We start from the raw sequence: 46,587 nt of genomic DNA, 5'->3' as shown, positions 1-46,587 counted from the left end.
GGAAAACTTGCTCGATTTCTTGTTCATTGCTCCATTCTCTCAAGAGTTGGAGCCTCCTCAAAATCCGGGGCGATTCACTCCTCTATGACGGTTTCGAGCGTATTGATCGGGAGGAGGAGCGTTTCGTCCTTCTGGAAATGCATCGAAAATTGCTCCAGCGCGGACTTTGTGCCAGAGAATTAACCGATAAGGATGTTCTTCTTGTATTTCCTACCTATTACAAGAGAAATCGTCCTCCGTTGAGCGGACATCCTGCAGTTGTTGTTAGTTACGAGTTTGACGGAGTGGTCGACGAGATTTATTCGACTTTGGTTGTAAGGTTGGATCACACAAACTATTTCAGGCGCCGCGATCTTTGGCAAGATGCTGCGGAGTTCGTGACGGAAAGTCAGAACATGCTTGGGGTTAAGGTGTCCCGTCGAGGAGGTGGATCGTCTGCAATCATTGAGGTCTACAGTGAGCCCGCCACCTTGATTGGGGAGCAGATTATCTTCCTAAAATACGTTCACGATCACCTGCTGCAGCGTGCTTCCAGCGTCACACGGAGACGGCACTATGCGTGTGCTTCCTGTGGGCACCCATGTGCTGATTTTGCTGCGGCAGCGAAGAGACGGGAGCTTGGAAAGGAAGATATTTCATGTGCGATGTGCGAGGCGCGTATTCCTCTCGTTGATGAACTGGAACGCCTTTATAGTTCCGACGACACGGATATTAAAGTTCGCCGTTTGGAAGGTGTCGTAAGCGAAGAACTAAACAACGAGAGCAGAGAGCGTCTACTGGTCGGAGAGGTGATATCAAATGTTGCCCTGGCGAATCAACTCTCGCGCGAAAAAAATGTCAGTGACCATGGTATCGATATGGAGATCGAGTTCCGGTGGGACGACAAAAATGCATCCGGTCAAATGATTTATTTACAGCTCAAGTCCGGAGACTCGTATTTGTACAGAAAGGCTGATGGAAAAGAGATTTTTACTATAAAAAATCCTCGTCACGCTGATTACTGGGCAAATCAAATGGCTCCCGTAATGCTTGTTCATAGATCTTCCGACGGTGTTATTAGGTGGATGGAGATTCGAAATTATTTGCGGGATGAGCGTGAGAAAGGAAAGGTTGTTAGGCAGATTGTATTTAAAGGTGAGCGCTTCGATGTTGATAGTATCTTGCGTTTGAGAAAGAACATATTGAGCAATAAATCATCGCAAAATGGAGGGTGATTTTTATGGGGGTTGGTAGATTGAGAAGGATGGTTTCTTGTTTTTATTTTTGGTGTGCGCGACGTCAGATTTTTTGGATGAGCGTATGCGTGATTAATTTAAATTGGCGCGCTGAGGATTTGCTGTGATTTGTATGGATTTCGGCGGAATTACTTAGGTTATATCGATAGAGTGCTGTCCTGCTGGGGGGCTCCCTCGCTTAGTACATTAAGGTGGCCTGTGGTTGCGCACATCATTCGGGCTGTTCGAGGGGCAGAAAGAGAACTTGGTTGCTGTGATGATTTTCAAAAAAATTAAATTTCTTGATGTTTCTTTGTGATTTTGGTGCGTGATTTTATGGGGGTGGGTGATTTATGATTGTTGAAGAGGTTGTTGTAAATAATTTTTGCTCCTGCTCGCATCTGAAAATTTCCCTGTCCGCGTTTAATCCTATCATTGGATATAATAATTCTGGGAAGTCCAATGTTTTGCGCGCAATTAATTGGTTGCTTAGAAAGTCGGTTTTGACAGAGCACGCTTTCCATAATGCCGCATTGCCTGTCACTGTTGAAGGGCTCATATCAAATGTTGATCTGACGTTGCTTCCTGAAAATCAGCGAGCCAGTCTGGGTAGGTGCTTGGATAATGGGAGGTTGAGATTTAGGCGGCGTCAGGACACTCCCGCCACTACTGCAGCTCAGATCCGGGTAGACGTCTTCGATTGGGGGGCGGGCGAGTGGGTTGTAAATCCAACTGGCCTTGATAACGCAATCGGTGTTCTTTTTCCCGAACCTTTATACATCGAGGCAATGGACGACGCTGCTGTTGATGTTGGGCGTTTTGCGGCCAGGAATACAATAGGTTTACTACTTAAGTTTTGCGTCGATCAAATTCGTGCGAACAATGCTCAGGCTTTGCAGGCAGTGCTTTCTGATATCAACGCGCTGAGCGGGCATCTTTCCGGTGGTGGGCGAATTCACGAGCTAGACACGCTTGAAGCTGATGCAACGAGCGCAGTGGCTGATTTTTTTCCGGGACTTTCGTTGCACCTAAATATTGAGCCTCCATCGCTCGAGGATCTGGTCAAGTCAGCCACGATCTCGTTATCCGACGATGCTGGGGTGAGTCGTCCATTTGCGTCATTTGGTCACGGTGCACAGCGATCTGTTCAGATGGCACTTATTAAACTTCTTGCATCACAGATTCATCAGCAGCGAGCAAATGGAGCAACAACGGTTCTTCTTATTGATGAGCCGGAGTTGTATTTGCATCCACAGGCAATTGAAGTTCTTCGGGAATCGCTCAAGGCATTATCGGCTCAAAATTTTCAAGTGATATTTTCCACTCACTCGCCGTTATTGATTGGTAACGATGTTCTCGGTACAAGCGTGGTTTATAAGGCGCAGCCTGAGGGATCGGTCGTGCGAAACAAGCTAAGCACCGCTGCGCAGGCTATTGCCCAACATCCGCACCAAGCGCAAGTAATATTTGCGCTTCAACACGCCACCTACCTGATGTTCTCGGAGAAGGTGTTGATCGTTGAGGGAAAGACGGAAATGATGGTCGTCCCTCCTATGTACAAGGTGGTGTCTAGACGTACGTTGGGCCAGGGGAGAGTTTGCTTGATTGAAGCCAGCGGTAGCGGTTCTGTCGCGCCGATGATCCGCGTTCTCAGGGAGGTGGGGTTCGCTCCCAAAGCTGCGGTTGATCTGGACTACATGTTTAAGACGGCACCGCAAACGGGCTTCATTAGTGATCAGGATCCGGATTTCGTATCTTGCCGAGATTGGTTTGTGGCTAATGCGGTGGCCAACAACTTCACGTTGGGAACCGATAATTTCCCGGCAAAGAGGGATGTTCGAGGGAATTTCTGTGTGGTTACCCCCGAGCATGCGTTCGCAATGCTTGCCCAAGCCAAGTCAGTCGAGATTGCTCGACTTGCACAACAACTTCGGGGTCACAACGTATGGGTTTGGGAGATGGGCGCGATCGAGGCTCATCTCGGCCTCGTAGCGAAGAACGATGCAACGCGTTTGGCGTTTATTTCTACGATGGAGATGAATGCAAACCTCGATCACTCTGCCGACGCCCAGAACCTAACGAACTTCATAAACTGGATCTAGCGGCCTGATCCCGCGCGGACGGAGGGAGTTGGGAATATCCGCCCCGTCGGCGTGCAATGGTTGGGCTACCCGGTGCGAAAATCGCGCTTTTGCGGAGCGCCGCAGAAAAAGTTGCGGAGCATTGTCGGCGAAGGTCAGTAACTACTACCGTGAAAACCAAGAAATTCTGGCGGAGGCGGTGAGATTCGAACTCACGGAAGGGTTACCCCTTCGCCGGTTTTCAAGACCGGTCCATTAAACCACTCTGGCACGCCTCCGGGGCGTTGCGCACGATGCTCGATCGTGGCCTGGGATGTCGTCAGGGGACGACTTGAGATGCGTGCGGTCCGGTGGAATCGGCGTCGGAGTCGTTTGCGCTCCAACGCAGGCCAGTACCGCACGGCAGCGCGCATTATACCTGCTCATCCCGTCATGTGAAGCCTTCCTGCGACCAAAATTGCCTCACACCCCGCTAATTTCCTGGGGTGACCCCCGTCCCCCTTGTCTTGTCACCGCCCGGCATGCATCATGCTTGAAGACGTGCGGTGTACGCCCCCGGTGTTACCGTGCGAGGCCAGACATGACCCGGAGACACCGCATGGATGCCGACACCTCCCGTGCCCCCGCCCAAGAGACGTCAAATGACGCCAGTGGCGAGCGCGTGACCCACGCGCCAAACAAGACCGCGACGCACCCGGCAAGCGCCGACTCGGCTGCCGCGCCCTTCACCTGGCAGATCCCCACGCTCTATAACATCGGCGTCGACGTCTGCGACAAATGGGCCGACGGCTCCAACCGCCTCGCACTCATCCACGAAAGCGCAGACGGTGCGCACGTCCGCCTCACGTTCGACGTCCTAAAACAACTCTCCAATCAACTCGCCAACGAATGGCGCGCCAACGGCGTCAAGGCCGGCGACCGCATCGGCATCTTCCTGCCGCAGTCGCCCGCCACACTCGTCGCCCATGTCGCCGCGTATAAGCTCGGCGCGATCGCCGTCCCGCTGTTCACCCTGTTTGGCCCCGAAGCACTCGCCTATCGCCTGCAAAACTCCGGCGCAGCCGTGCTCGTTACCGACCTCGCGAGCATCGGCAAGATCGACGACATCCGCGCCGAGCTTCCCGACCTGCGGCTCGTGTACGTCGTCCATGACGATCTGCCCGAAGCGCACCATCACGTTGCCGACGACGAAGACTGGGGCGTCGCCGAAGACGGACTGCTCGCGCTGTGGCCAGCGATCGCCTCACGCGATACGCACTTCGAACCCGTCCAGACCCGCGCCGACGCACCGGCCGTGATCATTTACACCTCCGGCACCACGGGCAAACCCAAGGGCGCGCTGCACGCTCATCGGGTGCTGCTCGGGCACTTGCCGGGCGTGGAGACGTCGCACAACGGATTCCCGCAGGAGGGCGATCTGATCTGGACGCCCGCCGACTGGGCATGGATCGGCGGGCTACTCGACGTTCTGCTGCCCGCGCTCCATCACGGCGTGCCAGTTCTGTCACGACGCTTCGAAAAGTTCGACCCGGTGGCCGCCTTTGATCTGATGGCGCGTCACGGCGTACGAAATACCTTCCTGCCGCCGACCGCGCTCAAGATGCTGCGCACTGTCGCATCGCCGCGCGACCATTGGCCGCTTCAACTGCGCTCTGTCGCCAGCGGCGGCGAATCGCTCGGCCCGGAATTGCTGGCGTGGGGACGGGAACACCTCGGCGTCGACATCAATGAGTTTTACGGGCAGACGGAATGCAATATGGTCGTCTCGTCTTGCGCCGCCGAATTCCCGGCGCTGCCCGGCGCTATCGGACGCGCCGTACGCGGGCACGACGTCACCATCGTCGATGACGACGGCACGCCGTTACCCACAGGGTCCGTTGGCAACATCGCCATTGCACGGCCCAACCCGGTCATGTTCCTCGGCTACTGGCACAACCCGGACGCCACCATGGACAAATACCGTGGCGACTTTCTGCTCACGGGCGATTCGGGATTCGTCGACGAGAACGGATACATTACCTTCACCGGCCGGTCGGATGACGTCATTACCAGCGCCGGTTATCGAATCGGGCCGGGACCGATCGAGGATTGCCTGATCCGGCATCCGTCGGTGCAGTTCGCTGCCGTGGTCGGCGAACCCGACGACCTGCGCACCGAGATCGTGAAGGCGTTCGTCGTACTGCGCGAAGGACATGAACCGTCGGACGCGCTGGCCAAGGAGATTCAGGACTTCGTCAAGCACCGACTTGCCGCGCACGAATACCCTCGCAAAGTCGTTTTCCTGCCGGAACTGCCGATGACCGTGACAGGCAAGATCATCCGCAAGGCCTTGCGGGAAATGGGGGCGGCGCTCGGGTAGGGCGACTGCAAAAAAACGGCGGGACATCCCGATGATGTCCCGCCGTTGTCATTTGCATCGTCGCTGGGCAATTACTTCTTGTGACCTTCCAGAAACATTCCTTGCAGGTCGTTCAGGAAGCGTTGTCCTAACTCGGTCGGGGCGATCCGTTGCGGATCGTCGACCAGCAAGCCCCTTTCGACCCCGGCGGCGAGCGCCTTGGCGATCTTCGCCATCGGCAATCCCGTGCGGTCGGCAAACAGCTCGCTCTTCACGCCATCGGTCAGACGCAGCGCATTGAGCATGAATTCGAACGGCAAATCACGCGCATCGACTTCGCGCTCTTCCTGAATCGCGTTACCAGCGGCCGCCGCCTCCATAAACCGCTGCGGATGCTTATGACGCACCTGACGCAGCACACGATGCGGGAACGAAATCTTGCTGTGCGCGCCAGCGCCGATGCCAAGATAGTCGCCGAACTCCCAATAATTCAGATTGTGCTTGGCGCGTCGATGCGGCTGGGCGTATGCCGACACCTCGTAGCGTCCGTAGCCCGCGGCCGCCGTTCGTTCGGCAATCCAGTCCTGCATGTCGGCCGACGTGTCGTCGTCCGGCACCGTCGGTGGATATTTGTGGAACTGCGTGTTGGGTTCGAGCGTGAGGTGATACAGCGACAGATGCGGCGGGGCGAACGAGATCGCCGTCTCCACATCCTGCTGACATTGCGCGAGCGTCTGGTTCGGCAGCGCAAACATCAGGTCGAGGTTGAAGTTGTCGAAATTCGCTTGCGCGATCTCGATGGCGTGACGGGCTTCGTTGCCGTCGTGAATACGGCCGAGCGCTTTCAGATGCTCGCTGTTGAAGCTCTGGATGCCGATGGACAGTCGGTTGATCCCGCTCGCACGGAAGCTGCGGAATTTGTCCGCTTCGAACGTGCCAGGGTTGGCTTCCATCGTGATTTCGGCATCGGCGTCGAGCGGCAGCAGGGCGCGCAGATCGGAGAGCAGACGATCCAGACCGGCTGCCGACAACAGACTCGGTGTGCCGCCACCGATGAAGACCGTATGCACCGGGCGTCCCCAAACCAGCGGCAACGCCTGTTCGAGATCCTGACGCAATGCATCCAGATAAGCCTGCTCGGGAAACGCCTGCGCGCCACCTTCGCCGCGCCACTCGTGCGAGTTGAAATCGCAGTAGGGGCACTTGCGCACACACCACGGGAAATGCACGTACAGCGACATCGGCGGCAGGGCCGGCAAACTGATCTTGCCGGGCCGCAGAAAGTTCTGCACGGGCAACGTGGATTCACTCATACGACTTACGCCTCCCGCCCCAGCTTTTCCAGCAGCACGCGCAACGCGCGAGCGCGGTGGCTATGGGCGTTTTTCACGGCGGGATCGAGTTCGGCAGCCGTCTGATTCAACGAGCGGATGAGGAAGTGCGGATCGTAGCCGAAGCCATGCGCGCCACGTGCATCGTCCACGATCTCGCCGTCCCAGCGCCCTTCGGCGATGATCGGCTGAGGATCTTCTGCGTGACGCACGAGCACGAGCGCAGCGAAGTAATACGCATCGCGATATCCCGGCGTGTCGGCGTGCGGGGCCAGTTGCTCGATCAGATGGCGGTTGTTCGCGGCATCCGACTTCTCGCGGCCGGCGCGCGCGGCATAACGCGCGGAATACACGCCAGGGGCACCGCCGAGGATCGGCACGCACAGGCCCGAGTCGTCGGCGAGCGCGGGCAGGCCGGTCGCCGCGGCGGCGTGGCGCGCCTTCGTCAACGCGTTTTCGATGAAAGTGACGTGCGGCTCTTCGGCCTCGGACACGCCGAGCATGCCCTGCGGCACCAGCTCGATGCCGAGCGGCGCGAACAACGACGCGAATTCGCGCAGCTTGCCCGGGTTGTTCGACGCCAGCACGATCTTCTGCATGGCCATCGTCAGACTCCCAACGCGCGCTTTTGCGCGTCGATCAACTGACGGATACCGGCGTCAGCCAGATCGAGCAACACATTGCTTTGCGCGCGCGTGAACGGCGCGCCTTCAGCCGTGCCTTGAATTTCGACGAAACCGCCTTCGCTCGTCATGATGACGTTCATGTCGGTGTCGCAGGCCGAGTCTTCGACATAGTTCAGATCGAGCACCGGCTGCCCTTGGTAAAGCCCGACGGAGACGGCCGCCACGTGCGCGCGAATGGGCGACGCTTCGAGCTTTCCGTCGGCGATGAGCTTCGAGACGGCGTCATGTGCGGCGACGAACGCGCCGGTGATCGACGCGCAACGCGTGCCGCCGTCTGCCTGAATGACGTCGCAGTCGATCTGAATGGTGCGCGGGCCGAACTTCTCAAGGTCGAACACGGCGCGCAGCGAGCGGCCGATCAGACGCTGAATTTCCTGCGTGCGTCCGCTTTGTTTGCCGCGTGCGGCTTCGCGGTCGCCACGGGTGTGCGTGGCGCGTGGCAGCATGCCGTATTCGGCGGTGAGCCAACCCTGGCCCGAGTCGCGCAGGAAACCCGGCACTTTCTCTTCGACGCTGGCCGTGCAGATGACCTTGGTCTCGCCGCACTCGATCAGCACGGAGCCTTCGGCGTAGCGGGTGTATTGGCGGGTGATGCGCACGGGGCGCAATGCGTCTTGCGCACGGCCGTCCGGGCGGGTGATTTGCGTCATGGATGAATGTCCTGCGAGGTGAATTTATGCGGCAATACCCGAATGGTATCGCTAAACGCCAAAAGCTTGGCGGCGCGCGCCGGTGTCGTGCGCGGAATCAGGAGCCTTGGGCCGGAAAATGCGATAATCCCGTTTCATCCATTGCATGCGAAACCGGTTGCTGCATCGCCACGCTTAAAAAGTGTCACGGCGCTGCGGTAGCGGTCACCCCGATGAAAGACAACAATATCTACAGTATGACCGGTTACGCCAGCGTCACGCGCGACATTGCGCATGCCGATGGAGCCGCAGGCGCGAGCGTGTCGGTCGAATTGCGTACGGTCAATTCGCGCTTCCTCGATCTGGCATTCCGCATGCCCGAAGAAGCGCGTGCGTGCGAGCCGTCGTTGCGCGAATCGCTGACTGCCAAGCTCTCGCGCGGCAAGGTCGATATCCGCATCAACGTGCAACGTCCCGAGAGCGGCACCAACGGTGCGCTCAATCTCGATGCCGTCAAGCAACTCGCCGATCTCGAACAGCAAGTCCTCGTTCATTTCCCCGATGCCGAACGCATGCGCACCGGTGAAATCCTGCGCTGGCCGGGCGTGCTCGGCGAAGAGTCGGTGACCGCCGAAGCGCTGCGCGATGCCGTGATCGATGCCGGTCGTGCGGCGATCGGTGATCTCGTCGACGTGCGCCGTCGCGAAGGTGCCCAACTCAAGGCCAGCCTGATCGAACGCATCGAGAAAATGGAGACGATTCTCACGGGCCTGCAACCGCTCGTGCCGGATCTGATCGCGCGCCATCAGCAGAAGATCGTCGATCGTCTGCAAGAAGCGTTGGGCGTGGTCGTGCCGGAAGGCTCGGCGGCACCTAGCAAGGAAGAAGTCGCGGAACGCATTCGTCAGGAAGTGACGATATATGGCGTGCGCATCGACGTTGCAGAAGAACTCACGCGACTCGACGCCCACCTGAAGGAAACCCGCCACATCCTCGATAAGGGAGGATTGGTCGGCAAACGGCTCGACTTCATGATGCAGGAGCTCAATCGCGAAGCGAATACGCTCGGCTCGAAAGCAGCCTCGAAGGAACTCGCCGATGCGTCGATGGAGCTCAAGCTCTACATCGAGCAGATGCGCGAGCAAGTGCAGAATCTGGAGTAAGTCGTATGTCCCCGCAATCACACGCCCCGCAACCCGCCTTGCATGCCGAGTATCCCGGCAATCTGTTCATGGTGGTCGCCCCCTCGGGCGCGGGCAAGTCCACGCTCGTCAACGCGCTGCTCGCGCAGGATAGCGACGTTCGTCTGTCGATTTCCTGCACGACGCGAGCACCGCGTGCCAACGAAGAAGAAGGCGTGCACTACAACTTCATCTCGGTCGATCAGTTTCTCGAACGCCGCAAGCGTGGCGAGTTTCTGGAAAGCGCCGAGGTGCACGGCAACTATTACGGCACGTCGCGCGTGTGGATCGAAGAGCAGATGCGCGAAGGCCGTGATGTGCTGCTGGAAATCGACTGGCAGGGCGCGCAGCAGGTACGCAAGCGCTTTTCGAACGCGGTCGGTATCTTCATTCTGCCGCCGTCCATCGAAGCGCTGGAAGAGCGCCTGAAGAAGCGCGGGACCGACGAGCCGAAGGTCATTGCACGCCGCTTGCTGGCGGCCGGCGGCGAGATCGCCCACGCGCCGGAAGCGGACTTCATCATCATCAATGACGAATTCCAGCGCGCGCTGGATCAATTGCAATCGGTGTTCACTGCGGTGCGTCTGCGATTTGCTTCGCAGTATGCGCGGCACAAGACGTTGTTCACAGATCTGGATATCCACGCGCCGAACGATCACGAGTAACACCGTCGCTTTCGCTGGCAGCGCTCGTGTTTTGCGCGAGCGCGCGCCGGCTGCGATAGAATACGCCTTATATTGAGAAGGAACCTCCTTATGGCCCGAATTACCGTTGAAGATTGCCTGAAACAAATTCCGAATCGCTTCGAGCTCGCCCTCGCCGCGACCTACCGCGCCCGCCAACTGGCGCAAGGTCATACGCCGAAGCTCGAGAACAACAAGGACAAGCCGACCGTCGTCGCGCTGCGCGAAATCGCAGCTGGGCAGGTGGGCATCGAGATGCTCAAGAAAGTGCCGCTCTGATCGGGAGACTGCACTGATGCGATGTGACGTTGCGGGCCGCTCGACGAAGCAGGTACATGTATGAGTCATGCGAAATCACCGGCCACGTCCATCGCTGCGGATGAACCCAAAGCGGGGGAGCCCAAGCCCGAGCGCAAGAAGAAAAAGGGCGAGAGCGCCACGCGACAGTACATCGACGCGCTGCTGGAGCAGTCCTATCGGCACCTCTTCGGTCCGACGGCAACGCCCGAGCAGCCGCGCAAGCACGAGGTCGTCTCGATCGCCCGTCTCAAGGGCATGCTTGGGGAGTACCTCAAGGAAAGCGACCTCGCGCAAATCAAAGAAGCCTTCCAGTTCAGCGATGAGGCCCACCTGGGTCAGTATCGCCAGAGCGGACAGCCTTACATCACCCATCCCGTTGCTGTAGCCGAGATCTGTGCCGAGTGGAAACTCGACGCACAGTCGATCATGGCTGCGCTATTGCATGACGTGATGGAAGATCAGGGCGTGACCAAGGCCGAACTCGCCGAGCGATTCGGACCGAAGGTCGCCGAACTGGTCGACGGCCTGTCGAAACTCGACAAGATGGAGTTTCGCAGCCGCGAAGAAGCGCAAGCCGAGAGCTTCCGCAAGATGCTGCTGGCGATGGCGCGCGACGTGCGCGTCATTCTCGTCAAGCTGGCCGACCGCTTGCACAACATGCGCACGCTGGGCGTGACGTCGACGGAAAAGCAGCGCCGCGTGGCGCGCGAAACGCTCGACATCTATGCGCCGATTGCGCACCGCCTCGGCTTGAACAATACCTATCGCGAACTTCAGGATCTGAGCTTCGCGAATTACCATCCACGTCGTTACGCCGTGCTCGACAAGGCGGTGAAGGCCGCGCGCGGCAACCGGCGCGAGGTGGTCGGCAAGATTCTCGACGCCGTCGAGAAAGCCCTGAAAGACGGCGAAGTCAGTGCCGACGTTTTCGGCCGCGAGAAGACGCTCTTCAGCATCTATACGAAGATGCAGGAAAAGCAGTTGTCGTTCTCGCAGGTGCTGGACGTCTACGGCTTCCGTGTCGTCGTCGAGTCGAACGCGCAGTGTTATCTCGCGCTCGGCGTGCTGCACGCGCTCTACAAGCCCGTACCGGGCAAGTTCAAGGACTACATCGCGATTCCGAAGGTCAACGGCTATCAGTCGTTGCACACGACGCTTGTCGGCCCCTTCGGCACGCCCATCGAATTCCAGATTCGCACGCGCCGCATGCATGAGATTGCGGAAGCGGGCGTGGCCGCGCACTGGCTGTACAAGAACGGCGGCGCGGACATGAACGACGTGCAGAAGCATGCACACCAGTGGCTCCAGTCGCTGCTCGATATTCAGAGCGAGACGGGCGACTCCACGGAATTCCTCGAACACGTCAAGATCGACCTGTTCCCCGACGCCGTCTACGTCTTCACCCCGAAGGCGCGCATCATGGCGCTGCCGCGTGGTGCAACGGCACTCGATTTCGCTTATTCGGTCCACAGCGATCTGGGCAACCAGTGCGTGGCCGTCAAGATCAACAACGAGTTGCTGCCGCTTCGCACCGAACTGAAGAATGGCGACATCGTGGAAGTCATTACCGCGCCGTATTCGAAGCCGAACCCTGTGTGGCTCGGTTTCGTGCGTACCGGCAAGGCGCGCTCGGCCATTCGTCATTATCTGAAGACGATGCGCTTCGCCGAGTCGGTACAGCTTGGCGAGCGTCTGGTCGAGCAGGCGCTCAAGGGTTACGGCCTGACGATGAGCGAGATCTCGCCGGAGATCTGGGACAAGCTCGCGCAGTGGACGGGCAACAAGGATCGTCAGGACATCTTTGCCGACATCGGTCTGGGACGTCGTGTCGCGGCCGTGATGGCCAAACGTCTCGCGGTGCTCACCTCGGGCAAGGAAGGCGAGAACGACGACAGCCCGGACGATCCCGATTCGCCGCGTACGGGCGACGAGAACGTCGGCCCGCCGGTGCTCATCACGGGCACGGAAGGCATGTCGGTGCAATTCTCGGCGTGCTGCCGACCGATTCCGGGCGACGCCATCATGGGCTACATCGGCATCGGGCTGGGCATGGCGATCCACACCACGGACTGCCCGGTCGCGCGCCGCATCCATCGCAAGGATCCGACCCGCTGGATCGACGTGGCGTGGGCACCGCAGCCGGGGCGTCTGTTCGACGTCGGCATCAAGGTGTTGGTGCATCACAACCGCGGCGTGTTCTCGCGTGTGGCGGCCGATATCACGGCGTCCGACGCGAACATCGTGCACATCGGGATGGACGAAGTGGTGCCGGACGAATCCGCCACGCTACGCTTCCTCATTCAGGTGAGCGACCGCGTGCATCTGGCTAACGTGATGCGCCGCATCCGTGTGAATCCGGACGTCATGCGCGTGGCGCGAGAGCGTCCGAGCGAGCGGCATCAAGAAGATGTGCATGCCAATCACGCCATGCGCATTTCGCGCGAACGCGGCAACTACTGATTTGCGGTATCGACACTATGCAAAACGCCTCCCTCGGGAGGCGTTTTGCATAGTGTCGAATGGCGCGCGATGCGCTTACTCGGACGGCGGGTAGCGCACGTCGAGAATCTCGATCTGATCGAGCCCGGCCGGTGTGCGCAACGGCACAGTGTCGCCGATCTTCGATTTGGTGATGGCGCGGGCGATGGGCGAGATCCAGCTCACGTGCCCACGGTCGAGATCCACTTCGTCGATGCCGACGATCATGATCGTATGCTCGTCTCCCTTGCCGTCGGCATAAGTGACTTCCGCACCGAAAAACACCTGATCGACGTTCTCCTGACGACGCGTGTCCACCACCTCCGCATTATCCAGACGCTTCGTCAGAAAGCGAATCCGCCGGTCGATCTCACGCAGACGTCGTTTGCCGTAGATGTAATCGCCATTCTCCGAACGGTCGCCGTTGGACGCCGCCCAAGACACGATCTTCACCACCTCAGGGCGTTGATTATCGATGAGATCCAGCATCTCATCCTTCAGACGACGGTAGCCTGTGGGCGTGATGTAGTTCTTGGTGCCCGCAGGAATCTCCGGCGCGCCTGCGTCGAGATCGTCATCGTCGTCGCCGTTATCTTCCTTGACGAAGGCCTTGTTCATAAGTCGATGCCCGCGACGCGCGCGAGCCAAAAGCGTTAGACAATCCTTGCATTATAGGAGCGATATCGCAGGAACATGTGCGCCACCCCATTTTCGCGGTGGCAACCATCATGCCGAGGTGTCATGGAGCGCGCCCGCAATGTCCTCTACAATCGGGCGACAGCACCCCAGATGAACGCCACACTTCTTCAAAAGTGTCGAACGCAGGAGAACCGCGCCATGACCGATTCCACGAGTCCCTTCCTTGCCGTGCTCAAGCCGCATCTGAGCGATATCGGCGCTTTCACCGTGCAGCGTAGTCTGCCGAGCCTGCCGTTCAAGACCGTCGGGCCATTCATCTTCTTCGACCACATGGGGCCTGCAACGCTGCCGCCCGGTGTGGGGCTGGACGTGCGTCCGCACCCACACATCGGGTTGGCGACCGTCACGTATCTGTTCGACGGCGAAATCTGGCACCGCGACAGCCTTGGCAGCGATCAACGCATCACGCCGGGCGCGGTGAACTGGATGACGGCGGGACGGGGCATCGTGCATTCGGAGCGTTCGCCGGACGACGTACGCGCGCGTGGTGGTGACGTCCACGGCATTCAGACGTGGGTTGCGTTGCCACAGGCCGACGAGGAGACCGCGCCGTCGTTTGCGCATCACGAGGCGTCGTCGCTGCCGGACATCTTCCTGCCAGGCGTACATATGCGTCTGATCCTCGGTGAAGCGTTCGGCGAGAAGGCCCCGGTGAAAGTGTTCTCGCCAATCTTCTATCTCGCGGTCGAGATGGAACCGTGCGCGGCGTTCGTGCTGCCGCCGGAGTACGCCGAGCGCGCCGTCTACACGGTGCAGGGCGAGGTGACGGTGAACGACGATGCCTTGCCCGAGCATCGGATGGGCGTGCTCGCTCCGGGGGGCGACGTGCGCATCGTGGCCGGTGATCGACCCGCGCGGCTGATGCTGCTCGGTGGTGCGCCGCTCGACGGCGAGCGCTTCATCTTCTGGAACTTTGTGTCGTCGAGCCGTGAGCGCATCGAGCAGGCGAAGGCTGCCTGGACGGCGCAGGAAATGGGCAAGGTGCCCGGTGAGACGGAATGGATTCCATTGCCGGAGCGCAAGCCGTCGGCGAACTGAGTTTCATCGCAGTAAGCGCGAAGAACACCTGTTGACGGTCCGCCGCAACAGGTGTTCTTCATTGGAGTGCCCTGATGCGTCAAGCACTCAGCACGATCACGGAACAACGCCGTTCTTCCAGCAAACGATGGGAGACGGCACCGAAGTTGAGACGGTCGCCGAAGCGCGGTTGCACGCCGAGCACGAGCAGGTTGTGTTTGCCGTGGTGGATCTGATGCAGGATGGCGTCGTCGACCTTGCCGCCTGCGAGCAGACGTGTGCGCAGCTTCACGCCGTTGCGCTCGGCCAGCGAGTGTAGATTTTCCAGCATGGCGGCTTCGGCAGCGTCCGGACGCAACACACGCGGACGCCACCGGCGGTGCAGCATGCCCGGTGCCACGCGCGCCGAGACATGCAGCGCGGTGACCGGCGCGTTCGCTGCGCGCGCGAGAGTGATCGCCAGTTCGGCCGCATGCCGCGAATAGTCGGTGCCCGAGACCGGCACGAGGATGTTGAGCGGTGCATCCGGCTGGCGAGCGTGGTCGCCATGTGCGAGCACAATGGCGATGGCCCCGTCGAATGCCTTGGTCAGCGGCAGCACGCCTGTCGGCAGGGGGAGCGGGGGGACGTCCGAGTCCGACTCCTTGCCCGGCGCGTCGAACCCTGCAATGACGAAGCCGTAGCCCTTGGCGATTTCGTCGGAGATGCGAACCGCTTCGTCGCTGCTCTCCGGCTGCGCCGCTTCCTGTTCGCGTGCGGTGTCGGACGGATCGTCTGCGACGAATTCACCTTCCTCCTTCGCGTCGCTCACACGCTTATCGTCATGCGCTTCGCCGACGGGTTCATGCTTCGGGGCGGCTTTGGAAGACGTTTCGTCGGTCGGTGTTTCGTCTTCGCCTTCCTTGACAGGACCGTGCGGCAGTTCCGGCGTTTTCTGAGGCGCTTTGCCCGTGCGCTCGCGCAGCACCAGACGTGCGGCCTCGCGTTCCTTCTCGCCCGGCTTGACGGGTTTGTCTTCTTCCACGCCCGGCGTGCCCGGGGCGCGGCTCACCGTGTGCGTGGCGGCGGCAAGCGCGATCTCATAGGCATCGAGCCCAGCGCATTCGCCCGCGTCGACGGCGGCGCTGTTATCGGTCGAAGCAGGTGCAGGGGCGAGCACCGTAGTCAGTGTGCCGCGCACACCGGCCGTCAGCCCGGCGATCCACGCGGCGAAGCGTCCGTTGGCGCTGCCGTCGACCGCCGTCAGAATGCGCTCGACGTTCGGCAGGAAGTCCTTCTCCTCGGCGGCCTCCTTTTCAAGCCGTGCTTTTTCTTCGGCAGACAGCGGAATACGCACGAGCGCCCGGCGCAGCACCGGCGGCATGATGAGCGTGGTGATGAGCGCCATGATGACGATCATGGTGAACAGGTCCTTGCTCAGCACACCGAGCGACAACCCGATGCTCGCGACGATGATCTCGGTGGAGCCTCGCGCGTTCATGCCGGTGGCCAGCGCAAGCGCTTCCGCCGAGGACATCCCGCCCAGACGTCCACCGATAAAGCATCCCGTGAATTTCCCGATGCTCGCGATCAGGATCAGTCCGGCCACCAGCCCGAGCATTCGCCAGTCGAACAGAATCGTCAGGTCCACCGACAAGCCCGCCACGCCGAAGAACACGGGCGCAAAGAGCGCAACGATCAGCCCGCGCAACTGCGCTTCGATCTGTTCGCTCAGAATGGGCGACTGCCCGATCATCACCCCGGCCATGAACGCGCCCAGCGCTGTGTGCACGCCCAGTTTGTCGGTCGCGAGCGCCAGCACGAAGGTGATGACCAGAATCGCGCTGAGCACCGGCATCTCGACGGTGAAGCGGTCGTTCGTCCAGCGAATGGCCACGGCCACGGCGCGCTTGCCGACGGTAAAGCACAGCACGATGAACAGCAGCGTGCCGCCGAGGCTGAACGTCAGATGGCCGAGGTCGACCGAACCGCTGGCCCCCAGGCCTGCGATGGCGGCGATGATGATCCAGCCGGTGGTGTCGTCGAGAATGGCTGCGGCGAGGATGATCTGGCCGATGTTGCGGCGCAGATAATCGACTTCGCGAATGACCATCGCCACGACCTTGACAGACGAAATCGACAGGGCCGTGCCGAGAAAGAGCGACGTGACGAGCCGCGCTTCCGGATGCGGCAGCAGGTTGTCGGGCAGATGCCACCCGAGCGCGAAACCGCAGGCGAACGGAATCAGCATGCCGCCCGCCGACGCAAAGATGGCCATGCGCTTCATGCGTCGCACGAGCCCCAGATCCGTCTCCAGCCCGGTGGACAGCAGAAGCAGCAGCACGCCCAGCTCGGAGACGGCGTCGAGCATCTTTTTCTGCGTTTCGTTGTCGGGAAAGACGGCGTGTTGCCAGGCGGGCATCAGCGCGCCGAAGATGGACGGGCCGAGCAGCACCCCCGCGAGTAACTGGCCCATGACTGCTGGCTGACGCAGCCGTTGCATGACCTCGCCGAGCAGACGGCCGACGAGTACCAGCAAGAGAAGTTGGGTAAAGAAGATCGCCGTGCCGTGGCCTGCGTGCATGTGCCTCCCTGCCCGTCGTTGGACGTTAGGATTGTAGGACTGCCGGGGCAAACCGTGAAAACTACGAAATCCACGAGAGCGGCGGTCCGCAGGCGCGTGGCCGGGACGGGAACCCGGGGGCGCTTTGGCGCGTCCGTACCGATTTGCCCAGATTTGCGATTACCATGCTTCAAGCTGGCGGCTGTTTTCTATGAGTAACGGCCGCTATTCACGCAATTTACCACGCTCGATAGAACCCATGATCGATACCAATCTCGCCAGTTTCGACACCGACGTACTGGCCGTCTCGCATCAGGTCCCCGTGCTGGCCGACTTCTGGGCCCCGTGGTGCGGCCCCTGCAACACGCTCGGGCCGATGCTCGAAAAGCTGGAGGCCGAAGCGCAGGGGCGCATCCGCCTCGTCAAGATCAATGCCGACGAAAACGCGCAACTGTGCGCGGAGTATGGCGTGCGCAGTCTGCCCACGGTTGTCGCATTCGTCGACGGCGAGCCGGTCGATCAGTTCGTGGGCGCGCTGCCGGAAGGGCAACTGCGCGCGTTCATCGACCGCATCGTGCCGAATCCGGCAGATATGGCGCGCAACGTGGCGCGCAAGGCGCTCGCAGAAGGTCAGCCGACGGTGGCGCGCGATGCGCTGCAAGCCGCACTGGCGCTCGACCCGGCACATGACGAAGTCCGCCTCGATTTGGTGGACGTCCTGCTAGGCATGGGTGACATCGATGCGGCACGTACTGAGCTGACGCTGCTCTCGCCGCGCACCGCTGCGAGCGGCGACGCCCGCATCGCAGCGCTCAATACACGTATTGCTGCCGCCGAGCAGGCCAGCCATCTGCCGCCAGCCTCGGAACTGATCGCACGCGTGGATGCCGAACCGGCCAATCTTCAGGCGCGTCTGGATCTGGCCAATCGCTATCTCGCGGACCGGGCTTACGAACCGGCCTTGCAGACGTTGCTCGATATCGTGCAGCGCGACCGCTCGTTCGGCGATGATGCGGGACGCAGGTCGATGCTGGCGATCTTCGAAGCACTTGCCGAGACCGATCCGGCGACGGTGGCGACGTGGCGTCGCAAGCTGAGCGCGGCGCTGAACTAAGCGACGTCCTGACGTCCCATAGCTCTCTAAACTCTTCGACGCATATGACATCTCCCACATCTCCCGCGCTCATTACGTTCGCCCCCGATCAGGCGGGCGAAGCCGTCTTCGATCACCCCGCCGAGGCGCGCCGCGTGAGCGGCAATCCGCAGCGCATGACGCGCCCGTTCTACACCGACGCATTGGGTGAGTTCGATTGCGGTGAATGGACCTGCGAACCCGGCGCGTGGCGCATCGCCTTCGGTGCGCATCGTCAGGAATACTTCTCGGTGATCGAGGGACGTATCCGCATCAGCGATCTTGACGGCAACGCGTCAGAGTTCGGGCCGGGCGATGCCTGCGTGATTCCGGCCGGGTTCGAAGGCGTGTTCGAAGTCATCGAGCCGGTGCGCAAGCACTTCGTGATGTTCGAGCGCAAGGCGGCCGCATGACACGTCTGATCTTTTTCTGCGGCCACGCCGGGGCGGGGAAGACGACGCTGGCCAAGCGTCTGATACGTCCGCTGATCGAGCGCAGCGGCGAGGCCTTTTGTCTGCTCGACAAGGACACGCTGTATGGCGCGTACAGCGCGTCGGTGATGGGCGCGCTGACCGGCAACCCCAACGACCGCGACAGCCCGCTTTATTTGCAGACGTTGCGTGAGCCGGAGTACGCGGGATTGCTGGAGACGGCGCGCGAGAACCTGCGTCTCGGCGTGAACGTGCTGGTGGTCGGCCCGCTCTCGCGCGAGTTGCGCGAAGGCTTGCTGTTCGATCGGGCGTGGCTGGACGTCGACGACGACGTGGGCGTTCACGTGGTCTGGGTGGATCTTGACGAAGCGCACGCGCGCGAGCGCATCGAGAGCCGGGGTAATCCGAACGACGCCTACAAGCTGGAGCATTGGGACGAGTATCGCGTGCGTCGCTTCCTGCCGCCCGCAGCGGCATTCCCGGGACTCGTGCGCTTCGATAACACCGCGCCGACGCCCGACGACGACGAGCAGCTGTTGCAGACGTTGCTGGCCCATACGCGCTAGGGGGCGAAGGGCAAGCTAGCGCCTCGATCTACACACGCGTGAACGCTGCCGCAGAAGGGAAAATCGCCGCGAAGGGAATAATCCGAAATGGCTGGCGTCGCCGGACGTTTCCGCGGTGGCCGTCGCTAAGGTGTGGGCATTTTCCCTCTTGGTGTCGCGTCGATCATGTCCCTTCTATCCCTTCTGTCCGTTATCTCTGCGTGTATTCGCCGTCGGTCCGGCCGTTTCATCGGCATCTTCACGGCCACCATGCTCGCGTCACCCAATGCGACGCTCGCCGCTGAGCCGCCCATCGCGGGCATGCCGCGCCTGAGCACGCTGGCTGCGCCCGCGCAGGCTCCAGCATTCCCTTCCGACACATCGTTCGCGCCGACGCCAGCCGTCGCCGATACGCCGACGACGGCTCGCATTCGCGAGCGTGGACGCATTCTGCTCGGCTATCGGCAGACCGCTGTGCCGTTTTCCTATGTCGACGCCGACGATCAGCCGATGGGACTGGCGTGGGCACTGTGCCAACGGGTCGTGACGTCGCTGCAACAGGAGATGGCGATGCCGGAACTGCGCGTCACGCCGGTGCGGGTGATCGAACAGATGCGCGGGCCGCTGGTGAAAGGCGACGCCATCGATATCGACTGCGCGCCGTCGACGGTCACGGCATCGCGCGGGCAGCAGGTGGCCTTCAGCTTGCCGTATTACGCGGCGAACGTCCGGTTGATGGTCAGGAAGGGCACGGGCGTTGCGTCGATCGACGACTTGCGGGGACTGCGCCTGGCGGTGGTGCAGGGGACGACTGCGGAGCGTCTTGTGAGGGCGCAGCACGCCCGCGCAGGGTTTCAGCTTCTGATGGCGCGCGACTACGACGAGGCGTTTCGCATGCTGAGGGAGCGGCGCGCGCAGGCGCTGGCGCTGGACGATGTGCTTCTCGAAGGCTTGCGCGCCACCAGCAAGACACCGGATGCCTACCGGATTGTTGGTGCGCCGCTCGCCACGCAGTCCGAGTCTTACGCGCTTGTCCTGCCCAAGGACGACCCCGCATTCAAGGCGCGTGTGGATGCGGCCCTTTCGGCGATCTTTCGCAGCGGCGAAATGGCGCAGCTCCAACGGCAATGGTTTCAGGCCGCCGTGCCGCCGTACGGGCATCGCCTGGCGGTGGAGCCGTCGCCGGAAACCCTGGCTCTTTGGGAGACGGGTGGACGTCCCGGCAACGAGCAGGAGGCGTCTGCCACGTCACCGGCATCTCCGACATCTCCGACATCTCCGACGTCCGGCAGTTGATCGTCCGCGCATAAGCTAATGACAAAGGTTTCTTTGCGCTTCGCGACGCAAATCTGTAACTTCCTATCATGCTGTTAATCCGATAGGAATTTGCTGTGAACGGTTTCAAGAAAGTCGACTGGAAAATCGCTGCCGGACGCGTTGCGCTCGGTCTGTCCGTGTGGTTCGCCGCCCAAGCGGGTATTTCGACAGCAACGGCCGCGCCTGCCAAGGCTGACGCAGTCGTCGCGCTGCCGACGGTCAACGGTGACCTCACCGGTACCCTCAAGAAGATTCGCGAGACCGGCGTCATCACGCTGGGGTATCGCGAAGCGGCCATCCCGTTCGCGTACGTGAACGACAAGGGCAAGCCGGTCGGCTACACGATGGATCTCTGCTATGCGGTGGTAGATGCCGTCAAGACCGCGCTCAATCTGCCGAATCTGCGCGTGCGCGAAATGTCCATCACGCCGCAGAACCGTATTCCGCTGGTGAAGAACGGCACCATCGATCTCGATTGCGCGCCGAACACCATTACCCCGGAACGTGCCGAACAGGTCGGTTTCAGCAATCCGTACTACGTCTCGGAAGTGCGCCTTCTGGTCAACAAGAAGGACAACATTCAGGGGCTGGAAGACCTGAAGGGGCAGAACCTCGTGGCGTCGGCCGGTTCGACCGGTGAGCGTCTGGCGCGCATGCAGGCGGAGAAGATCGGCTACCGCGTGATTCCGGCGCGCGACCACGGTGAATCGATGGTGACGCTCGAAACCGGTCGCGCCAAGGCGTTTGCACTCGACGACGTGTTGCTTGCGGGCTTCCGTGCGAATGCTCGGGACCCGGAGTCGTTCGCCATCGTCGGCGCACCGCTGGAGACGGAACTCAATGCGCTGATGCTGCGCCGCGACGATCCGCAGTTCAAACGCTTCGTGGATACGACGCTGGCGCATGTGTACAGCTCGGGCGAGATCCGCCGTATTCAGCGCAAGTGGTTCCAGCAGCCCATTCCGCCGCGCAACGTCAACCTGAATCTCGAACCGAGCAAGGAAGTCGTGGAAGTCTGGCGCAAAGGCTCGCGCGTGACCGAGTGATGTGCCGCTGAGGCCGGAGCAGCGGAAAGTCCCGCCGCACCATAGCCAGCAAGGCTCTGAAGCCCGCCGATAGCGATATCGGCGGGCTTCGTCGTTTACACATTTCGGGCCCGTGTTTACACGTTGTTTACACCCCCTTTACCCCTTTTGTCCCCGTCTTTACGCGCCCCTACGTATCGTTCAGGGCACGGCTGGCATGCGCATGCGAGGGCGCGTCGCGCCCGTGGCGTGCCAGCCGCCACACGATAGGGAGTTGTCATGGACTGGTTATATCTCGGCGTGATCGTGGTGTTCGTTGCCACGACCGTCGGCTTTGTCGCGTTTTGCGCGTCGGTAGGGGGGCAGCAATGACAGCCATGTATTGGCTGAGCGGCGGACTCACGCTCGCGCTGCTCGCTTATCTCGTCTACGCGCTGTTCAAGCCGGAGGACCTAGCATGACACTCAATGCCTGGATCCAGCTCGGCGTTTTCCTCGTCGTGCTACTGGTGCTGGCGCGCCCGCTCGGTCGTTTCATGGCCGACGTGCTCGCCGGTGAATCCCGCGTGAACCGCTGGTTCGCGCCTCTCGAACGTGGTCTTTATCGTCTGTGCGGGATTCGTCCCGAGCAGGAGATGCACTGGCGCACCTACGCGTTCGCGCTGATCGGCTTCAACGCCTTGGGCGCTTTCGCCATCTACGCGCTGCAACGCTGGCAAGTCTGGCTGCCGCTGAACCCGCAAGCGTTCGGTAACGTCACGCCGGACTCGTCGATGAACACGGCGGTCAGCTTCGTGACGAACACGAACTGGCAAGGCTACACGGGCGAATCGACGATGAGCTATCTGACGCAGATGCTCGGTCTGGCCGTGCAGAACTTCCTGTCGGCCGCTACCGGTATCGCCGTCGTGGTCGCGCTCATCCGCGGTTTCGCCCGTCACACGGCGCAGACGATCGGCAACTTCTGGGTCGACATCACCCGCATCACGCTCTATGTTCTGGTGCCGCTGTCGGTGGTGATCGCCGCTGCGTTCATGAGTCAGGGCGTGATTCAGAACTTCGACGTCTACAAGGACGTGACGACGCTGCAAGTCACGCACTACGACAATCCGGTCCTCGGCCCGGACGGTCAGCCGAAGATGGACGCCGCTGGCAAGCCGGTCACGACGCCCGCGCAGACGCAGACGCAAACGCTCGCCATGGGCCCGGTTGCTTCGCAGGAAGCGATCAAGATGCTCGGCACGAACGGTGGCGGCTTCTTCAACGCGAACTCGGCTCATCCGTACGAGAACCCGACGCCGCTGTCGAACTTCCTGCAAATCCTGGCGATCTTCCTGATCCCGGCGGCGCTGTGCCACACGTTCGGACGCATGGTCGGAGACCGTCGTCAGGGCGTCGCGATTCTGGCGGCCATGACGATTGCATTCTCCATTGCGGCGATCGCCACGGTGTCCGCAGAACAGGCAGGCAACCCACTGCTCACCCAGCTCGGTGTGGATCAGCAGGTCAGTGCCACGCAGTCGGGCGGCAACATGGAAGGCAAGGAAACACGCTTCGGTATCGCCGCGTCTGGCATCTTCGCGACGGTCACGACGGCTGCGTCGTGCGGTGCCGTCAACGCGATGCATGACTCGCTTACGCCGCTTGGCGGCATGGTGCCGATGTTGCTGATGCAGTTGGGCGAAGTGATCTTCGGCGGCGTCGGCTCGGGCCTGTACGGCATGCTCGTCTTCGCCATGCTAGCGGTGTTCGTGGCGGGGCTGATGATCGGCCGCACACCCGAATATTTGGGCAAGAAGATCGAGGCGTACGAGATGAAGATGGTCGCTGTGGCCGTGCTCATGACGCCGCTGCTGGTACTGCTCGGCACTGCGCTTGCGGTGCTCGTCGCGGCCGGTCAGGCGGGCGTGCTGAACCCCGCGACACACGGCTTCTCGGAAATTCTCTACGCCTACAGCTCGGCAGCGAACAACAACGGCAGCGCATTTGCGGGGTTGTCGGCAAACACGCCGTTCTACAACACCACGCTGGGTATCGCGATGTGGTTCGGCCGCTTCTGGGTGATCGTGCCGGTGCTGGCGATTGCCGGTGCGCTGGCGCGCAAGAAGCGTATTGCCGCGACGTCGGGCACGTTGCCTACGCATGGTCCGCTGTTTGTCGTGCTGCTGCTCGGCACGGTGCTGTTGGTGGGCGCGCTCACCTACGTACCGGCGCTTGCACTCGGTCCGGTCGCCGAACATCTGGCGATGATCGGTGCGCATTGAACAATGAAATGAGGCATTCGAGGCTCTCATGAATCAACCCTCAAGTAATACCGCCACCCGGCAGATGAGCGAAGGGCATACATCGGCGACCAAGTCGATGTTCGACCCCGCCATCGTCAAACCGGCCATCGTGGACTCGTTCCGCAAGTTGCACCCGATCACGCAGGCGAAGAACCCGGTGATGTTCGTGGTGTACGTCGGCAGTCTGCTCACGACCGTGCTGTTCGGCATGGCCGTGGCAGGCCACGCCGAGGCGAGCGCGCCCTTCATCCTCGCGATCACGCTGTGGCTATGGTTCACAGTGCTCTTCGCGAACTTTGCCGAAGCGCTGGCCGAAGGCCGCAGCAAGGCGCAGGCCGCTTCGCTGCGTCAGGCCAAGAAGAATGTTCCCGCTAAGCAGTTGCGCTCGGCACGTCGCGACGCAGAGTGCCTGGTGATCGACAGTGCCAGCCTGCGTCGTGGCGACTTCGTTCTGGTCGAAGCGGGCGATGTCATTCCGGCCGACGGCGAAGTCGTGGAAGGCGTAGCGTCCGTCGACGAATCGGCCATCACGGGCGAATCTGCGCCGGTGATCCGCGAGTCGGGCGGCGACTTCTCGGCCGTGACCGGTGGCACGCGTGTGCTCTCGGACTGGGTCATCATGAAGGTGACGGTCAATCCGGGCGAAGCGTTTCTCGACCGCATGATCGCGATGGTGGAAGGCGCAAAGCGTCAGAAGACGCCGAACGAAATCGCGCTCACGATTCTGCTCGTTGCGCTCACACTGGTGCTGTTGCTCGCCACGGCCACGCTGCTGCCGTACTCGATCTATAGCGTGTTCGTCACGCACGCCGGAAATCCGGTCACGATCACGGTGCTCGTCGCGCTGCTGGTGTGTCTGATTCCCACGACCATTGGCGGCCTGCTCTCGGCCATCGGCGTGGCAGGCATGAGCCGTATGATGCAGGCGAACGTGATCGCAACGTCGGGCCGCGCGGTGGAAGCGGCTGGCGACGTGGACGTGCTGCTGCTCGATAAGACCGGCACGATCACGCTGGGCAATCGTCAGGCGTCGCAGTTCGTGCCCGCGCCGGGCGTGGACGAGCGTACGCTGGCTGACGCGGCGCAACTCGCGTCGCTGGCCGACGAAACGCCGGAAGGCCGCAGTATCGCGGTGCTCGCCAAGCAACGCTTCAATTTGCGCGAGCGCGAGATGAGTGGTCTGAATGCGCTCTTCATTCCGTTCACGGCCCAGACGCGCATGAGCGGTGTAGATCTGACCGACAAACAGATTCGCAAGGGCGCAGCCGATGCCGTCAAACGTTATGTGGAATCGGCCGGTGGCGTGTGGCCGGTGGCGCTCGCGACGTCGATCGACGAGATCGCACGTCGTGGCAGCACGCCGCTGGTGGTGGCCGAGCATGACGCGAACGGCGCGCGTGCGCTGGGCGTGATCGAGTTGAAGGACGTGGTCAAGGGCGGCATCAAGGAGCGATTCGCCGAACTGCGTCAGATGGGGATCACCACGCTGATGGTCACGGGCGACAACCGTCTGACGGCCGCCGCGATTGCCGCAGAAGCGGGTGTGGACGACTTCCTCGCAGAAGCCACGCCTGAGGAAAAGCTCGCGACGATTCGCAAGTATCAGGCCGAAGGCAAGCTCGTGGCGATGACGGGCGACGGCACCAACGACGCCCCGGCGCTTGCGCAGGCCGACGTCGCCGTCGCGATGAACTCGGGCACGCAAGCCGCGAAGGAAGCGGGCAACATGGTCGACCTCGATTCGAACCCGACCAAGTTGATCGAAATCGTCGAGATCGGCAAGCAGATGCTGATGACGCGCGGCAGCCTCACCACGTTCTCGATTGCGAACGACGTGGCGAAGTACTTCGCCATCATTCCGGCCGCCTTCGCCACCACGTATCCGCAACTCGATGCGCTGAACGTGATGCGTCTGGCAAGCCCGTCGTCGGCCATTCTGTCGGCGGTAATCTTCAATGCGCTGATTATCGTGGTGCTGATTCCGCTGGCATTGAAGGGCGTGAAATATCGCCCGCTCGGGGCCGCGACGCTGCTGCGTCGCAACCTCTTCGTCTACGGTCTGGGCGGGATTCTGGTGCCGTTTGTCGGTATCAAGGTCATCGACATGATCATCGCCGCGATGGGCTGGGCCTGATCGCGACGGCTTCCGGGCGCGGCGGCAGCGGTTGCCGCGCGCCCGGGCCACATTGCTGACACTCTAAGGAACAGACGTCATGAAAACCCTTTTGCGCCCGATGTTGAGCCTGTTTGTGGTGCTCTCGGTCATCACGGGGCTGGTGTATCCGCTGGTCGTGACCGGCATCGGCCGCGCGGCGTTCTCGCGCGAAGCGGCCGGAAGCCTGATTTACAAGGACGGCAAAGCCGTTGGCTCGACGCTGATCGGTCAGAACTTCGACGAACCGAAGTACTTCTGGGGCCGTCTGTCGGCCACGTCGCCGAACCCGAATAACGCGACGGCCTCGGGTGGCTCGAACCTCGGTCCGCTCAACCCGGCGCTAGCCGACGCTGTGAAGGGCCGTATTGCCGCGCTGCGCGAGGCCGACCCGAGCGCCCAACTGCCGGTGCCTGCCGATCTGGTGACGGCGTCGGGCAGCGGGCTCGACCCGGAAATCAGTCCGGCGGCGGCCGACTATCAGGTCGCGCGCGTGGCCAAGGCGCGCGGGCTGACGCCGGAGGTCGTGCGCGATCTGATCGCACGTAACACGCAAGGCCGTCAGTGGGGAATTTTCGGAGAGCCCCGGGTGAATGTTCTGAAGCTCAACCTGGCATTGGACGGGTTGGCACGCGGCGCTGTCTGAAAGGCGCAGCCGCAGGCGGGCCCATGACCGGGAATCTCTGGTTTTGCCCGTCGGCCTGCGGTAGATTGGCGGCACGCCCTGCGCGTGCCGCGTTTTTTTGCTTCATCGGGCAACCGATGACAGTTTGCCGCCCGAAGGTGACGCCGGGCGGCGTGGCTCGCGCTTTCACAGTGGACTGACCCGATGGCTGGCATGGAACGCCCCGATCCCGACGAATTGCTTGGCAAGCTGCAACGCGACGAAGCGCGCGAGCGGCGCGGCCGCCTGAAGATATTCTTCGGCGCTTCCGCAGGCGTGGGCAAAACATTTGCGATGCTTCAAGCCGCCCGCAAGTTGAGCGATGAGGGCACCGATGTGGTCGTCGGTGTGCTGGAGACGCATGGCCGGGAAGAAACGGCGCGCCTGCTCGAAGGGCTGGAAGTCCTGCCGCAGAAGACGGTCGAGTATCGCGGCCGTGTGCTGCGTGAGTTCGATCTCGATGGCATGCTCGCGCGCAAACCGGCTGTAGCACTCGTCGACGAACTCGCGCATGCGAACGTGGCGGGCGAGCGGCACCTCAAGCGCTGGCAAGACGTGCACGAACTGCTCGACGCAGGCATCGACGTCTACACCACGCTCAATGTGCAGCACCTCGAACGGCTTAACGACGTGGTCGGCCAGATTACCGGTATCCGCGTTTGGGAGACGATTCCCGACCGCGTGTTCGATCTGGCGGACGAAGTGAAGCTGGTCGATCTGCCGCCCGACGAGCTACTCGAACGCATGCGGGAGGGTAAGGTCTACATGGCCGCGCAGGCCGAGCGCGCCGTGCGTAACTTCTTCCGCAAAGGCAACCTGATTGCGCTGCGCGAGCTGGCTTTGCGCCGCACGGCCGACCGCGTGGACGCGCAGATGCGCGAATATCGTGCGGACCAGTCCATCAGTCAGGTCTGGCAGGCGCGCGAGCGCTTGCTCGTGGCAATCGGGCCGGGACCGGAGGGCGTGGCGCTGGTGCGCGCGGCCGCGCGACTGGCGGCGAGTCTGCGCGCCGACTGGCTGGCCGTGCACGTGGAAACGCCTGCGATTTTGCGACAGGCGACGGCCCGTCGCGAGAGCGTCTATGCCACGCTCAAACTGGCGCACGAACTGGGCGCAGAAACGCTCACCCTGGACGGGTCGGAAGCCGCGACGACGCTGCTGGCCTATGCACAGATGCGCAACGTCTCAAAGCTGGTGGTCGGGGCGAGCGGTGCGCGGCGCTGGTGGACGGCGCACACGCCGTTGCATGAACAATTGCTGCGTCACGCACGCGGTGTCGACGTGGTGCTGATCGGGCCGGCTGCGGGCGACCGGTCGGCCGAGAACCGGGTGGTGCGCGGCGACTGGCGCGACTGGTTCGAGACGGCCCCGGAACTGGGACTCGTCGGTGGCCCGTGGCGGGCATATGCGTGGGCCGTCGGCATTTGCGGCGCAGTGTCGCTGGCGGCGGCCGAACTGACATCGTTCCTCGATCTCGCCAACATCGCCATGCTGTATCTGCTGGGCGTGATCGTCGCCGCGATGCGGCTGGGGCGTGGGCCGGGGGTGCTTGCGTCGTTCCTCTCGGTGGTGGCGTTCGATTTCTTCTTCGTGCCGCCGAAGATGTCGCTGTCGGTCTCCGACACCCAGTATTTGCTGACGTTTGCCGTCATGCTGACCGTCGCGCTGGTTATCAGCCACCTCACGACGAGCTTGCGGTTTCAGGCGCGTCTTGCCACCTGGCGGGAGCGGCGCACTGGCGCGGTGTATGCGATGGCGCGCGAACTGGCAGCGGCGCTCACGACGCCGCAGATCGTCGAGATTGGCTCGCGTCACGTGCGCGAAGTGTTTCAGGCGCGCGTGGCGTTGTTGCTGCCGGATAGCCAGAGCAGTGTGCGGCAGCCGGTGGAGAATGCCCGGGAAGAGACGATGCCCGCCCATATCGATACGGATGTCGCACAGTGGGTGTACGACCGTCAGCAGGCGGCGGGGCGGGGGACGAATACGCTGCCCGGATCTAACGCCTACTATCTGCCGCTGCGCGCGCCGATGCGCACGCGCGGGGTGCTGGTCGTCGCCCCCGAGTCGGGCAGCGGTGCAATCGGCACGCCGGAACAGCAGCGTCTGCTCGATACGTTTGCGGCGCAAATTGCATTGGCGCTGGAGCGTGTGCACTACGTCGAAATCGCACAGGACGCGCTGGTGACGATGGAGTCGGAACGCCTGCGCAATTCGCTGCTCTCCGCCATCTCGCACGACTTGCGCACGCCGCTCACGTCCATCGTCGGCTTTGCGAGCATGCTCAGTCGCAACGCGCAGACGCCCGGGCCGCTGCGTATCGATCTCGTCGACGCCATTCATGAAGAAGCACAGCGCATGACGGGGCTCGTGACGAATCTGCTCGACATGGCGAAGTTGGAAGGCGGTGGCGTTCAGCTCAATCGTCAATGGCAGATGCTGGAGGAAGTGGTGGGCACGTCGCTGCGTGCTTGCCGTCGTGTGCTCGCCGATCACGAAGTGACGACGCGCTTGCCTGCCGATCTGCCGTTACTGCGTTTCGATGCGGTGCTGCTGGAGCGCCTCTTTACCAATTTGCTAGAGAACGCTGCGAAGTATTCGCCTGTGGGCTCACACATCGAAATCGCGGCACGTGTGCTCGGTGAGGAAGTCGAAGTGAGCGTGAGCGACGACGGTCCCGGTTTGCCCGCAGGCATGGAAGGCCGTATCTTCGAGAAATTCATGCGTGGCGAGAAGGAGTCGGCCAAGCCCGGCATCGGCCTGGGGCTGGCGATTTGCCGCGCCATTGTGGAAGCACACGGCGGTAAAATCCATGCCACCAATGTCCCGGACGGCCACGGGGCGCGTTTCATATTCACCTTGCCGATGGAAACGCCGCCTGTGGCGCCCGACGTCGTGGAAGGGATCGATGACGGCGTAGCCGAGTCCGGCGATTCGGCGTTATCCCTCGACCCGACCGGCGATGTGGGACCTGCGGCTGACGCACCTGACGCAAACGTGACGAAACAACATGAGTGAACCGACCATCAACATCGTGGTGATTGAGGACGAACGCCAGATCCGGCGGTTTCTGCGCACGTCGCTCGAAGCCGAAGGCATGGTCGTGCACGAGGCGGAAGCCGGACGGCAGGGCATGGTCGAGGCGGCCACGCGCAAGCCCGACTTGCTGATCGTCGATCTCGGCTTGCCGGATATCGACGGTGTGGAAGTCATTCGCGAAGTCCGCAGCTGGACCGACATGCCGATCATCGTGCTGTCGGCGCGCAACGAGGAAGCGGAGAAAGTCGTCGCACTCGATGTCGGCGCCGACGATTATCTGACGAAGCCGTTCGGGGTGTCGGAGCTGCTCGCGCGCATTCGGGCGCAACTGCGACGGCATCATCGGGGCGGCAATTCCGAGACGCTCGACGAAGCGTTCTCGTTCGGCGACATCAACATCGATCTTGCACGTCGCAAGGTGACGCGTGCGGGCGAACCGGTGCACCTGACGCCCATCGAGTATCGACTGCTGGTCACGCTCGTGCGCCATGCGGGGCGGGTGCTCACGCACCGTCAGTTGCTCAAGGAAGTGTGGGGGCCGTCGCACGTCGAGAGCAATCACTACCTGCGCATCTACATGGGGCACCTGCGGCAGAAGCTGGAAGCCGACCCCGCACAGCCGCAACACATCCTGACGGAGACGGGCGTGGGCTACCGGCTTGAGGTGGACGCCAACGGTTGAGGTCGTCGGCCGACGTCGGTCAGCCTGTTTTGCTAAAATCGCCCCTGTTCCGTCCGGGGTGTCAGGCGCTCAGCCGCAATTCGATTGACCTTCGATGGAATCCATTGCCGGGACGACCCGGCAAGCGGTTCTCTTTTCTCCGGGGACGACCCCGATCTTTCATCGAAGTCAGTCATGGCCTGGATTCTTCTGGTTTGTGCCGGTTTTCTTGAAGTGGCCTGGGCCGTCGGGCTCAAGTACACGCAAGGTTTTTCGCGTCTCGTCCCCTCCGTATTCACGATTGTGTCGATGGTTGGCAGCGTCTGGCTGCTGGCTCTCGCGGTGCGCACGTTGCCGCTTGGCACCGCCTATGCCATCTGGACGGGCATCGGCGCCGTCGGCGCGTTCGTCCTTGGGATCATGCTGTTCGGCGAGTCGGCGTCCGCCGCCCGTATCGCGAGCGTCACGCTCATTCTTGCCGGGCTGGTCGGACTGAAGCTGACGGCGGCGTGATGGTGGCGTGATAGCGACGTCAGGCCGCCGCTGTTCCAGGCCTGCCAACGGCGCTAATCCTGCGCCCGTACGCGCCGCAGGGGCCTTTCAAGTCACCGGTGGTGCGTTGCCGCAACGCGCGGCATAATGGCGCGGTAACAGTCGAGTTACTCATCGGTCACATTTGGGGCGGATGTCGGGCAGATGCCGGGTGGTTGGACGGCGTTAATGGATCGATATCCGGCGGGGGGGCGGGTGGGCTGTTACCGCGTCGGCAGTGCGCGACGCGTGATCGTGCGACGCCGTCATGTCGGCGGCAGCGAGGTCACCATGCTTGAATCGATTGCGCTCGGCGCAGGGCTGTCCTGGGGCAGCGGCCTGCGGTTGTACCTGACGGTGTTCTGCGCGGGTCTGGCAGCGCGTTTCGGGTGGTTGCACCTGCCACCAACGCTCGCCGTGCTGGCGTCGACATGGGTGATTGCCACAGCGGGCGTGCTGGCCGCCATCGAGTTCTTCGCGGACAAGATCCCCTTTGTCGACAGCGCGTGGGACGCCGTGCATACCTTCATCCGGATTCCGGCGGGGATCGTGCTTGGCGCGGCGGCGCTGGGTCAGACCGATCCGGCCGTGACCGTGCTGGCCGGACTGGCGGGCGGCGCGCTGGCAGGCACGGCGCATCTGGCCAAGGCGGGCAGTCGTGCGCTGATCAACACGTCGCCGGAACCTTTCTCGAATGTCGCGGCCTCAGCCGGCGAAGATGTCTCCACGGTGGGCGGACTGGCGCTGGCGTTTTTCCTTCCCGCCGTTTTTCTCCTGATGTTGTTGCTGTTCGTCGTGTTGGCTTGGTGGTGGTTGCCGCGCGTCTGGCGCGGTTGGCGCTCGTTACTGGCGCGGGTTAAAGGATTGAGGAACGATGGGGTTCACTGAAGTTGCCCGCCAGGCCTGGCGGATGTTTCTGCGCGATTGGCGCGCGGGCGAGTTGCATCTGCTTCTCGTAGCATTGTTGCTGGCGGTCGGTGCCCTTTCCAGCGTCGGTTTTCTCTCAGATCGGATGCAGGGCGGGCTTGAGCGCGACGCACGCCAGATGCTCGCTGCCGATCTCGTCGTTCGCAGCGACGCGCCTCTGGCACCCGAATTCACCCGTCAGGCGCAGGCCGACGGGCTATCGACAGCCGTCATCGCCAATTTCCCCAGCATGGCCAGTGCGACGGGCGGGGGAGGCGAGGGCGGTCAGATAGCCGCGAGCCGCCTCTCGTCGCTCAAGGCGGTGAGCGACGGTTATCCGTTGCGCGGCCGCGTGCGCGTTGCCCCCGATGCCGGGGCCAATACACCGGACGCACCAGCCGACGGCATTCCCGCGCCGGGTACAGTTTGGGTCGACACTGCGCTGCTTGATGCGCTGCACGTCAAACCCGGCGAGTCGATCCGCGTGGGCAACCGCACGCTGCGCATCGCTGCCGTCATTACTCGTGAGATGGATCGGGGCTACGGCTTCGGCTCGCTCGCACCGCGCGTGATGATGCGCTTCGACGAATTGCCGTCGACCGGCCTCGTGCAGTTCGGCAGTCGCATCACCTACCGTCTGCTGGTGGCGGGCACCGACTCGCAGGTCGGCAAGTTCACCGCATGGGCGCGTCCGGCGGCAGAGCAGACGCGCGGTGTTCACCTCGAATCGCTGGAAGACGGGCAGCCGCAAGTGCGGCAGACGCTCGATCGCGCCGAGCGCTTCCTCTCGCTCGTGGCACTGCTCGCCGCTGTGCTTGCGGCGGTGGCCGTGGGCATCGCGTCGCGCCGGTACAGCGAGCGCCATCTCGACGCGTGCGCCGTCATGCGCTGTCTGGGTCTGCCGCGCCGGGCCTTGCGCGGCATGGTGACACTCGAATTCATCGGTCTCGGTCTGATCGGCGGCGTGCTCGGCGTCGTGCTCGGTTACGCGGCGCACTGGGTGCTGCTGGCGCAGCTCGGCGACGTGATTCCGGCGGGGCTGCCTGCGCCGACGTGGCGACCCGCTGCGTTCGGTCTGGCAAGCGCGCTCGTGATGTTGCTGGGCTTTGCGTTGCCGCCGCTGTTGCCGCTCTCGGAAGTGGCCCCGCTGCACGTGCTGCGTCGCGACGTAGTGGGTGGAGCGCGCCGTCAGGGATGGCTTGCATACGGCGCAAGCGCGCTGGCGTTCGGCGCGTTATTGCTGTTCGCGGCGCGTGATCTGCGTCTGGGCGCGCTGGTGGCCGGTGGGTTCGTCGTCGGCGCAATCGTTTTCGGCGTGCTGGCCTGGTTGGCGATTCGCGGTCTTGCGGCTTGGGCGCGCAGTACGGGGGCCGCCGGTGGCGCGATAGGCGGCATCGGCTGGCGGTATGCGGTGGCGGGGTTGCGCCGCCGAGGTCTCGGCAGCGCCTTGCAGGTGGTGGCGTTGGGGCTGGGATTGATGGCGTTGCTGCTGTTGGCGGTGACGCGCAACGATCTGGTCGCAGGTTGGCAGCATTCGAGTCCGCCGGACGCGCCGAACCGTTTCGTCATCGACATTCAGCCGGGGCAGGACGCGCCGGTGCTCACACAACTTCACGCGGCCGGTCTGCCCGATGTTCAGCTCTCGCCGATGATCCGTGCGCGACTGACGGCCATCAACGACAAGCCGGTGACGGGAGAAAGCTACACCGAGGAGCGCGCGCGTCGCCTTGCCGAGCGCGAATTCAATTTGTCGTACACGTCGGCGTTGCCTGATGGGAACCGTGTGACGGCGGGCCAGTGGTACGGCGAAACCGACAAGCCGCAGATCTCGATGGAAGAGGGCATCGCGAAGACGCTCGGCCTGAAGCTCGGCGACACGCTGCGCTTCGAAGTGACGGGGCAGACCATCGACGCGCCGATCACGAGCTTGCGCAAGCTCGACTGGGGATCGATGCGTGTGAATTTCTTCGTGGTGATGCCGCCCGCCGCACTGCGCGATTTTCCGATGACGTGGATTACGTCGTTCCATCTGGCGCCGAATCAGCAGAGCGTGGCGGATGCGCTGGTGCGTCAGTTCCCCAACGTCACCGTGATCGACACAGGCGCATTGCTGGCGCAGATACAGCAGATTCTGTCGCAGGTCATCGACGCAGTGCAGGCGCTCTTCCTCTTCACGCTCGCTGCCGGGGTGCTGGTGCTGTACGCCGCGCTGGCCGGTACGCGTGACGAACGCATGCGCGAGAGTGGCATTTTGCGGGCGCTGGGGGCATCGTCGCGACAGTTGCGCGACGTGCATCTGGCGGAGCTGGTGACGGTCGGTGCATTGGCCGGGCTGCTCGCAGCGTTGGGGGCGGGCGCACTGGGTTGGGCATTGGCGCGCTACGTCTTCGAGTTCGCGCTGACGTTCAATCCGTGGCTACCTGTGCTCGGGATCGGCGCGGGTGTTCTGTGTGCGCTGATTGGTGGCTGGAGCGGTTTGCGCGCGGTATTGCGTCAGTCGGCGGTGCGCACGTTGCGCGACGTGTGATGGTGAGCTGTCGAGCGCGGCAAAGTGCCGCGCTCACCCGCTGTCTTTTTCGAGACGCCGTCCGTGGCAGACGCCTTGGGCCTCGGGCACAATATCGCCCATGACGACCGAAAACTCCTCCGAAAACACCCGTCAGGCTGCTGCGGCAGCTGACGAAACGCAAGACACGCCGGCACAGCCGACGGCCTTTTCCCTGCTCGGCGGCGAGGCGCGCGTGCGCGAACTCGTCGATCGTTTCTACGATCTGATGGACCTTGAGTCCGAATTTGCGGGCATTCGCGCGATGCATCCGGCGTCGCTCGACGGCTCGCGCGACAAACTCTTCTGGTTCCTGTGCGGCTGGCTTGGCGGGCCGAACCATTACATCGAACGGTTCGGCCACCCGATGTTGCGCGCGCGCCATCTGCCGTTCCCGATCGCATCGAGCGAGCGCGACCAGTGGTTACGCTGCATGGCGCTCGCCATGCAGGACATCCATGTGGAAGGCGCGTTGCAGGAACGCCTGATGCAGGCGTTCTACGGCACGGCCGACTGGATGCGGAATAAGGCGGGCTAAGCCGCGTTAACCCACGTTAAGCCGCGTCGGCATCTCGAAGCCTGAACTTCCCCTCGGTCCCGAACGGGTCTTCGTAGTTCAGCTGGCGCTCGACCACATCCATATTGCGTTTTGCTTCTCTCGCGCTCATCCAGTCGATGACCGCTGTCGTCGCAATATTCCCGAAGGCCCGATAAGCCGTGGCGGCAAAGCCGATGCAGCTTTGCAGCGCATCGATCTCCTGTGCGAGGGTCTGCGGTGCGGACGACAGCGCGGGCAAGCCCAGCGAGTTCGGCGTGACGGCGTCGTCGTGTTCGTGCTGCGCGTCGTGCTCGCCTGCGATCTGGCCCGCCCGATTGAAGAACAGCATCATCGACGCGCCCAGTAGCGCCGTCTGATATTTCCCGCCGTAGGTCTCGATATGCTTCGAACCGAGGAGTTTTCCGGCAGATGCAAACCATGCCGTATTCATGATCTGCGACGTGGTCGACTCGGGATTGCAGTACTTGCCGACCGCCACCGCAAGATCCATCACGCTCGACAACGATGCGACCGCAGCAGTACTCAACGAAATTTTGTGCGCGCTGGATAGCGTGCTGCACTCGTACGTTTCCTTCACCGTATTCAGGCTGGCGACACCCAGTGCACTGATGCTCAATGCAGCGTTACCGACGTGGTGCATCAACGCCGTAAAGCGCCCGACCGCAGGCGGCGAAGGTGCCATCTCACTTAATGAGTTCGAGATGTCGGAAAGTCGGGCGAGGGCGTTCGCCGCGTCTTTTCTCACGGCGGCGTTGTCCCCACCGGGTAAGGGCGTGCCGCTGGCGTGGGCACTCGAGGCGTTGGTGTGTGTGACGTAGGTGTTCGGTTGGGTACTTGGCATCGATTTGGAGGGATTGAACGTTGTTGAAAGAAGCGGGGATCACAGCGCGTCCAGCAGACGTGTCAGTCGCGTGCGCAGGTCTGTGTTGTCATGCGCGCAGCGGGCCATGTCCAGCGCGTCGGTTGCCATCTCGCGCGCGGTTTGCGGGTCGCCCGTGCGTTGCATGCAGATCGCGGCGAAGTAGAGCGGTTCCGGATTGCCGTATTCACGGGAGATCGCCACCATCAGTGGCGCGATCGCCTGTTCGAAATCGCCAAGCTGGCAAAGCACGTAGCCGAAGGCTTTGTATACGGCGGTGTGATCGGGGAGCGCGCGGCAAATCGCGGCGAACGCGCGGGCGGCCCCTTCCAGATCGTTCGAGGCGTACAGGGCATATGCATGCGCGAGCGCTTGCGAATCCACCGCGCAGCTGATGTGGGAGACGGGGGCCGAGGACGACAAGGCTTGAGCCCGATGATGAGCGGTCGCAGCAGGAGAGGGGGCCCGTGGACGGGCAAGAGGGGGTCTCGTCATGGCGTCGTTCCTTTCAAAGTGCGATCGCGTCATTGCGATCGTCCGTAATATGCGGCGAGCCAAAGCGGCGGGCTGTTGCCCCGGGACAATCGATGTCGAGAAGTCACAAACGCGGCGCCGGGTTGGGGCGCAGCCTATGAGGTCACATTGGTCACGGACCAAAGTGGGCCGCATTGGGATAAGCACGAGGAACTGCCTGATGGCGGTGGAGGGCGCTGAATCGCGCGCGGGCACGACCGTACCGGCGTCGGCGCACGGGATTGTGTCTTGCCAGCGGGGTGGGAGTCGCGCGAACATGTCCCGTTCCCAAAGGAGACCGTATGACAACCGAAGCGCTGTTCCGACAAGACGCCTATCTGCGCCAATGCGAGGCGCGCATCACGCATATCGACGACACGGGCATCATGCTCGATCGCACCGTCTTCTATCCGCTCGGTGGCGGGCAAGCCGGTGACGCCGGAGCATTTGTGCTTGCCGACGGTACGCGCCTGACCATCGCAGACACCCGCAAGTCGAAACACGAAGGCGCGACGCCCGACGATGCCGTGCACGTACCCGCCGAAGGGCAGGGCCACGTACTGGCCGGACTGTCGGTCGGCGATGTCGTTCAGGCGGAAATCGACTGGGAGCGACGCTTCCGTCATATGCGGTTTCATACCGCGTCGCACCTGATGTGCGCCGTGCTGCCGCACCCGGTCGACGGATGCAGCATCACCACGGAATACGCGCGGCTCGACTTCGTGACGAACGAACCGATTGAGCGTGAGACGGTAGAAGCCGGATTGGCGGCGCTCGTGGCGGCGGCACGTCCGGTCGCGATCGACAGCATCAGCGACGAAGAGATGGCAGAGCGCCCGGAACTCGTGCGGACGATGAGCGTGAAGCCGCCGGTCGGGCTGGGCCGCGTGCGACTCGTGCGCATCGAAGGCATCGACTTGCAGCCATGCGGCGGCACGCACGTGGGCAACACGGCGGAGATCGGCGCATTGCGCGTGTCGAAGATCGAGAAGAAGACGTCGCGCACCCGTCGGGTGGTGTTGGCATTCGCCTGAGTCTGGCATCATCGGGCGATCTCCCAACGCTCACCTCAGGATCCTCGATGGCACGCCCGGCAGCAGACATTCTTTCGCAAACCCAACCGTTGCAACCCTGGCAGGCGGTGCTCGACTTCTGGTTCGGCACGCCTGACGCTGAGGTCTATGGGATGGCACGTCCCGAGTGGTTCCGCAAATCGGATGCCTTCGACGAGGAGATTCGCACCCGCTTCGGTGAGATCCACGCGCAGGCGGTTGCCGGGGAATTGAGCGACTGGGCGCAAACACCGCTCGGCGCTTGTGCGCTGATCGTGGTGCTCGATCAGTTCTCGCGCAATTTGTTCCGGCATCGTGGCGAAGCATTCGCGGGCGATGCGCAGGCGCTAGCAGTGGCGCGTCGCCTCGTTGAGGCGGGTGACGATCAGCGGCTGCCGACTGCGCAGCATCGCGTGTTCGTCTATCTGCCGTTCGAACACGACGAGTCGCTCGAAAGCCAGCACATGTCGCTGGCACTCTACGAGCAACTGGCGCAGACGTCGGGCCTCGTCGATAACCTCGATTACGCGCGCAGACACGCCGTCATCATCGAGCGATTCGGTCGATATCCACATCGTAATGCGGCGTTGGGACGCGACTCGACGCCGGAGGAAATCGCTTTCCTCAAGGAGCCGGGCTCGTCGTTCTGATCTGCGGAGGTGGGGGCGTGCAGTCAGCCGCGCGGCGGGTTTCTCACCGCCGCCGTGGCTGCCGAGGTGCGCGAACCCACCGGCGTTGCCAGTTGACGTTGCTGATGCCACCGGATCGAAAAGAAGCCGATGACGTACGCCAGCACACCGCCCGCGACGGCAAAGGCAGCCAGACCGGTACCGAGATGCAACGTCGCGGTGCCGAAGTCGAAATTCAGTAATTGCGTCCAGAAGCTCTCACCGGCCTGCGTGGCCGCCGCGACAGTCGCTTCGATCTCGGCCTTGGGGGACCAGTCAAGCATCCAGCGTCCGACATGATGCGCCCCGAAATAGACGAACGGCACCGTGAGCGGATTGGTAATCAGCGTGCCCATCGTCGCCAGAAAGAGATTTCCGCGCAGAAAGGCTGCGACGAGAATCGCCACCGGCATTTGCGCCACCGGAATCAGAAACCCGAAAAAGACACCGCACGCCAGTCCGATGGCCACGCCACGCGGAGTGGCTTGCCACAGACTGCGGCGCAACAGCAGGCTGGCATGCGGACGCAGCCAGCGGGATCGCAGCAGCCGCATCGGGCGGAGCATCTTTAACATCATGGGTAGGTTGCTCGTCGGATGGTGTTGACCCAGGCGGGCAGAACGGCGGGCGTGCACGCAAAGGTCCGCATGCAACGGATGTCTGAGTGTCGGAGACGTGGAGAGTTCAATCGCGCCGTTTGGCGTGGGAGGAGATCGCCTGACAGCCAAAAGCACGACATCCAGGCACGTGGGTCCGGCCGATCTCTGCTTTGGGAGGGGGGAGGCTGCGGCAGGGAAGGGAGATAAAGAGAAGGTGCTGCGCGACGGTCGTGCCGCGCAGCGATGAAGCAAAAGGCAACGAAGCGACTGCTTAGATCTGCGTGCGTTGATGCGCCCAGCGATCGACCTGCGACGGCTTGAAGTGACGCATTGTCTCCAGCAACGATTCCGGCGATGCTGCGATCTGCAACTGATCGAGTTGCGGCGCCTTGAGGAACTGTTCGGTCACCATCGACTTGAGGAACACCAGCAACGGATCGTAGTAGTTCTCGACGTTGAGCAAGCCGATGGGCTTCGCGTGATAGCCGATTTGCAGCCAGGTGAAGACTTCGAACAGCTCTTCGCATGTACCGATGCCGCCGGGCATGGCGATGAAGGCGTCCGAAAGGTCGGCCATCATCTGCTTGCGCTGGTGCATGTTCTCGACGACGTGGAGTTCCGTCAGCCCGGTATGGCCGACTTCCTTCTCCATCAATGCCTTCGGAATGACGCCGATGGCCTCGCCGCCATGCGCGAGCACGGCGTCGGCAATGATGCCCATCAGGCCGACCTTGCCACCGCCGTACACGAGACGGATGCCAGCGTCGGCCATGCGACGACCCAGATCACGGGCCGCGTCTGCGTACTCGGGGCGAGCGCCGGTTGCGGCCCCGCAGTAGATGCAAATGGATTTGACTTCCGACGACATGCCTTACTGCACTCCCTTGGATGATGATTCCCGAGCCATCTTGTCATACAGCTCGCGCGACTTGCCCTTGAGGTAGGGCGCCATTTGCGAAAGGATGTTATAGCTCGATTGATGCAGCCCTGCGCCGATTTCTTCAGGATCGTTGTACTTGCGCGGGTTCATCACGAATTGATAGGACAACCAGTACGTGGACAACACCACCATATTGGTGGTCACGATCTCAATTTGCTCCGGCGTGATTTCCATTTCGCCATCGGCCACGAGCAGGTCGCACATCTCGCGTGCAAAACGCTTCTTGTGGCCGACGATCTGCTTGAAGTGCGTCTCCAGCGTGCGGTTGCGCGCGAGCAGGTCGTTGAGGTCGCGATAGAGGAAACGAAAACGCCACAGAAATTCGGACATGTATTGCAGATACGTCCAGACTTCGTCGAGCGTGGGTTTGTGATCATCGGGCAGCCGCAGGCGACGTTCGATTTCCTGCTCGAACTGCGCAAAGATGCTGTTGATGATGTCGTCTTTGTTGCGGAAGTGATAGTACAGATTGCCGGGGCTGATCTTCATCTCCTCGGCAATCGTGGTGGTGGTGACATTCGGTTCGCCGATTTCGTTGAAGAGTCGCAGGGACACTTCGAGAATTCGTTCGCGGGTTCGGCGTGGCGGCTTTGCTTCCATGTCTGTCGGCCCCGGTTAGCGGCAAGCTCGGCGAAGGAGGTTCTCCGCTTGCGTTTATGAGTTGAGTATTGGGTATACGGCGAACGATTATACCCGGCAGTCGGACGCTGCCAAGCCTGCAACCCGGGGTGACGAGCGATATCAGAAAAATGCCGTACGTACGAGCTCCACAATGACCGGACCGGCGAGCGAGGCCCAGGTGAGAAGGCACAGGCCGAGCGCGACCAGCACGGCGGCACTGCCGAAATCCTTCGCACGCTTGGACAGTTCGTGTCGTTCGAGCGAAATACGGTCGATGGCGGCCTCGATGCTCGAATTGACCAGCTCGATGATGAGCACGAGCAGGATCGAGCCGATCAGTAGTACGCGCTCGACGGCCGTAACCGGCAGGAAAATCGCGGCGGGCAGAAGAATGGCGGCGAGCGCGAGTTCCTGGCGGAAGGCGCTCTCCTCGAACACGGCAAACTTGAATCCGGACAGCGAGTACTTCAGGGCGCGCCAGGCGCGCATGACGCCCCGGTTGCCCTTGTATGGATTCGGTTGTTTGTCGCGTGGCGGCGGGTGATCGATGAACAAGCGTCAGGTTCCTCGCCGCAACGGGCTCTTGAGGTGGATCAGACCGCGGGCGCGAGCGACGGCTCGGGCTTGCGCGGATGCAGATGCGAGGCGAATTCTTCAGAGGCCGCCTGCCACGAAAAGCGCTCGGCCCAAGCACGCGCGCTGGCTCGCGAGACCTTGAGGGCGTCCAGACACGCCTCGCGTAAATCCTCACGCAATGCGCCGCCGTCGCCCTCGGGGCAGCCGGCGAATACATCGACCGGCCCGGTCACCGGATAGGCCGCCACCGGCAGGCCGCACGCCATCGCTTCGAGCAGCACCAGACCGAACGTATCGGTGCGGCTCGGGAAGACGAAGACGTCGGCCGATGCATAGACCTTCGCCAGTTCAGGCTGCGAGAGCATGCCGAGATAGTTCACATCGGGGTAGCGCGAGCGGAGTTCGGCCAGTTGCGGCCCTTCGCCCGCGACCCATTTCGAGCCGGGCAGATCCAGTTTCAGGAAGGCTTCGATGTTCTTCTCCACGGCAACGCGCCCTACGTAGAGGAAAATCGGATGTGCTGAATTTAGCACATGTGCTTCCTGCACACGGAAGATGTCGAGATCGACGCCACGCGTCCACAACACCACGTTATCGAAGCCGTTCGCTTCGAGATCGCGTTTGACGACTGGCGTGGGGGCCATGACCGCACGCGAGGGTTTGTGAAACCAACGCAGGAAGCGGTAGGTGGCAGAGAGCGGGAAGCCGAAGCGCGCCTGCACGTATTCTGGGAAGCGCGTGTGATAGGCGGTGGTGAACGGGAATCCGTTACGCACCGCCCACTTGCGCGCGGCCATGCCGAGCGGGCCTTCGGTGGCGATGTGCAGGGCATCGGGGGCGAAGTCTTCGATGCGGCGTCCGACGCGTCCGCCAGCGAAGAACGCCAGACGGATCTCAGGGTAAGTCGGGCACGGAATTGTGCGGAATTCCTGCGGCGTGAGCAGCTCGACACGATGGCCGGCCGCTTCCAATTGAGCGCGCGTGTTCTTCAACGTGCGGACCACGCCGTTGATCTGCGGATCCCAGGCGTCGGTGACGATCATGATTTTCATCGGGCGCTCCTTCGCGCGTATGGCGCGGGTGGAATGACGCGCGCAATCGCGCGTGAAGTGAAGCGCACGTCGGGCGGTGTGCGGCCGTCCGTGCGCAGGTTGAGTTCGGGGTGTCGCGGGCCGCTGTCGCCGTGTCAGGCGCTGACCGGTGTAGCCTTCACGCTCTCGCGCGTGTTGCGCTTCTGCGTCCAGTAGATGATCTTCAGCTCGCCTTCGGTCGTCTCGACGAGCGCCGACAGGCTTTCGACCCAGTCGCCGTCGTTGCAATACAGCAGCCCGTCGATCTCGCGGATTTCCGGCTTGTGGATGTGCCCGCACACCACACCGTCACAACCGCGGCGGCGCGCTTCGTCGGCCATCACGTTCTCGAACGCGGAAATGAAATTCACGGCGTTCTTCACTTGATGCTTCAGGTACTGCGAGAGCGACCAGTACGGGAAGCCGAAGCGCGTGCGCACGCGGTTGAACCAGCGGTTGAGCAGCAGCGTGAGCGTGTAAAGCGAGTCGCCCAGATAAGCGAGCCACTTGGCATGCTGAATCACGCCGTCGAACAGATCGCCGTGCGTGATCCACAGACGCTTGCCCGAGAGCGTGGTGTGAAACGCTTCGTCGCGCACTGCGATGTCGCCGAACGCCAGCCCGCAGAACTGACGCGCTGCTTCGTCGTGATTGCCCGGCACGTAGATGACCTGCGTGCCCTTGCGCGCGCGACGCAGCATTTTCTGCACGACATCGTTGTGCGCTTGCGGCCAGTGCCAGCCCTTGCGCAAATGCCAGCCGTCGATGATGTCGCCAACGAGATACAGATAATCCGACTCGTGATGCCGCAGGAAGTCGAGCAGATACTCCGCCTGGCAGCCTTGCGTGCCGAGGTGAATGTCCGAGAGCCAGATGGTGCGGTAGCGGGTGATGCCTTCGGGCGGCGGGTCGAGCGGATCGGGAGTGTCCGGCGGCAGGTCGATGATGGAGGGCGGTGTGGCGGGAGGGCTGGCGGGCGGGGAGGCGGAGCGGCCCGGTGGGGTATCTGCGAAGTGACCGGCGCGAGCCGAAGGCGTTGGGATCGGCAGATCGAAAGTAGGTGTCGTCGTCATAGCGGCTCGCACGTCGCGTTGAACATGCGAGCATTCCGCCATGTCTTCGTGAACGCACGATGACAGTCATGCGCGTGTCGCGAAAGTGTCTTTTAGCGTCGTGCCGATGCGACAGCATGCAGCGCATGCACCCATCGCGAGATGCCGGGCGTCATTGCCGTGCCCGCGTCAGTTGCCGTGCCGCAAACCTTGCGCCACGCGCTCAAGTGTTTCCAGCACCAGCGCCCGCGAGCGCGGATGCGTGCCCAGAGAGACGTGCCCCAGCCCGTCCACCGCAATGTTGTGTGCGCCCGGCAACACCGACGTGCGCACCGGATACACGACGTTGTCGTGCGTCGTGTAAATCGACGTGATCCGTGCGCGTTCGGAATCCTTTTCGCTGCTGGCCAGCGCCACCAGCCACTCGCTGCCGATGCTCATCTGACGAACGTTATGTCCGATGCCATGACGCGCATGCAGCGTGCCGAAATGCGGCGAACCCAGCGTGATGGTGTGCGCGACAGGCAGCGTCGGAAAGCGGCGCAGGCAGGCGCGTGCGGCGATCCCGCCCATGCTGTGCCCAACGACGACCACGGGCAGCCGCGTGCGCTCTGCAAGGCCCTGTGCGGCGTTGGCGATGGTCTCGGCGTAGTCGTCGATGTCGCCGAAGATCGGTGCGAGATTGATGGCGTCACAGTGATAGCCCGCGTCCGCCAGATGACGGGAGAAGCGCAGCCAGAAGGCGCGATTGCAGCCGTAACCATGCAGCAGGAGGACCGCCACGGGGCGTGCCGGTCCGCTGGGTGCCGACAGCGGGGCGGCGCTGAACCACGGTTGGTACAGATCGAGCAGGAGGATCGACGCTGCGCACTCATAAGCCCAGACGGCGATATTCGTGCCTGCGGTGGTGCGACGCTCAGGGCTCGGGTCGCCGTGCGCCGCCATGACGAATCCGGCGGCAAGGCCGAGCGCGTGGGAGGCAGGAAGCCAAAGGAGTGTCCAGAGCACGGTCGTCCACGGGCTGTGCCACGCCGACCACGTCGCGATGGCGACGACGATCGACAGGCCGATTTCGATCGCGCCGTAAATCAGATGTGGACGGGAGGGCCGCAGCACCGGGGTGGCGGCCAGCGGCGGCGTGCTCATCGTCCCCTCATTTGCCCAAAACGCTGACGAGCCGCGTACCGGCGAGCCGGTCGTGAACGAACTGATGATCGGGCATCACGCGCATAGCGAGCGCCCAGACGACAAGCCATCCGGCCAGCAGCGCGACGCTGTTCCAGCCGGTGAGTCCCAGCGCCCAGTCGAGCGCCATGGCCGGCAGCACCCAGAGCCACGCAAGGACATAGCGCAGGACGGCGCGGCCCGGGCGCACCGGCAAACCGTGCGCGTCGACGAGGCGGATTTTCCAGGTCTTCATGGCAAGCGTCTGACCGCCATGCGTCCAGAACCAGACGAAGTAAGCACCGAGCACGAGGAACAGCCACGTTTGCATGGCGTGGCGGTACATCAGGCCGCTGCGTTGCTGCGTCAGAGCGCTGAAGAGGTAGCCCGCGAGAAAAAGCACGCCGAAGAGCAGCAGCGACTCGTAGACCATCGAGAGCAGACGGCGGCGCAACGTCGGCACGGCATAGTCTTGCGACCCGGCGGAGTCGGGCGTGGCGGCAGCATGGGACGAATGAGACGAACGAGGCGGCTTGGCAGGCTGAGTCGTAGCGGAGTCGGTCATCGCGGCGTGGTCTGAGGTCTTGTTGTCGAAGGCGCGTGGCGGCCCGGTTTGCATCCGGCAGCATGCGTTCGCTGAGAAGGCGTCGCCCATTATGCGGAAGATTGGGCGGATGGGCCAGCCAGCCGGGGTAGCCTCGCGCGGGCGCCAAATGCAAACGGCCGCCCGAAGGCGGCCGTCGACTGTCACGTCGGCTGACGTTTGGCGTCAGTTATGGTGATACAGGTCCGAATTGAAGGTATCCGCATTCTTGTCGCTGTTGGCCGGGGCGGCGCTGGCTGCACCGTTGCTGGCGGCTGACGGATTGGACGCGGTGGGTGACGACGAGCCGGACACCGGTGCCGGAAGGGCGGCCGACGGGGTCGACGCGACCGGTGCGGGTACAGGCAACGCACCGTTCTTCGAGGCGGCAGCACCGTCCTTGCGATGAACCGCAGCGTACGGATTCTTCACGCCGGAACGGCCCGTGGGCGGTGCGCTGACCACGTTGGGACGGTTGGACTGCTTCTTGTCGTCCGCCGCAAGACGCTTTTTCTGTTCTTCCGTAAGCTGCTGGTACTGCTGCCAGACCTGCGCCTTGCGCTCCGGCGGCAGGGTCTTGGCGTTTTGATAGCTTTCGCGGGCCAGTTGGCGCTGCTCAGGCGTGAGGCGCACCCAGTCGGCCATGCGGTCGTGCAGACGCTTGCGGCTTTCGGGTGATAACGTCTGGAAACGCTTGGCAATCTCGACCCACTTCTCGCGCTGACGTTCGCTCATCCGGTTCCAGTCCTGGGCGAGCGGGGCAAGGGCTTCCTGCTGTGCAGCATTGAGTTTCGCCCACGCGCCGCCCGGCGAGGGCAGAGCGGCCAGCGGCGCACTGGTTGCAGCGGGCTGGCTGGCAGTGAGCGTACCGACGGGGCCGGAGGCCGCCGCCGCGCCGTTGCCGGACGCGGTGGTGCCGTCGATCACCGGCGGCACGTCGGACACCGGTTCGGGGGCTTGCGAGCGGCGCAGCGCTGCCGTGCCGGCAAGAGCGGCGACGACTAGCGCGGCGACCAGAAAAAGTACGTTGCGTCGCGTCACTGGCTGGTCTTGGATGGGGGGACTACTGGGCACGCTTCACGTAGGCGTTGAAACCATGATCGGCATAGGCCGACAGCGGCAGTTCGTCGCTCAATACGGCAGCGTCGATATCCGCCAGGTCCTGAATATGTTGCTGATGTTCCCAGTACGCAATGCCTGCCAGACCGATCACCAGTGCGGCGAGCGGCCAGAGCAGACCCAGACGGCCCAGTTTGTCGAACGCGCGACGCGGCCCGCCGATATCCGGCGATTGCATGGCGCCCACACCCGCGAGCACCAGCGCCGGTTGCACAACGGCTACCGGTTCGGGCTTTTTACGGGCGAGCGCCTCCTGGCGCGCGGCGGCCAGCCGGGCCGCGATGTTCGGCGACGGTGCCTCGGACGCTTCGTCCAATGCCAGTCGCACGCGATGTGCGAAGCGAATTTCCCTCGTTTCCAGATCGTGACTCATAACCTGATCCCTTTTGCCTTCAACGCCTGTGCCAACGCGTGAGTGGCACGCGAGCAGTGCGTCTTGACGCTGCCTTCCGAGCACCCCATCGTGGCTGCGGTCTCGGCAACGTCCATGTCTTCCCAGTAACGCATGAGGAAGGCTTCTCGTTGACGTGTCGGTAGTTTCTGTATTTCCGCTTCAATGAGCGTGAGGATTTCGGCACGCGAAACCGAGTCTTCGCTGCTCTCGGTTTGCACAGACCCGTCCTCGCCCAGTAAGGTTTCCAGCGGGTCGAAGTCGTCGCGTTCGTCGTCGCCAGGGCCGGCGAGGTTGGAGAACAGCGTGACCCACGTGTTGCGCACCTTCTGGCGGCGGAAATAGTCGTGAATGGTGTTCTGGAGGATGCGCGTGAACAGCAGGGGCAGGTCGGACGGCGGCTTGTCGCCGTA

Annotated in this window: 42 protein-coding genes, 1 tRNA gene and 1 pseudogene (1 of these 44 only partly in view); 25 read left to right on the top strand and 19 right to left on the bottom strand. The window is 62.6% G+C overall.

The genetic code is table 11. From position 1 onward, the window contains the following. Together PAN31117_RS05635 and PAN31117_RS05630 are read left to right on the top strand one after the other, a co-directional pair. On the top strand, window positions 1–1,214 hold a 1,214-nt coding region (locus PAN31117_RS05635), incomplete at its 5' end, for a DUF4365 domain-containing protein (protein ID WP_217429633.1). Window positions 1,215–1,567: 353 nt separating this feature from the next. Further along, window positions 1,568–3,316, top strand: coding sequence for an ATP-dependent nuclease (locus PAN31117_RS05630; RefSeq protein WP_150737306.1), 1,749 nt, complete (start codon window positions 1,568–1,570; stop codon window positions 3,314–3,316). A gap of 167 nt (window positions 3,317–3,483) precedes the next feature. Here the strand turns inward: PAN31117_RS05630 and PAN31117_RS05625 are convergent. Next, window positions 3,484–3,573: transfer RNA gene (locus PAN31117_RS05625), tRNA-Ser, on the bottom strand. Between the two features lie 320 nt (window positions 3,574–3,893). Here PAN31117_RS05625 and PAN31117_RS05620 point away from each other — a divergent pair. Continuing rightward, window positions 3,894–5,654, top strand: a complete 1,761-nt coding sequence (locus PAN31117_RS05620) for an acyl-CoA synthetase (protein WP_150737305.1) — start codon at window positions 3,894–3,896, stop codon at window positions 5,652–5,654. Between the two features lie 71 nt (window positions 5,655–5,725). On the opposite strand, the gene hemW is transcribed toward PAN31117_RS05620, so the two are convergent. Genes hemW through rph form a run of 3 tightly spaced genes read right to left on the bottom strand, consistent with a single transcriptional unit; the run spans window position 5,726 to window position 8,300 of the window. Further along, the gene (gene hemW / locus PAN31117_RS05615) at window positions 5,726–6,946 is read right to left on the bottom strand and encodes a radical SAM family heme chaperone HemW (protein WP_150737304.1); all 1,221 of its coding nucleotides are present in this window, start codon (window positions 6,944–6,946) and stop codon (window positions 5,726–5,728) included. Window positions 6,947–6,951: 5 nt separating this feature from the next. Beyond that, the gene (gene rdgB / locus PAN31117_RS05610; protein ID WP_150737303.1) at window positions 6,952–7,569 is read right to left on the bottom strand and encodes an RdgB/HAM1 family non-canonical purine NTP pyrophosphatase; all 618 of its coding nucleotides are present in this window, start codon (window positions 7,567–7,569) and stop codon (window positions 6,952–6,954) included. A 2-nt stretch (window positions 7,570–7,571) separates the two neighbouring features. Beyond that, complete coding sequence (gene rph / locus PAN31117_RS05605) at window positions 7,572–8,300, bottom strand: ribonuclease PH (protein ID WP_046292365.1); 729 nt, start codon at window positions 8,298–8,300, stop codon at window positions 7,572–7,574. 212 nt (window positions 8,301–8,512) lie between these two features. Here rph and PAN31117_RS05600 point away from each other — a divergent pair, with 212 nt between their 5' ends. The 4 genes from PAN31117_RS05600 (at window position 8,513) to PAN31117_RS05585 (ending at window position 12,903) form a co-directional block, all read left to right on the top strand. Further along, window positions 8,513–9,442: a YicC/YloC family endoribonuclease gene (locus PAN31117_RS05600; protein WP_174990839.1), complete on the top strand. Its 930-nt coding sequence runs from the start codon at window positions 8,513–8,515 to the stop codon at window positions 9,440–9,442. A gap of 5 nt (window positions 9,443–9,447) precedes the next feature. Further along, window positions 9,448–10,125 carry a guanylate kinase gene (gene gmk / locus PAN31117_RS05595; RefSeq protein WP_039397580.1) on the top strand — a complete coding sequence of 226 codons (678 nt, stop codon included), beginning with the start codon at window positions 9,448–9,450 and terminating at the stop codon, window positions 10,123–10,125. 90 nt (window positions 10,126–10,215) lie between these two features. Beyond that, window positions 10,216–10,422: a DNA-directed RNA polymerase subunit omega gene (rpoZ, locus tag PAN31117_RS05590; protein ID WP_039397582.1), complete on the top strand. Its 207-nt coding sequence runs from the start codon at window positions 10,216–10,218 to the stop codon at window positions 10,420–10,422. Between the two features lie 60 nt (window positions 10,423–10,482). Further along, a complete protein-coding gene (locus PAN31117_RS05585; RefSeq protein ID WP_150737302.1) occupies window positions 10,483–12,903 on the top strand; it encodes a RelA/SpoT family protein in 2,421 nt (806 codons plus the stop codon). A gap of 75 nt (window positions 12,904–12,978) precedes the next feature. Here PAN31117_RS05585 and greB read toward each other — a convergent pair whose 3' ends face one another. Further along, window positions 12,979–13,539 (bottom strand): transcription elongation factor GreB, encoded by a 561-nt coding sequence (greB, locus tag PAN31117_RS05580; protein ID WP_150737301.1) that lies wholly within the window; start codon window positions 13,537–13,539, stop codon window positions 12,979–12,981. 219 nt (window positions 13,540–13,758) lie between these two features. On the opposite strand from greB, the gene PAN31117_RS05575 reads away from it, so the two are divergent. Further along, the gene (locus tag PAN31117_RS05575) at window positions 13,759–14,658 is read left to right on the top strand and encodes a pirin family protein (protein ID WP_150737300.1); all 900 of its coding nucleotides are present in this window, start codon (window positions 13,759–13,761) and stop codon (window positions 14,656–14,658) included. A 79-nt stretch (window positions 14,659–14,737) separates the two neighbouring features. On the opposite strand, the gene PAN31117_RS27035 is transcribed toward PAN31117_RS05575, so the two are convergent. Next, window positions 14,738–17,200, bottom strand: a complete 2,463-nt coding sequence (locus tag PAN31117_RS27035; protein ID WP_174990838.1) for a cation:proton antiporter domain-containing protein — start codon at window positions 17,198–17,200, stop codon at window positions 14,738–14,740. A gap of 241 nt (window positions 17,201–17,441) precedes the next feature. Here PAN31117_RS27035 and trxA point away from each other — a divergent pair, with 241 nt between their 5' ends. The 15 genes from trxA to PAN31117_RS05495 all read left to right on the top strand — a co-directional run bounded on the left by trxA (window position 17,442) and on the right by PAN31117_RS05495 (window position 34,946). Next, window positions 17,442–18,293 carry a thioredoxin gene (trxA, locus tag PAN31117_RS05565; RefSeq protein ID WP_150737348.1) on the top strand — a complete coding sequence of 284 codons (852 nt, stop codon included), beginning with the start codon at window positions 17,442–17,444 and terminating at the stop codon, window positions 18,291–18,293. 44 nt (window positions 18,294–18,337) lie between these two features. Continuing rightward, window positions 18,338–18,724, top strand: coding sequence for a cupin domain-containing protein (locus tag PAN31117_RS05560; RefSeq protein WP_150737299.1), 387 nt, complete (start codon window positions 18,338–18,340; stop codon window positions 18,722–18,724). Continuing rightward, complete coding sequence (locus tag PAN31117_RS05555; protein WP_150737298.1) at window positions 18,721–19,308, top strand: P-loop nucleotide/nucleoside kinase family protein; 588 nt, start codon at window positions 18,721–18,723, stop codon at window positions 19,306–19,308. Before PAN31117_RS05560 ends, PAN31117_RS05555 begins: the two co-directional genes overlap by 4 nt. A gap of 165 nt (window positions 19,309–19,473) precedes the next feature. Further along, window positions 19,474–20,583 carry an amino acid ABC transporter substrate-binding protein gene (locus PAN31117_RS05550; protein WP_150737297.1) on the top strand — a complete coding sequence of 370 codons (1,110 nt, stop codon included), beginning with the start codon at window positions 19,474–19,476 and terminating at the stop codon, window positions 20,581–20,583. 95 nt (window positions 20,584–20,678) lie between these two features. Continuing rightward, window positions 20,679–21,650, top strand: coding sequence for an amino acid ABC transporter substrate-binding protein (locus PAN31117_RS05545; RefSeq protein ID WP_246188922.1), 972 nt, complete (start codon window positions 20,679–20,681; stop codon window positions 21,648–21,650). A gap of 347 nt (window positions 21,651–21,997) precedes the next feature. Further along, a complete protein-coding gene (gene kdpF / locus PAN31117_RS05540) occupies window positions 21,998–22,090 on the top strand; it encodes a K(+)-transporting ATPase subunit F (protein WP_063389843.1) in 93 nt (30 codons plus the stop codon). After that, complete coding sequence (gene kdpA, locus PAN31117_RS05535) at window positions 22,087–23,892, top strand: potassium-transporting ATPase subunit KdpA (protein ID WP_150737296.1); 1,806 nt, start codon at window positions 22,087–22,089, stop codon at window positions 23,890–23,892. Before kdpF ends, kdpA begins: the two co-directional genes overlap by 4 nt. Before the next feature lie 28 nt (window positions 23,893–23,920). Continuing rightward, window positions 23,921–26,047, top strand: a complete 2,127-nt coding sequence (gene kdpB, locus PAN31117_RS05530) for a potassium-transporting ATPase subunit KdpB (protein WP_370855728.1) — start codon at window positions 23,921–23,923, stop codon at window positions 26,045–26,047. A 79-nt stretch (window positions 26,048–26,126) separates the two neighbouring features. Beyond that, on the top strand, window positions 26,127–26,711 hold the full coding sequence (kdpC, locus tag PAN31117_RS05525; protein ID WP_150737295.1) for a potassium-transporting ATPase subunit KdpC: 585 nt from the start codon (window positions 26,127–26,129) through the stop codon (window positions 26,709–26,711). A gap of 192 nt (window positions 26,712–26,903) precedes the next feature. Then, entirely contained in the window at window positions 26,904–29,744 is a 2,841-nt protein-coding gene (locus PAN31117_RS05520; protein WP_150737345.1) for a DUF4118 domain-containing protein, read from the top strand. After that, window positions 29,737–30,447 carry a two-component system response regulator KdpE gene (gene kdpE, locus PAN31117_RS05515; protein ID WP_039397601.1) on the top strand — a complete coding sequence of 237 codons (711 nt, stop codon included), beginning with the start codon at window positions 29,737–29,739 and terminating at the stop codon, window positions 30,445–30,447. The genes PAN31117_RS05520 and kdpE overlap by 8 nt, the downstream gene beginning before the upstream one ends. A 174-nt stretch (window positions 30,448–30,621) precedes the next feature. Then, window positions 30,622–30,939, top strand: a complete 318-nt coding sequence (sugE, locus tag PAN31117_RS05510) for a quaternary ammonium compound efflux SMR transporter SugE (protein WP_150737294.1) — start codon at window positions 30,622–30,624, stop codon at window positions 30,937–30,939. A gap of 309 nt (window positions 30,940–31,248) precedes the next feature. After that, window positions 31,249–31,845 (top strand): DUF4126 domain-containing protein, encoded by a 597-nt coding sequence (locus PAN31117_RS05505; RefSeq protein ID WP_039402874.1) that lies wholly within the window; start codon window positions 31,249–31,251, stop codon window positions 31,843–31,845. Beyond that, entirely contained in the window at window positions 31,832–34,390 is a 2,559-nt protein-coding gene (locus PAN31117_RS05500) for an ABC transporter permease (RefSeq protein WP_246188921.1), read from the top strand. Before PAN31117_RS05505 ends, PAN31117_RS05500 begins: the two co-directional genes overlap by 14 nt. Before the next feature lie 100 nt (window positions 34,391–34,490). Next, window positions 34,491–34,946 (top strand): group II truncated hemoglobin, encoded by a 456-nt coding sequence (locus tag PAN31117_RS05495; RefSeq protein WP_150737293.1) that lies wholly within the window; start codon window positions 34,491–34,493, stop codon window positions 34,944–34,946. A 16-nt stretch (window positions 34,947–34,962) separates the two neighbouring features. On the opposite strand, the gene PAN31117_RS05490 is transcribed toward PAN31117_RS05495, so the two are convergent. Continuing rightward, the gene (locus PAN31117_RS05490; RefSeq protein WP_150737292.1) at window positions 34,963–35,808 is read right to left on the bottom strand and encodes a hypothetical protein; all 846 of its coding nucleotides are present in this window, start codon (window positions 35,806–35,808) and stop codon (window positions 34,963–34,965) included. 39 nt (window positions 35,809–35,847) lie between these two features. After that, entirely contained in the window at window positions 35,848–36,354 is a 507-nt protein-coding gene (locus PAN31117_RS05485; RefSeq protein ID WP_150737291.1) for a tetratricopeptide repeat protein, read from the bottom strand. A gap of 287 nt (window positions 36,355–36,641) precedes the next feature. Between PAN31117_RS05485 and PAN31117_RS05480 the strand changes: the two genes are divergently transcribed. Together PAN31117_RS05480 and PAN31117_RS05475 are read left to right on the top strand one after the other, a co-directional pair. Then, a complete protein-coding gene (locus tag PAN31117_RS05480) occupies window positions 36,642–37,373 on the top strand; it encodes an alanyl-tRNA editing protein (protein ID WP_150737290.1) in 732 nt (243 codons plus the stop codon). A gap of 47 nt (window positions 37,374–37,420) precedes the next feature. Next, window positions 37,421–38,041: a DUF924 family protein gene (locus PAN31117_RS05475; protein ID WP_150737289.1), complete on the top strand. Its 621-nt coding sequence runs from the start codon at window positions 37,421–37,423 to the stop codon at window positions 38,039–38,041. A gap of 23 nt (window positions 38,042–38,064) precedes the next feature. On the opposite strand, the gene PAN31117_RS05470 is transcribed toward PAN31117_RS05475, so the two are convergent. From PAN31117_RS05470 to PAN31117_RS05420, 11 genes and pseudogenes are all read right to left on the bottom strand, one after another. After that, on the bottom strand, window positions 38,065–38,637 hold the full coding sequence (locus PAN31117_RS05470; protein WP_150737288.1) for a DUF2062 domain-containing protein: 573 nt from the start codon (window positions 38,635–38,637) through the stop codon (window positions 38,065–38,067). Between the two features lie 292 nt (window positions 38,638–38,929). Then, a complete protein-coding gene (locus tag PAN31117_RS05465) occupies window positions 38,930–39,526 on the bottom strand; it encodes an LOG family protein (protein ID WP_150737287.1) in 597 nt (198 codons plus the stop codon). Between the two features lie 3 nt (window positions 39,527–39,529). Continuing rightward, entirely contained in the window at window positions 39,530–40,198 is a 669-nt protein-coding gene (locus PAN31117_RS05460) for a TetR/AcrR family transcriptional regulator (protein WP_150737286.1), read from the bottom strand. Window positions 40,199–40,339: 141 nt separating this feature from the next. Further along, window positions 40,340–40,774, bottom strand: a complete 435-nt coding sequence (locus PAN31117_RS05455; RefSeq protein WP_069343105.1) for a diacylglycerol kinase — start codon at window positions 40,772–40,774, stop codon at window positions 40,340–40,342. A 38-nt stretch (window positions 40,775–40,812) separates the two neighbouring features. Continuing rightward, window positions 40,813–41,847: a glycosyltransferase family 4 protein gene (locus PAN31117_RS05450; protein ID WP_039397619.1), complete on the bottom strand. Its 1,035-nt coding sequence runs from the start codon at window positions 41,845–41,847 to the stop codon at window positions 40,813–40,815. Window positions 41,848–41,981: 134 nt separating this feature from the next. Continuing rightward, window positions 41,982–42,755: pseudogene (locus tag PAN31117_RS05445) on the bottom strand (UDP-2,3-diacylglucosamine diphosphatase); the annotation flags it as partial. Between the two features lie 351 nt (window positions 42,756–43,106). Then, a complete protein-coding gene (locus PAN31117_RS05440) occupies window positions 43,107–44,063 on the bottom strand; it encodes an esterase/lipase family protein (protein ID WP_150737284.1) in 957 nt (318 codons plus the stop codon). A gap of 7 nt (window positions 44,064–44,070) precedes the next feature. Beyond that, on the bottom strand, window positions 44,071–44,646 hold the full coding sequence (locus PAN31117_RS05435; RefSeq protein ID WP_150737283.1) for an RDD family protein: 576 nt from the start codon (window positions 44,644–44,646) through the stop codon (window positions 44,071–44,073). A 204-nt stretch (window positions 44,647–44,850) separates the two neighbouring features. Continuing rightward, window positions 44,851–45,705, bottom strand: coding sequence for a DUF3106 domain-containing protein (locus tag PAN31117_RS05430; protein WP_174990837.1), 855 nt, complete (start codon window positions 45,703–45,705; stop codon window positions 44,851–44,853). A gap of 22 nt (window positions 45,706–45,727) precedes the next feature. Beyond that, entirely contained in the window at window positions 45,728–46,156 is a 429-nt protein-coding gene (locus tag PAN31117_RS05425; RefSeq protein WP_150737281.1) for a DUF3619 family protein, read from the bottom strand. Continuing rightward, window positions 46,153–46,587, bottom strand: partial view of an RNA polymerase sigma factor gene (locus tag PAN31117_RS05420; protein ID WP_046292342.1) — the 3' portion only. It continues 138 nt past the right edge of the window; only the last 435 of its 573 coding nucleotides appear in the window; its start codon lies off the right edge, out of view; it ends in the stop codon at window positions 46,153–46,155. Before PAN31117_RS05420 ends, PAN31117_RS05425 begins: the two co-directional genes overlap by 4 nt.

This window comes from Pandoraea anapnoica (assembly GCF_902459765.1).
GTDB classification, from domain to species: Bacteria; Pseudomonadota; Gammaproteobacteria; order Burkholderiales; family Burkholderiaceae; genus Pandoraea; species Pandoraea anapnoica.
Note: the sequence above shows the minus strand (reverse complement) of the source record. Positions and strands in the feature narration are given on the sequence as shown.

Excerpts from the sequence above, each read along its gene's own strand:
- rpoZ (WP_039397582.1), top strand. The coding sequence starts at position 10,216 with ATGGCCCGAATTACCGTTGAAGATTGCCTGAAACAAATTCCGAATCGC.
- PAN31117_RS05505 (WP_039402874.1), top strand. The coding sequence starts at position 31,249 with ATGCTTGAATCGATTGCGCTCGGCGCAGGGCTGTCCTGGGGCAGCGGC.
- PAN31117_RS05575 (WP_150737300.1), top strand. The coding sequence starts at position 13,759 with ATGACCGATTCCACGAGTCCCTTCCTTGCCGTGCTCAAGCCGCATCTG.
- rph (WP_046292365.1), bottom strand. The coding sequence starts at position 8,300 with ATGACGCAAATCACCCGCCCGGACGGCCGTGCGCAAGACGCATTGCGC.
- PAN31117_RS05585 (WP_150737302.1), top strand. The coding sequence starts at position 10,483 with ATGAGTCATGCGAAATCACCGGCCACGTCCATCGCTGCGGATGAACCC.
- gmk (WP_039397580.1), top strand. The coding sequence starts at position 9,448 with ATGTCCCCGCAATCACACGCCCCGCAACCCGCCTTGCATGCCGAGTAT.
- PAN31117_RS05555 (WP_150737298.1), top strand. The coding sequence starts at position 18,721 with ATGACACGTCTGATCTTTTTCTGCGGCCACGCCGGGGCGGGGAAGACG.
- PAN31117_RS05500 (WP_246188921.1), top strand. The coding sequence starts at position 31,832 with ATGGGGTTCACTGAAGTTGCCCGCCAGGCCTGGCGGATGTTTCTGCGC.
- kdpE (WP_039397601.1), top strand. The coding sequence starts at position 29,737 with ATGAGTGAACCGACCATCAACATCGTGGTGATTGAGGACGAACGCCAG.
- PAN31117_RS05490 (WP_150737292.1), bottom strand. The coding sequence starts at position 35,808 with ATGCCAAGTACCCAACCGAACACCTACGTCACACACACCAACGCCTCG.
- PAN31117_RS05470 (WP_150737288.1), bottom strand. The coding sequence starts at position 38,637 with ATGATGTTAAAGATGCTCCGCCCGATGCGGCTGCTGCGATCCCGCTGG.
- PAN31117_RS05495 (WP_150737293.1), top strand. The coding sequence starts at position 34,491 with ATGACGACCGAAAACTCCTCCGAAAACACCCGTCAGGCTGCTGCGGCA.
- hemW (WP_150737304.1), bottom strand. The coding sequence starts at position 6,946 with ATGAGTGAATCCACGTTGCCCGTGCAGAACTTTCTGCGGCCCGGCAAG.
- PAN31117_RS05425 (WP_150737281.1), bottom strand. The coding sequence starts at position 46,156 with ATGAGTCACGATCTGGAAACGAGGGAAATTCGCTTCGCACATCGCGTG.
- kdpC (WP_150737295.1), top strand. The coding sequence starts at position 26,127 with ATGAAAACCCTTTTGCGCCCGATGTTGAGCCTGTTTGTGGTGCTCTCG.
- PAN31117_RS05485 (WP_150737291.1), bottom strand. The coding sequence starts at position 36,354 with ATGACGCGATCGCACTTTGAAAGGAACGACGCCATGACGAGACCCCCT.
- kdpF (WP_063389843.1), top strand. The coding sequence starts at position 21,998 with ATGACAGCCATGTATTGGCTGAGCGGCGGACTCACGCTCGCGCTGCTC.
- PAN31117_RS05550 (WP_150737297.1), top strand. The coding sequence starts at position 19,474 with ATGTCCCTTCTATCCCTTCTGTCCGTTATCTCTGCGTGTATTCGCCGT.
- PAN31117_RS05460 (WP_150737286.1), bottom strand. The coding sequence starts at position 40,198 with ATGGAAGCAAAGCCGCCACGCCGAACCCGCGAACGAATTCTCGAAGTG.
- PAN31117_RS05600 (WP_174990839.1), top strand. The coding sequence starts at position 8,513 with ATGAAAGACAACAATATCTACAGTATGACCGGTTACGCCAGCGTCACG.
- PAN31117_RS05620 (WP_150737305.1), top strand. The coding sequence starts at position 3,894 with ATGGATGCCGACACCTCCCGTGCCCCCGCCCAAGAGACGTCAAATGAC.
- sugE (WP_150737294.1), top strand. The coding sequence starts at position 30,622 with ATGGCCTGGATTCTTCTGGTTTGTGCCGGTTTTCTTGAAGTGGCCTGG.
- kdpB (WP_370855728.1), top strand. The coding sequence starts at position 23,921 with ATGAATCAACCCTCAAGTAATACCGCCACCCGGCAGATGAGCGAAGGG.
- PAN31117_RS05440 (WP_150737284.1), bottom strand. The coding sequence starts at position 44,063 with ATGAGCACGCCGCCGCTGGCCGCCACCCCGGTGCTGCGGCCCTCCCGT.
- PAN31117_RS05480 (WP_150737290.1), top strand. The coding sequence starts at position 36,642 with ATGACAACCGAAGCGCTGTTCCGACAAGACGCCTATCTGCGCCAATGC.
- PAN31117_RS05630 (WP_150737306.1), top strand. The coding sequence starts at position 1,568 with ATGATTGTTGAAGAGGTTGTTGTAAATAATTTTTGCTCCTGCTCGCAT.
- PAN31117_RS05475 (WP_150737289.1), top strand. The coding sequence starts at position 37,421 with ATGGCACGCCCGGCAGCAGACATTCTTTCGCAAACCCAACCGTTGCAA.
- PAN31117_RS05450 (WP_039397619.1), bottom strand. The coding sequence starts at position 41,847 with ATGAAAATCATGATCGTCACCGACGCCTGGGATCCGCAGATCAACGGC.
- PAN31117_RS05435 (WP_150737283.1), bottom strand. The coding sequence starts at position 44,646 with ATGACCGACTCCGCTACGACTCAGCCTGCCAAGCCGCCTCGTTCGTCT.
- rdgB (WP_150737303.1), bottom strand. The coding sequence starts at position 7,569 with ATGGCCATGCAGAAGATCGTGCTGGCGTCGAACAACCCGGGCAAGCTG.
- PAN31117_RS27035 (WP_174990838.1), bottom strand. The coding sequence starts at position 17,200 with ATGCACGCAGGCCACGGCACGGCGATCTTCTTTACCCAACTTCTCTTG.
- PAN31117_RS05465 (WP_150737287.1), bottom strand. The coding sequence starts at position 39,526 with ATGTCGTCGGAAGTCAAATCCATTTGCATCTACTGCGGGGCCGCAACC.
- kdpA (WP_150737296.1), top strand. The coding sequence starts at position 22,087 with ATGACACTCAATGCCTGGATCCAGCTCGGCGTTTTCCTCGTCGTGCTA.
- greB (WP_150737301.1), bottom strand. The coding sequence starts at position 13,539 with ATGAACAAGGCCTTCGTCAAGGAAGATAACGGCGACGACGATGACGAT.
- PAN31117_RS05520 (WP_150737345.1), top strand. The coding sequence starts at position 26,904 with ATGGAACGCCCCGATCCCGACGAATTGCTTGGCAAGCTGCAACGCGAC.
- PAN31117_RS05560 (WP_150737299.1), top strand. The coding sequence starts at position 18,338 with ATGACATCTCCCACATCTCCCGCGCTCATTACGTTCGCCCCCGATCAG.